We start from the raw sequence: 57,671 nt of genomic DNA on the forward strand, positions 1-57,671 counted from the left end.
CTTCCATATAATACAGAAATTGATTATGATATCTTAAACCGTATTGGAAAAGGAGAGGAATTTGTAAGCTCTCTTGTAAAAGGAAATGTGCGGCTGAGGCTTCATAAAGACATTGTCCGCATTGAGGTGGACCGGAGAGGGATGGGAGACTTGATGGAGAAGAGCAGGGAGATCATCTCTTATTTAAAAGAATTGGGATTTACATATATCACCATGGATTTGGAAGGGTTCCGGTCCGGAAGCATGGATGTGGGGATAGAACCCATTGCGCAGAACTGATTGTTCTTCTTGTGCAGTTACAGATATTGCTGTGTTGGTTTTTCATTTCATGCTGATACGAAAAGAGTGGGTTTCCATGTCAAGGAAACCCATTCTTTTCGCATATTTCCTATTTGATTATCCGACGATATAAAGAATTATAATGAATCGAAGGTTCTTTAGAAGCTTATTAAAGCTTCTGCTTGCCATAAAGCAGATAATTTTTCACAATATGGATGCCTTGTCTGATGTGCCAAAACGTTTTGCCGGGTTTAAACACCGTCAAATGCTTCAATAAAGTTATTAATTTCCACCTGTCCATAACTCCATATGCTATTTGGATAAGTATTGCCATTGCCGTGAATTGCTTTTCAAATCAACTGCCGGTTAATAAGATTGCCGGTCATCCGGATTCATTTCCGGCTGAGTCTGTAATCTTAATTCCGGGAAGCTGTGCCATTGACGTTAAGATTTATGATAGAAACGGAAGCTGCTGTATGAGGGCTTCAGGCAATGAGGGCCTGCGTGAAGCCTCAGGCTGCTTTCTGCCTGTTTATAAAATAGCCGGAAGAGGCTGGAGGAGGTTTTACTAATTATAATATAAAATTGTGTACATTATTCATTGTGAATTTTCAATCAATACCGTCTTATATTAAGGGATATATGAATCATCGGCAGAAGTGGAAGTCGTGCAGAATGCATATTTATTAATTATTACCTAAATATAGAGTTTTTTAATAGAACATAATGGTGTTTTTGAACACTTATAGAGAAAGTGTTGAAAAGTTTTGAGTGAAAATGCACAAATATATCTATTGTATTTTGGCCTTATTTGTGTTAATATGTTATTGGGTTTTTTGCCCATAAACCTGTTTTTTAAACACATGGAGGGCTAATTTTTAGTAAAGGAGAAAATATATAGTGGGTAACAAAGCATTGGTAAACATGGAACCGGTTAAAGTGTTTCAGTATTTTGAGGAAATTAGCAGTATTCCAAGAGGTTCAGGAAACGAAAGAAGAATCAGTGATTACTTAGTCTCTTTTGCTAAGGAACACAAGCTGGAGGTTATACAGGATAAAGCATTGAATGTAATCATCAAGAAGCCGGGTACCAGGGGCTATGAAGACAGCCCCGGCGTTGTGATTCAGGGGCATATGGATATGGTCTGTGAAAAGAGACCTGATGTAATCCATGATTTCATGACAGATCCCATTCAATTAAAAATAGTCGGCGATATGCTTTATGCAGACGGAACAACTCTCGGAGGAGACGACGGTATTGCCGTTGCCATGGGGCTGGCGGTTCTGGCATCGGATACACTGGAACACCCGCCAATGGAATTGGTAGTTACCACTTCTGAAGAGACGGGAATGGATGGCGCCCATGTGCTGGATCCCAAAAATGTATCGGGTAAAACCCTTATTAATATTGACTCAGAGGAAGAGGGAATCTTAACAGTAAGCTGTGCAGGCGGCTGTACCTCCAAAATCAATATTCCAATCATATGGGAAAGTCCAGATCCCAGCCGGGCAGCTTATACAATTGATATTTCGGGCCTGCAGGGCGGTCACTCCGGAGTGGAAATACATAAGGGCAGAGCAAATGCCAATAAATTAATGGCCCGTCTGCTAAAAAACGTAAGCTCGGAGATGGATTTACACTTATGCTCTGTCAACGGAGGTTCAAAGCATAACGCCATTGCCCGTGATGCACAGGCTGTGGTGTGTGTAAATATAGACAATGTCTCAGAACTGAAAGAGCAGGTTTCCGGTTTGGAAGAAATATTTATGGATGAATTCAAAACAGCAGATCCGGATATAAAAGTTGAGCTAAAGCCTGCTGAATATATGCCGGAACGAATCATGTCAAAAGATACAAAGGAAAACATCATTAATTTTATGTATCTGATTCCAAACGGAATACAAAGCGTAAGCATGGATATTGAGGGGTTGGTAGAGAGCTCATTGAATCTGGGGGTAGTTCAGACAAAGGAGGAGAGTGTTGAAGTCATCAGTTCTATAAGAAGCTCTGTTGGAACCATAAAAGATAATATTTACAATACAGTAGCCGCCATCGCCAGCCTTACAAACGGAAAGGTGACTGCTGAATCGGATTACCCGGAATGGAAATACAATCCCGATTCAAAAGTAAGACAGCTTTTTATCGATTTATACGAGAAGTTATTTGGTGAAAAACCTCTTATAAGTGCAATTCATGCCGGACTTGAATGTGCGATTTTTGATAAAAAGTTTGATGGAAACCTGGATATGATATCCATTGGGCCTACAATGTTTGGAGTACATACTGCGGAGGAGCATTTAAGCATTCCGTCTACCCAGAGGACATGGAAGTATTTAACAGAAGCGCTGAAAATTCTCAAATAGCAGCACAGGGGTGTAACTATTCATTAAGATTTCAATTTATGGCAATAGTTGAATCAAGCAATGACTATATAATATAAGGGAGTACTGTGTATGAATCAAAAATTATCTAAAGGAGCATATGGCGGTGTAACTGGAAAAGACTACGTCCCATACGTTTCCAAAAGCTCTGGATTGGGTGGAAATATTACAGTATTAATCATTGGTATTCTTCTGTCTGCGTTGTTCGCTGCATCGACTGCTTACTCGGGGATGAAAGCAGGTCTTACAGTTGCCGCCGGAATACCGGGGTCCATATTAGGTTCCGTATTTATTGCTATGTTTGCCAAGGAAAAGGGGATTCTTGGAAAGACACTTATGCAGGGGATGGCAAGCGGCGGTGAATCAATTGCCAGCGGCATGATATTTGTTTTACCGGCAATTCTTTTGATTGGTTCCAAAGTGACATTTCTGGAAGGCTTTGTGATCGGTGTCGGCGGTGCATTATTCGGCATAGGAGCAGCTTCTCTTGTTTACAATTATTTGATCGTGGAAGAACATGGGAAATTAATGTATCCGGAATCAATGGCTATTTCCGAAACCCTGGTTGCTTCGGAAGGTGCGAAAGATTCACTTAAGTTTATGGGGATCGGATTTGGAATAGGCGGTTTTATAACCATATTGACCAGCTCCTTCTTAAATATCACCAACAGCGTGATCAGCTTTGTAAATGAACCCTTTTACAAATGGAAATTTCAACTGGAAGTGAACCCCCTGCTGCTGGGGATCGGTTTTATTGTTGGAATGGAGGTATCCGTGACCATGTTTGCCGGCTCCATATTATCCAACTTTGCCGTTACGCCTCTCATTGGCTATTTTGCTTCTTTAGGCAGCGGCGGTCCGGCTGTATGGAATAATCCTGCTGTCAGCGTAAACGGCATGGGAGTCAGCGATATCGCAGGGAGCTACGTAAAATATATCGGTGCGGGTATGATGCTTTCCGGCGGCCTGATCGGTGCGATAAAGCTGATTCCGACGGTTATCGCTTCTATAAAAGATACCATGAATGCCAGAGGAAAAGGCTCCGGCAGCGGCGCCGGATCTTCTGCTCAAACGGTTATATTGCTGTCAGGTATCATCATAGGCTTTATGGGCGGTTTCCTGGTGTCAGGCGGTAACATTGCCATGGCATTGCTGGGTGCTGCTTTATCCATGGTGCTGTCCATGATGTTTGTTATCGTTTCCGGCCGTTTAACCGGTACCATTGGAACTTCAAACCTTCCTGTATCCGGAATGACAATTTCTTCTATTGTTATCGTCACATTACTGTTTGTGGGATTAGGGTGGAAGAGTGTGGCTGATAACAAGGCTCTGCTGTTATTCGGCTCCTTTATTGTCACTGCAATCGCTGCAGCAGGCGGTTACTGCCAATCGCAAAAAGTTGCTTTTATCATTGGCGGAAACAAAAATGAAATGCAGAAATATTTTGCCATGGCTTCTGTGGTAGGTGTTGTGGTAGTTACCTGCGTCATATTATTGCTTTCAAATCAGCTTTCCATGACCGGTGATAATGTTCCGTTTGCACTGCCTCAGGCCAATTTGATGGCAACATTGACCGCCGGAATCATGTCGGGTCAATTACCCTGGGTTATGATCATCTGTGGCATTGTCATGGGAATTGTTTTGTTTTTGCTGGGACTCCCTGTAATGACAGTGGCAATAGGGTTTTATTTACCTATATCCACAACCTCTATCATTTTATTAGGTGCTCTGGTTCGTTTCTTTGCCGAGAAGTATTCCAAAAATGAGAGAGAAAGAGAAGCGAAAGTTTCTAACGGAGTAAGCCTGTCGTCAGGGCTTGTTGCCGGCGGATCAATTATCGGACTTATTGGAATTGTTCTGCAGGTAACGGGCATTATCAAGGGTACCGGCCCAAGGGGATTTGCGAACACAAATGGAATGGCATTTATCTTACTGGTCATTCTTGTAGTAGCGACCGCAATACCGATTTTTAAGAGCGAAGTGAAAAATGTTAAATAATAATGATGAGGTTTTAAATATAATATTTAAGATTTCCCATGAAAAGGAATATGAAGTTGACAAAAACGGCATTGTGACTATGCTGGAAAAACAGGATCACAAGATCCAGCGTTTCTTTAGAAAACTTGGTTTTAAAATTCCGGAATATAAAAGAACTACTATGGATGAGTATGGAAGCTGGGTATTTCTTCAGATTGATGGCAGCAGGACAGTGAGAGATATCGGAAAAAACCTTGAAGAAAAGTATGGTGATAAGGTGCAGTCACTGTATGAAAGATTGCTGTTATTCGTCAGTCATATGGAGCAGCAATTTCACTATATCGAAAATATCGGCAGGGTGTAGGAAAGAGTCTGCAAGCAGAGTCCCCCGCCGGAGCTGGGGTGTTTCAGCAACCAAACTTTAGCGCAGAGAATTCAGATTTAAGACAGATCGGTGCCGGAAATCAAGTCCTGGCACCGATCTTTTTGCGCATCAATGTCAGCCTGCCTTTCCCATCCAACCGGACGTTTCCTTTCAATTACAGCAGCGGGGGTGTCGTAAATAACTCTTGACCGCTGCTGGCTGGAACGATATAATTATCATTAAATTATTTTACTTACTGGTCAGAAAGGACTTTGATGAAACCGAATAAATATATGCTTTTCTTTGTGCTTTTACTCCTGCCGCTTCTTTTAACAGGCTGCGGGAGGCATTTCCCGGATTTTAGCAATCAATCCGGCAGCTTAAGCACTGAGGATTCAAAACCGGATGCAAACGAAACAGATGCCCAAACTGTTGGTTCTACGGAAACCGCAATCCATATTTCTTCCACAGAGTCTTCGGCTGTAGAAGATACGGCCGGGCAGACGGATTCCTCCTCCGGCAGTGATCCCTATGAAGCAAGGGCTGGAGAACTGCTTTCCGGCATGTCCCTTGAGGAAAAGGTGGGGCAGATGTTTTTTGTCCGCCTGCGTAAGGCCAGTGCCCCTCAGGATATTAAGAAGTATCATTTGGGCGGCTATATCCTGTTCGGAGACGATTTTAAGGACGAGACGCAAACCGGCATCCGGGATTTCATTAAAGGCTGCCAGAGTACCTCTCCCATCCCCTTGCTCATTGGAGTAGATGAGGAAGGCGGGACAGTGTGCCGTGTCAGTAAATACGCGGCGTTCCGTTCTGAACCGTTTCAGTCTCCTCAGGATTTGTATAAACAGGGCGGCTTTGAAGCCATTGAGGCGGATACCAAGGAGAAGTCTGCCTTTCTTCTTGGACTTGGGATCAATGTTAATCTGGCTCCTGTCTGTGATGTCTCTGTAAATCCGGATGATTTTATCTACCGCCGGTCTTTTGGGCGGGAGGCCGGGGAGACGGCTGATTATGTCAGGACAGTTGTCCGGGAAATGGAAAAAGCCCGGATGGGCAGCGTGCTGAAACATTTTCCCGGCTATGGCAGCAATGTGGATACCCATACGGGGGCTGCGGTAGATACCAGAGATTATAAACAGTTTATCCAGAGTGATTTCCTTCCATTTGAGGCCGGGATCCAAGCCGGAGCCGGCAGTGTTCTGGTTTCCCATAATATCGTAACTTCAATGGATGAGAAACATCCTGCCTCCCTTTCCCGGGCTGTTCATGACAAATTAAGGGAATCCTTAAACTTCAAGGGAGTGATTATGACTGACGACCTCAGTATGGATGCCATTAAGGAAAGTACATCGGAGGCGGCTGTCCTGGCCATTACCGCCGGGAATGACTTATTGGTTGCGACTGACTTTGACGTACAGATTCCGGCCGTCTTAGATGCCCTGGATAAGGGGTCACTGAAAGAAGAACAGATTGACACTTCCGTAATCAGGATACTTGTATGGAAGCTTAAATTGGGTATATTGCAGTGATTTATTCAGCCGGATGGAACTTTGGAGATAAAGGTGTTGGGCAGCGTGTAAAAAACCTGGATTATTCCAGGGATTTACACGCTGCCCTTTTTTTGTATACCAAAACGTTTTATGGAATTTAAACACTGTCAACTATTTCAAAAAAGTTACTGATTTCTACCTGGCCATAACCCCATATATTATTTGGATAAGTATTGCCATTGTCGCGTATTGCATTCCAAATCAACTGCCGGTTAACAACGTTGCCGGTCATCTGGATATAATTCTCTTTGACAATTGCCCATTCAAAAACCATTGCCATAATGCCTGCCGTATGAGCCGTGGCTGCTCCTGTTCCCGTGGCAGTGCCGTATAGATTTCCAGGAAGCGCACAGGGGATACGGTAGCCTGGTGCTGCAATATCCGGTTTAACTAATCCTATTCTTGTGTAGCCTCTGCCTGATTCTTCCAGAATGCTGTTATTGTCCTGATTATAGGCGGTAACCGTCAACAAGCTTCTTGCATTTCCCGGAGAAGTTATAGTAACGTTTGGATCTGAGTTTATAAAGTATGTTTCGTTTGAAATTAAGTCTCCTGACGGGAGCCATGCATGAAAGGAGAAGGGATCATTATTAGCATTTTCTACATGAATATGCCAGGTTCCTGGAAAGGTGTTTTCGAAGCGCAGCAGGATAAGCTGGTCGCCGGTGTTTTGTTCATAAATAATATTATTTATCCAGATGTTTGTCTGGCTTAAATTGAAAGTATAGTTTATGCAGCCATTTACTGATGGGGGAATTAAACTGGTAGATTCATGGCTGGGTGAGGTGATGCTGATGGAGAGCTGTGCCGGAGCATATACCCAGATTTCCGTGAAGAACATACTGTCATCATTTCCCGCATGTAATTCAAAATCATGGGAAGAGAGCTGGGGTACAGGGGCACTATAATAATGCCTTTGCTTGTTTCCTTCATTTCCGGCCGGGACTGCAACCCCAATTCCGGGAATCAGTGCCAGGTAATTCAGATAGCTGCTTAAAGGACCGTTTCCGTCATGTCCCCCCTGACTTGTTCCAAGGGCAATACAGATCACTATTGGCTTATTCAATTCCAGGGAGGTAATAAACAGGTAACGTGCGGCAAGCATAATATCAGATTCCTGAAAACACAGAGCATCATCCGGTATTAAAAAAATATCTTTTAAATTCTTTTTTGCATTTTTCAGTTTTACGACTACCAGATCCGCTTCCGGGGCAACACCCCGTAACCTTTGGTCATTGGTCGGGGTACCGGCCACAATGCTGGAAATTGTCGTGCCATGGCCATTGGTATCAACCGAAGGAACGATGGATAAAGGATCCTCTGACTGTAAAGCTTTGTTTATTAAATCTCTGCCGTATTGGGAACCAAATGTAAAGCTCTCCGGCCGTTGGCCGCTTTCTATGGTCTGATCCCATATTGACTGAATGCGGGTGGTTCCGTCTCTGTTTTTAAAAGCCTGGTGCTGGTAATCAATGCCTGTATCTATAATTCCTATTAATACGTCTTTTCCAAACAGGCTTAAATCAGGATTGTTCTGAACCGCTGCAATTCCGGATTTGTCTATACTTGCTATGGAACTTAGGGTGAAAATTGACGGAAAACTGTCGTAAGGATACAGCCCTAAGTCACAGAGGTTCATAGATCCTACCGGAACATGTTCCAAAGAAAGCCTTTCATTGAGGTACGTAATATCATAGTCAATTTGATATTGTGGAATAAGAGCATTATTTATGAATAGATCGTAATAATTATTATCAATTATGCTTTCCAAAAGCAAGCCCCCTTTTTGCATTCTGGTGTCTCACCTATATTTATGCAAAAAGATTCAAATTATGTAAATTATGGATTAATAAACAAAGTAATTTTGGAGGGATCAAAAATGAAAAGAATCTGTTTATGGATTGGGACTGGCTGGTTCAGCTTCCATTTCTTTGATCTTCTCATAAAGCATATCATTGACCGGGACCCTTAACCCGTGTTTTGCTGCCAGACGGCGGACAACTCCGGAAAACATTTCCACTTCCGAATACCGGCGGGCCATTCCATCCTGACGCATGGAGGGAACGCTTTCCGGAGAAAGGGTTTTGATCAGATTTATGTAGAAATCCATATCTTCTTCTGATAAGCCGACTCCTTCTTTTTGGGAAAGTTCCATCACTTCCTTCATGGCTCCGATCAGGGTTTCATAAGCTTTTCCAGGTGACAGCACCCCGCCATAATTGGTTTCAAAGGCCATGCAGGTCTGGTTGATTCCCACGTTCAGCATAAATTTCCCCCAAAGACGTTTTACAATGTCGTCTTCAACCGTATAAGATATTCCTGCCCTGTCAAAGTAACGGGTCAGGTCCTTTAGCCTGGACTCCTGTCCTTTTGTCCTGGTTCCAAGGCAGAGCGTGCCTGGGCGGGTGTATGTAAGGCTGGAACCAAACCTCATGGCATCCATTCCCTGTGCAATACAATAAAGCACTTTTTCCCAGCCAAACCGCTCTGCGATGATCTCCTCGCTGTCAATTCCGTTCATGACCGATATGATCGTGGTATCCGGTCCAACGCTGGCATTCATGGTATCCAGGGCAGAGGAGAGGGCGCCATATTTGACTGCCACAATAAGAAAATCCACTGGCCGGGCTTTTGTGCAGTCCTCTATCCGAAAGGAAAAAGGCTTTTCGTTTATGGAGAAGGGCGTTTGCCGGTAGCGGTCTATTCGTTCACGGTCCCCAAGAAAGAATAAGTTATCCGGGCCAAGGGAAGCGGAAATCTGGCTGGCGTAAAGCATTCCCAAAGCGCCCATTCCTACAATTGCGGTTGTTTTAGAGTGATCGTTCATAAAATCTCCTTTCAACTGAGATTTGTCTATGGAATGAGGCACTGGTTTTTATCAAAGCCTCCTGCGTTCATGCTGTCCTGATATATTTTTTCCAATTCTTCCAGATGAAAAACCCCTTCAGATACTTCATAGAATTTTTTCGTATCCCCCAGATAAAACATGCCGTTTTTATCCACATTAATCGCCCCGGTCTGACCTTCTGTGTTAGAAAAATAAATCTGGTAGGTGGTGTCGCTGTCAAGGGCTCCGTCAGGAACTTCTTTTAAAGAGAAGCCGTGAAAGAGATCAGCCACCTTGGCTATGGTTTCCTTGTCCTCATCAAAGAAGGAATAACAGATGGAACCATAGTAAATGGAAACAGATTCGGTTTTTTCTGTGTCAATGGGAATGCCGGTCAAGTCCTTTGCTTCCTTTTTCTGGCTCTGGCATGCGGTAAGGGACAATAGAAGCAGGACGAAAAGGAAAAAAGTTCTTTGTATTTTCTTAACCATAGGAAACCTCTTTTTTTAATCTATATTACCATAAGTTCTTAAAAAAGCAACGAAAAGGGATGGGATATTATATTTGCTTTGTCTGATAATATCCTGCCAGGATATCCAGATAAGCCTTGGCATATTTAGGCAGGTACCGGTTTTTCTGGTAGGCGGCTATAAGGGTGTTTTCAATTTTTTCTTTTCCAATGGAAAGGCAGACAGAGGATTTTGGCTCCCTGCCTTTAAGATAATGATAGTAGCTTTCAGGGGCAAAGGCGGCTCCCATGCCTTCCATGGCAAGGCGGATGGACATTTCGCTGTTTCTGGTATGAAGCAGAATATTTGGTTCCAGCCCGTAATCCCTAAAGAGCTTTAAACCAAGGCCGCCGGTATTCTGGTCAGGATAGAGAAGAATAAAGGGTTCGTTTGTAAGAAGGCCCAGATCGATCCAGGGATATTGAAAGCCTTCTTTTTTTACGGCCTTTTTTACCAGGGGATTTCCGCTGGATAGGACGAGAACCATTTCTTCCTTTCCGATCACCTGATAATCCAGGCCGGTGGGAAATTCATGGACGTTGTAAATAGTCAAGTCTACGGTGTGGTCGGTCAGGGTATGTTCTGCTACAAAGTTGACTTCTTCCATCATGTTGACCGTGACATGGGGATACAGCCGGTGGAAGGTGGAAAGAGTGGGGCCGATTAAGCTGTTTCCAAGCATGATGGGGATTGCGATGTTTAGGCGCCCGTGATTCTGGTGCATAATATCATCAAATTCCATGTCCCATTCCATGCCGAATTCTACGATTTTTTCGGCATAATGGATGTAGCGTTCACCGATGTAGGTTGGAAAATAGCAGCTTCCTACCCGGTCAAAAAGGCGGACTCCAAGCTGATGCTCTAGGTTTTTTAAATATTTGCTTAAGGATGGCTGGGAGATAAAAAGGGTCTCCGCCGCTTTGCTGATGTTCTTCTGCCTGGCAATGGCCAGGATATATCTTGCTTCTTTCAATTCCATAGGTGTTCCCCCTTTTGTGCAGGTGATGGTATGGCTTATGGGAACTTGCAACGCAAGTCTCGATAAAAGGGGCGTTTTTTGCCCCGTCCATCCGATGATCGGAATGTTCTTAATTCCGATCATATACTCCTATTATAGCTTTACTGCATAAAAAATATAGATTATATGTATTTGACGTACAGTATATCATAAATTATAATAAAAGTATAGACATAAATTAACTGGGCTTATAAGTAATAATAAGTAATTACAATAAATGCGTGTAAAACCCGTGGGGAGGTCGAGATGAAGAAAAGTAGTGCTTTTATAATGGTCGTGCCAGGGCTTGTAATATTGGCAGTGTGTCTGTTTCTTCCGCTTTTAAGGGTATTGATCCCGTCTTTTCATACCGGTGATTATCCTTTCAGCGCCTATGTGGAATTTTTCCAGGATGAGTATTATCTTAAGATTTTCATGAGGACGGTTAAGGTGGCCTTCCTCACTACGGCTGTCTGCATGGCAGCAGGAGTTCCCACCGCGTATTTTATCAGCCGGTGCAGGAAAAAATGGAGGGGGATTCTTCTTTCTGTTTCCATTTTCCCCCTGATGACCAATTCTGTAATCAGAAGCTTTGCCTGGATCAATATTTTAGGCAGCAACGGCATCATCAACCGGTTTCTTTTGGCTGCCGGATTTGTGGAAAAGCCTGCCAAGCTGTTATACACGGATTTCTCCATTATCATCGGTTCTGTTTACCTGTTTCTCCCCCTGATGATCGTTACGGTGGCGGGTGTTATGGAAAATATAGATGATGATATGATGGAGGCGGCTCTCAGCCTGGGAGCGGACCGGTTCAAGGCTTTTATGAAGGTAATTTTCCCCATGAGTCTTCCGGGAATCATTGTAGGAGGCATTCTGGTGTTTACCGGAACCTTGACCGCCTATACCACGCCTCAGCTTCTGGGAGGCAACAAACATATGGTCCTTGCCACATTCATCTACCAGAGAGCCATGAGCGTGGGAGACTGGAATGGGGCTGCGGTCATTTCCCTGATCATGATTGTGGTGACCCTGGCTGTTATCAAGGGGTTAAATGCCCTGTCGGCCAGGATGGACAGAAGAGGAGGAAACCATGCGTAAAAATAAAATGCTTACCGCTTTTGCTGTGCTGGTATTTATGTTTTTGGTCATGCCCCTTGTGATCATCACTGTGACGGCCTTTGGAGAGGGCACTGCCATTACCTTTCCCATTGAATCCTTTTCTTTCCGTTGGTTTGTCAATGTATTTGCACTAAAATCCTTCCGGGTTTCCTTTTTGACCAGTCTGGAAATTGCCCTCCTTGCCACTGTGGCCGCTCTCATTGCAGGAATTCCGGCTGCCTATGCCCTGGCAAGGTCCGGCATGAAGGGAAAGGGGATTTTAAAATCCATCTTCCTTTCTCCAACCATTGTGCCGGGAATCGTAATCGGCTTTGTTCTTTATCAGTTTCTGGTGCTGACATTAAGGGTTCCGGTATTTGCGGGACTTTTGGCCGGGCATTTCATGGTAACACTGCCCTATGTGATCCGGGTGGTAGGCTCCAGCTTAGACCAGTTTGATTTTTCAGTGGAAGAGGCGGCCTGGAGCCTGGGCTGCACTAAAACGGGAACATTTTTCCGGGTGGTGCTGCCTAATATCACATCGGGGATCTCGGCGGCTTTTATGCTGGCTTTTATTAACTCCTTTAATAACATTCCGGTTTCCATGTTTCTCTCAGGTCCAGGGGTATCCACATTCCCGGCGACCCTTATGAATTACATTGAATATAATTATGACCCTACCGTGTCTGCAGTTTCCGTGCTTTTGATGGCCATAACGGTCCTTATCATGGTAATTGTTGACAGGACCCTGGGAATTGCCGCTTTGGCGAAATAGGAGGATAAACCATGGCATATATGACACTGCAGGATATTGATGTCTGTTATGATAAGAAGAAACAGATTTTAAAGGGACTTGATTTAGAGGTACAGGAAGGGGAGCTGGTTTCTCTTTTAGGGCCAAGCGGCTGTGGAAAGACTACGACCCTTCGGGTGGTGGCCGGGTTTATTGAGCCTCAGAACGGAGTTTTCACTTTGGATGGAGCAGACTTAACAAAGGTTCCGGTCCATAAAAGAAATTTTGGCATCGTATTTCAAAGCTATGCCTTATTTCCCCATTTAAGCGTTTATGACAATGTGGCCTTTGGCCTTAAGATGAGAAAGCTGGACAAGGCAGAAATTGATAAAAAGGTGGATCAGATCCTGGAGATCTGCGGCCTTACGGAGTTTCGCGGACGGTTTCCCCAGCAGATGTCCGGCGGCCAGAGACAGAGGGTTGCTCTTGCCAGAGCGCTGGTGATCGAGCCAAAGCTTCTTCTCCTTGATGAACCTTTAAGCAACTTAGATGCAAAGCTCCGCATCAATATGCGTATGGAGATCAAGAGGATTCAGAAAAAGCTGGGCATTACCACCTTATTCGTCACCCATGACCAGGAGGAGTGCTTCTCCATCTCGGATAAAGTGGCGGTTATGAACCAGGGCGTGATCGAACAGTTTGACACACCGGAAAATATTTATCAAAGGCCCAACACGGAATTTGTTGCAAGATTCATTGGCTTTGAAAATTTTCTTCCTTTAAAAAGGCAGGGAGATGTATATAAAACCCAGGCCGGCGCAGTATTTAACGTAGAGACCCCCCACAGGGAAGGTGCCTCCATGGGCACCATACGGCCGGAGGATGTCCGGGTGGCAGATGAGGGACAGGATAACAACATCCTGGAAGGCACTGTAGGCGTCCGGACATTTCTTGGAAAAGGCTATCAGTATGAGGTCCTTACGGCAGCAGGGAAGTTTCTGGTAAACAGGCCGGCAGAAGAAACTTACGAAGAGGGTAGCAGCATCCGCCTTTACCTGCCGGAGTCAAAGCTGATTCTCGTATCTTAAAAGGAAATTAAAGGGTAACAACGGCTGATGAAGCCGGGCAATTATAGAAAGAGAGGATGAAGATTATGAAAAAAGTATTGGCATTATCCCTGTGTGCGGCCATTGTATTGACAGGCTGCGGCGGTGCCGGAACTGCAGGAACAACAGCGGCAGGAGAGAAAAAAGGCGCCACGGAAGAAAAGAAACTGGTATTGTCCACTTATGGCTTAAGCGAGGACATTTCAGCAGAAGAGGTGTACAAGCCCTTTGAGGACCAGTACAACTGCAAGATCGTAACAGAGACAGGAAGCACCAATGAGCGTTACACAAAGCTTTCTGCCAACGCCGAAAGCTCCATTGATGTAATTGAACTGTCACAGGCCATGACGGCAAAGGGAATCGAAGAGGGGCTGTTTGAGCCTCTGGATTTAAGCAAGATCGAGAACAGCCAGTATTTGATCAAAGCGGCAAAGACCATGGCAGACGCCGGACAGGGTGCTGCCTATACCATCAACAGCATTGGTATCATGTATGATCCGGAGGCAGTGGGATTTGAGATCAAGAGCTTTGATGATTTATGGAAAGCGGAACTGGAAGGAAGCGTCGCCATTCCGGATATTACCACTACCTTTGGCCCTGCAATGGTTTATATGGCAAGCGATTACAGAGGTGTAGATGTGACAAGTGACAAGGGAGCGGCTGCTTTTGAGGCATTGGAAGAATTAAAACCAAACCTTGTAAAGACGTATGCAAAGTCTTCTGACCTGATCAACATGTTCACTTCCGGGGAAATCAAGGCTGCCATTGTAGGTGACTTCGGTGTTCCCACCATCAAGGAAGCAAGCCCGGATCTGGTGTATGTGACTCCTGATGTGACCTATGCAAACTTTAATACCATCAGCATTACTAAAAACTGCAAGGACAAAGAACTGGCTTACGCATACATCAATTACCGCTTAAGCAAGGAATTGCAGGAAAAAACAACCAAGGCATTAAACGAAGCGCCTACCAATAACCAGGTGGAGGTTTCCGAAGAAGATGCTGCAAACATGACTTACGATGCTATGGCAGAAGGTGCAAAGGTTCTGGATTATTCCTTTGTCAATCCTGTTTTAAGCGACTGGATTGACCAGTGGAACCGAATTATCAACAATTAAGGACAGAGGGAAAATGAAGGTTGACTTACTGGTTCAAAATGGATGGGTCTACCGGACATACAGGCAATGTTTTGAAAAAATAGACATTGCGGTTGTAGGGGAAAGGTTTTACGACATTTCCCCTTCCTCATACCATGGGAATGAAACAAGTGTTCCTTTGACCGGAGGGACGGTGCCGGAAGCAGCGCCTTTTATGGGAGGCTGCCCTGCAACATCTCATAAGCTGTGTTATGAGGCGGACTGTGTGGTGGATGCTGCAGGAAAATATATTATACCAGGACTCATCGATATCCATATGCATATCGAAAGCTCCATGACATATCCAGGTGAGTTTTCCAGGGCAGCCCTGCCCTGGGGAGTCACCTGTGTGGTGGCTGATCCCCATGAGATCGCCAATGTATTCGGGTTGGAAGGAATAAAAAGCTTTATGGAACAGGAAACAGAGCTGGACATCTATTACGGGATTCCATCCTGCGTACCTTCCACCAGAAGTGATCTGGAAACCTCAGGGGGACAGATGGGAGAAGAGGAAGTCAGGGAGCTTTTAAAGGAGGAGAAAGTCATCTGCCTGGGAGAGGTGATGAACGACCTGGATCTGGTTTCTGAGGAAGATACCCTGATCAAACGAATCGTCAGCCTGTGCCAGAAGGCCGGGCGCAGGTTAAAGATTGAAGGACATTGCCCCGCCCTGTCAGGGGAAGACCTGGCGGGTTTTATCAGGGGCGGCGTGGACGCAGACCATACCCAGCAGACCCGGGCGTCGGTTCTGGAAAAGACGGATATGGGCATGTTTCTGGAGCTTCAGGCTAAATCCCTGACACCTGATGTGGTGGAAACAGTAGTAAGCCACAGTCTTTATGAAAATGTAGCCCTTGTTACGGATGACACCATGCCCGACCATCTGGCAAAGGGCCACTTGAACCAGATCCTCCGATTGGCGGTGGAGCAGGGGATGCCGGCGGAAAAGGCCATTTACTGCGGAACCCTGACACCTGCCCGGAGAATGGGCCTTGATGACAGGGGGATGATCGCCCCTGGAAAGCTGGCGGATTTCCTTGTCCTTGATGATCTGGTAAGCTTTTGCCCTTCTGCGGTTTATAAAAATGGAAAACAGCATAAAAAAAGCCTGGATCCTCCAAAGGCAGCATTCCCGGATCATTTTTACCAGTCAATAAAATGCCGCCTGGCCCTGGCTTCTGATTTTAAACTGAACCGGTGCGAAATACGGGAAGGAACAGCAACTGTCAATGTCATGGAGATCCAGGACTTTGGAACAAGGGTCAGGCATGTAAAACGGGAAATTCCCATTCGCAACAGGTGCATATGCTGGCAGGAGGCAGGTCTTTGTCTGGCAGCGGTATTTGAACGCTATGGAAAAACAGGCGATGTTTCCTATGGGCTTGTGGACCATGCCTTAAAGTCTCCCGGAGCAGTGGCTACCACCTGGAGCCATGACAGCCATAATCTGCTGGTCCTTGGAAATTCCGTGGAGGACATGGTGCTTGCCCAGAACCGGGTGGTCCATATGCAGGGCGGGTATGTAACGGCCAGACAAGGGAAGGTCACGGCTTCTGCAGCCCTTCCCGTAGGAGGGATTCTCTCCGACGGAAGCCTTTTAGAGCTTGCAGAAGAACTGGCTGAGGTGAGAACGGAAATTGAGGCCATGGGATATGTGAACAGCAATGTCATCATGTCCATTTCCACTTTGACGCTTCTGGTTTCACCGGAACTGAAAATAAGCGACAAAGGCCTGTTTAATGTAAAGACAAAAGAAAAGGTTCCTTTAGTGGAAAAACAGGAACCTTAAAAAGGGAAACACCTTGCAGGTATACCTTTCCCCCGGTAAAACGGAGTGGCTCTGCTCAAAATGCGTGGGCAGAAATAAGGAAATACCTGGGGGTGTATCCTGTCTGAAATCCATGGCAATCATAAGGTAAAGGTTGATAAGAGTGAGAACGATAATTATAAATGCGACTGTGGTAACAATGAATGAACGCCGGGATATTCATGATCCCGGTTTTGTGATGTTTGAAAAGGATGTCATTACAGCGGTGGGAGATATGAAGGATCTGCCGGACGAAGCCGGGCTTTTGGATACACAAACCGTGGACGGAAGAAATGGCATCCTGATGCCGGGAATGGTGAATCTCCACACCCATATGGGAATGGTCCCTTTCCGCGGGCTTGGAGATGACTGCAAGGACCGGCTCCGGGTATTTTTGCTTCCCATGGAGCAGAAGGCCATGGATGAGGAGCTTGTTTACCTGTCTACCCGCTACGGGGCAGCAGAGATGCTTCTTGGCGGCGTGACCACAGCCCTTGATATGTATTACTTTGAGAAAGAAGCCGCAAAGGCTATGGATGAGATGGGGATGAGAGGGATCGCAGGGCAGACAGTGATGGAAGAGGGAGCCTGTGATTTTGCCCATCCCTATGAAGCACTTGCCTATGGGGAAGATCTGATAAAAAAATATCAATCCCATCCGCGGATATCGGCCTGCATTGCACCCCACGGGACCAATACCTGCGGGAAAGAACTGCTTTTGGAGGCTTACCGTCTTGATTCGTCCTTAAAGGTTCCCTTTACCTTACATACGGCAGAGATGGACTATGAAATGGATTATTTCCGTAAGGAATATGGCATGTCACCGGTGCAGTATTTAGACAGCATTAAGGTATTGGGAGAGGAGACTCTGGCGGCCCACTGCATCCATATGACGGAAGAAGATCTTCTGCTTTTTAAGGAGAAAGGGGCAAGGGTAGCCCACTGCATCGGTTCCAATACAAAGGCGGCAAAGGGAGTGGCTCCTGTAAGTTCCATGCTGGAGATGGGGATTCCTGTAGGCCTTGGAACGGATGGGCCTGCCAGCGGGAACACCCTGGACATTCTTACCCAGATGAAGCTTTGTGCTGATTTTCATAAAAATGAGACCAGGAACAGGAGTGCATTTCCGGCGGAAACCATTGTGTCAATGGCCACGGATCAGGGTGCAAAGGCTATGGGACTTTATTCTGTTACAGGTTCTTTGGAACCTGGAAAGCAGGCAGACCTGGTTTTAGTTGAAACCCGTTCCGTCAACATGTTTCCTGTTTACAATCCTTATTCTGCCCTTGTTTACAGCGCCAATCCTTCCAATGTGGAAGAGGTGTATGTGGCAGGGGAATGCCTGGTGAAGGAGAAGAAGCTTGTAAAGGCAGATATGGCAGAAATCAGAAATATGCTATTAAAAAAAATGAAAAAAACGGATTTTGGAATTTATATGGAAAAAATGGGGAATATTTATTGAATGAAGGATGTTGTTAAGGACAATTGAAAAACAGAATTCACCGCTGTTATTTAATAGAAATAATTGACAACCATATTTCCCTGTGGTAAACTGTATCAGTACAAATACGCGCCGATACCCGGTATTTCGGATACTCCAGCCTTTACTTGGTATGAGGTGAGAATTTAAGACTAAAGGAGGAAATCAACATGATTTCAAAGGAAAAGAAAGCAGCTATCATTGCTGAATTCGGCAGAAAGGCCGGCGACACAGGTTCACCAGAAGTACAGATCGCAATTCTGACAGAGAGAATTACAGAATTAACCGATCATCTTCAGAAGAACCCGAAAGATCATCATTCCAGAAGAGGTCTTCTGATGATGGTTGGTCAGAGAAGAGGTCTTCTTGATTATTTAAAGAAGACAGACCTGGAAAGCTATCGTTCATTGATCGAGAAGTTGGGAATCAGAAAATAATAAACCATTTAGGGTGGAGAAGTTCTCCACCCTATCTGTCTATTAAGAAAAGAATATTAAAAGTAGAAGCATTCCCCGAGACCGCTGATGTACGCGTAAAAGCAGAGCCAAAAGTCAGGAATCGGGAAAGGATATGCCGGCATATCCTTTCCCGGTTCCAGGCTCTTGGCGAGCCACCGCGAACGAGGGACCAAAGGTCCCGAGTTTACGGCGGCAAATTCTGCCTGCGGCAGAATCTGCTTACGCATCCTAACGGATCGCACAAGCAAACTCAATTTTTGCGCGCAGATCAGTAGTTTCGGCGTCTTCTACTGTTAATATAAATATTAATCCAGTAAAAGGAGATACCAGTATGTATAAGAGTTTTAGTATGGAACTGGCCGGCAGAACATTAACTGTTGATGTCGGCAGAGTAGCAAAGCAGGCAAGCGGCGCAGCACTCATGCACTATGGTGATACCGTAGTATTAGCCACCGCAACTGCCTCCGACAAGCCAAGAGACGGAATCGATTTCTTCCCCTTGAGCGTAGAATATGAAGAGAAATTATATGCCGTAGGAAAGATCCCAGGCGGCTTCAACAAAAGAGAGGGAAAAGCGTCTGAGAATTCCATTCTGACCTCCCGTGTCATTGACCGTCCCATGAGACCTCTGTTTCCAAAGGATTACCGCAACGATGTGACCTTAGACAACATTGTCATGTCCGTAGACCAGGACTGCAGCCCGGAGCTGACGGCCATGTTAGGCTCTGCCATCGCCACCTGCATTTCCGACATTCCCTTTGACGGTCCCTGTTCTTCCACCCAGATCGGTCTTGTTGACGGAGAACTTGTGGTCAACCCGACCCAGGCCCAGAAGCAGGTATCTGACATGGCGCTTACGGTTGCTTCCACAAGAGAAAAAGTTATCATGATCGAGGCCGGAGCCAATGAGGTGTCGGAAGACATAATGATCCAGGCCATTTTCAAGGCTCACGAAGTAAACCAGGAGATCATCAAATTCATCGATACCATCGTAGCAGAATACGGAAAGCCAAAACATGGATACACCAGTTGTGCCGTGCCGGAAGAGCTGTTTGCAGCAATCAAGGAAATCGTCACCCCGGAAGAGATGGAGGTTGCCGTATTTACCGATGAAAAGCAGGTAAGAGAAGAGAACATCCGCAAGATCACAGGGAAACTGGAAGAAGCTTTCGCAGAAAAGGCAGAGTGGTTGTCTGTATTGGGAGAAGCCATTTACCAGTACCAGAAAAAGACTGTCCGCAAGATGATCTTAAAAGACCACAAGCGTCCTGATGGCCGTGCCATGGACCAGATCCGCCATCTGGCAGCAGAGATCGACATGCTTCCCAGAGTTCATGGTTCCGCCATGTTCACCCGCGGCCAGACCCAGATTTTAAATATCTGTACCCTGGCTCCATTGTCAGAAAGCCAGAGATTAGACGGCATTGATGATTTGGAAACTTCCAAGAGATATATGCACCACTATAATTTCCCGTCCTTCTCCGTAGGAGAGACAAGGCCTTCCAGAGGACCGGGACGCCGGGAGATCGGTCATGGCGCACTGGCAGAGAGGGCATTGATCCCTGTTCTTCCTTCTGTGGAAGAATTCCCTTACGCCATCCGTACCGTTTCCGAGACCATGGAATCCAATGGTTCCACCTCTCAGGCAAGTATCTGCTCCTCATCCATGGCCTTAATGGCGGCAGGTGTTCCAATTAAATCGGCTGTTGCAGGTATTTCCTGCGGTCTGGTTACAGGAGATACGGATGACGATTATATCGTTCTGACTGATATTCAGGGACTGGAAGATTTCTTCGGCGATATGGACTTTAAGGTGGGCGGTACCCATAAGGGAATCACTGCCATCCAGATGGACATTAAGATCCACGGACTTACAAGGCCCATCATTGAAGAAGCCATCCGTACCACCAGAGAAGCAAGGCTCTACATCCTTGATGAGGTTATGGCAAAGGCCATTGCAGAGCCTCGTAAGGAAGTGGGCAAGTATGCTCCAAAGATCGACCAGATATCCATTGATCCTCAGAAGATCGGTGATGTGGTAGGTAAGCAGGGCAAGGTAATCAATAAAATCATTGATGAGACCGGCGTGAAGATCGATATTTCCGATGACGGAAGCGTATCCGTATGCGGAACCGACCAGACCATGATCGACCGTGCCATCCAGATCATAAAGAGCATTGTAACAGAGATCCAGGCAGGCCAGGTCTTTACCGGAAAGGTTGTCAGGCTCATGAACTTTGGCGCCTTTGTTGAGCTGGCTCCCAACAAGGATGGCATGGTCCACATTTCCAAGCTGTCTGAAAAGAGAGTGGCTAAGGTAGAGGATGTGGTCAACATCGGCGATGAAGTTACCGTTAAGGTAATGGAAGTTGATAAGATGGGCAGGATCAATTTAAGCATGAAGCCATCAGATTTGGCTGCAAAGACGGAAGACAAGAAGGAAGAAACAGAAACAGAATAAACAGCTATGCCTCATGGCAGACAGCAGATAGGCTCATATTCGTCTGCTGTCTGTTTTTTTAATAAATAAATCTGGAGATGTTTTTCAGAACAGGGGAGGAGTATATGGTGGAAAAACAGACACTGGCAGAAATTGCCGCCCAAAAGTTGCTGCAGATGATACAGGAAGAAGGTTATACTACAGGAAACAAACTGCCTACCGAGACGGAATTGTCTGAAGTTCTGGAGGTAGGGCGTAATACGGTCCGTGAGGCGTTACGGATTCTGATGTCCAGGAATATCGTTACCATTCGCCAGGGATCGGGAACCTTTCTGTCGGATAAAAATGGAGTGGCCGATGATCCTTTGGGGTTTACCATGATAGAAGACAGAAGAAAGCTGACAGAGGATTTAATCCAGATCCGGATTATTCTGGAGCCTCCTATTGCAGCTCTGGCGGCTCAGAATGCAGCCGGGGAAGACATTCTTTGCCTGGAACAGATACTTCTGGAATTAGAAAAAATGATGGAAAACCGGGAGGATTATTCGGAAAAGGATTCTCAGTTTCATGCCCAGATTGCCAACTGCAGCCATAATCTGGTCATGGCAAATCTGGTGCCTGTTATTACAGACGGGGTCCGGGTCTTTGCCGGTTCGGTCCGGGAAACTGAATATTCACAGACGCTTTTGTCTCATCGCAGGATTTATGAGGCGATCAGGGACCGGAAACCTGTAGAGGCACAGCAGGCAATGTATTTCCATTTAATGTATAACCATAACCGCTATAAGGAAGAAGACAGGGAATGAAAATGATTCAGGGCTTAAACCAGGAAGGGGAAACAATGGTTTGTAAGCCTGCATTGAGAAATGAGGCATATATTCATGGGATGAATATATGCCTCATTTCTCGATTTTTCTTGACTTATCCCATTAAATGTGATAAAAATAGAACATATTTATGGGATGAATATTCACCCTAGAGTCGTCACTTTTTCATGGAGGTTAAAAACATTGAAACAATTATATGATGTACTTATTATCGGAGGCGGGGTAATTGGAAGTGCAATTGCAAGAGAAATGTCCAGATACCGCTTAAAAATAGGGGTTTTGGAAAAGAATCTGGATGTATGCTGCGAGACCAGCGGAAGAAATTCCGGGGTGGTTCACGGAGGGTTTGCATACAACACCGGTTCTCTGAAAGCAAAACTGTGTGTGGAAGGAAACCAAATCATGGGACGACTTTCCGAAGAACTGGATTTTCCGTTTCACCGCTGCGGCAAGGTTCTGGTAGGTAATACACCGGAGGATCAGGAAACCCTGGAACGGACCATGAAGCAGGGAAAAGCCAATGGGGTAAATGGATTGGAGCTGATAGGAAAAGAGCGGCTTCATGAACTGGTGCCTGCCGTTGTAGGGGAATTTGCCATGTATTCTGCAGAAAGCGGGATCGTAGATCCTTTCGGCTTTACGGTTGCCCTGGCTGAGAATGCCTCTGACAATGGTGTGGATTATTTCTTTGACAGCCAGGTGACAGCCATTGGAAGAGATGGAGATTGCAATTATATGATTACTACATCCGGTGGGACGTTTTACAGCCGCTGGGTAGTGAACAGCGCCGGCTTAGGCTGCGGGAAAATATCGGAGCTGCTGGGTATCACCGGGTATAAGATCATAGGCTCCAAGGGCGATTACATTATTCTGGATAAGAGGACCGGACCTCTGCTTCCCATGCCGGTATATCCGGTTCCCAGCAATACCTATATGGGAATCCATGTGACCAATACCACCGACGGCAATGTTATCGTGGGGCCAAATGCGGACCTGACAGAGAATTTTACATATTATGGCGTATCCCGGGAAAATATGGACTATCTGGCAAAAAGTGCCTCTGATTTATGGCCTTGCATCCACAAGCAGGATTATATCCGTAATTATTCCGGAATCCTTCCAAAATGGGTAGATGACCATGGAGCAATCCAGGATTTTAAAATTGAGGTGCAAGATGATATAGCGCCCCGGGCCATTAATCTTGTGGGCATAGAATCCCCCGGACTGACTGCGGCTGTCCCTATTGCCCGCTATGCGGTGGGGCTCATGGCGGAGAGGGAAAAGCTTGCGCTTAACTCCTCTTTTCAACCCATACGCAAAGGTGTGGTGCGGTTTGCTGAGCTTTCAAAAGAAGAGCAGAACTCTAAAATTCTGGAAAACCCTGATTACGGAGAAGTGATCTGCCGTTGTGAAAAGGTGACAAAAGCGGAAATTCTCCAGGCAATCCATAACCCTCTGGGAGTTGATACCTTAGCTGGGATTAAGTATAGAACACGCTCGATGATGGGGCGCTGCCAGGGTGGTTACTGCCAGATGCGCATTGCACAGTTGATGGAGCAGGAACTGGGGAAGAAAGAAGATCAAATCCAATATGCCAGAAAAGGTTCTTATATGTTCTTTGGCAAAGTGAGGCAGGAGGTGGAGTCATGAAGGCACAACAAAAGGGGATCCAGGCAGAACCTGTGGATGTTGTAATTATAGGCGGAGGACCTGCCGGACTGGCAGCAGCAGCAGAACTCCACCGCCGGGGAATTCATAAATTGCTGATCATTGAGCGGGAAAAGCAGTTGGGAGGCATCCTGCGCCAATGCATTCACGACGGGTTTGGACTGACCCGCTTTCAGACTGCCTTAAGCGGTCCCGAATATGCACAGCGTTTCATTGACGCAATCGAAGAATTGAATATTCCTTACATAACGGATGCAACTGTAACAGAGGTGACCCGGGAAAGGCAAGTGACGGCGGTTTCCAGGGAAGGCATGAGAACATGGCAGGCAAAGGCGGTGATCCTGACCATGGGCTGCCGGGAGCGGACAAGGGGAGCTATTGGGATTCCAGGTGAGCGGCCGACAGGCGTATTTACAGCAGGCGTTGCTCAGGCTTATATGAATCTGTTTAATACCATGCCGGCCAGGGAAGTGGTAATCCTGGGCTCAGGAGATATCGGTATGATTATGGCACGCCGGCTCACCCTGGAAGGGGCTCATGTAAAGGCTGTATTTGAAATCCAGCCTTATCCCAGCGGACTGCCGCGGAATATCCAACAGTGTCTCAATGATTATGACATTCCTTTGTATTTAAGCCATGGCATAACCGCAATTCATGGAAATTCCAGGCTTACCGGAGTTACTGTTTCCCAGGTGGATGAGAATTTCATGCCCATTCCGGGGACAGAAAAAGAATACCAGTGTGATACCCTCATTCTTTCCGTAGGCCTGATCCCGGAAAATGAATTGTCCCTGGATGCGGGAGTTGTCCTGGATGAACGGACCAGGGGAGCCGTAGTAGACGAATATTTCCAGACCGGCGCAGAAGGGATCTTTGCGGCTGGAAATGTTCTTCATGTCCATGATCTGGTTGATTTTGTATCCATAGAGGCAGAATCTCTGGCTGATTCGGTGGCGGAATACGTAGAAAAGGGAAGTCTGAATCCTGCTGTCATTTCCATTAAAGCGGATTGCAACATCGGATATACGGTGCCTCAGAGAGTCAGCGGAGCCAGAGAATTCACCTTGTCCTTGAGGGTAAAAAAACCCATGAAGGACTGCCGCATTGTTGTGCGCCAGGCGGGAAGGGAAGTGGCTGTTAAAAAGATGAAAAATGCCATACCGGCAGAAATGATCCGCTTTGGCATTTCTCATGAAAAGCTGGTATCCGGCCAAGATTTGGAGGTGAGCGTGGAATGATGAAGGAATTTACCTGTATTATCTGTCCAAACGGATGCGGGATAAGTGCAGACATAGAAATAAAAGAAGGCGGAAACTGCCTTGTACGGTCCATCGATGGCGCTCTCTGTCCCAGGGGAGAGACTTATGTGAGGCAGGAACTGGTTGATCCTCGCCGCAATATTGCAACCTCAGTTCTGGTAAAAGGAGGAATTCTGCCATTAGCCAGCGTGCGTCTGACGAAGCCGATCCCAAAAGACAGGATCTTTGATGCCATGGAAGAGATAAAGAAGTGCAGCCTGACGGCACCTGTGACAGCGGGAACGGTTATTGTGAAACATATTTTTGGATATGATGCAGATGTTATCGTGACAAAAGCTGTGCCCTCCGGCGAATTTCTGAAATAAATAGAAACCTGGCAATATTATGACAGCCGTAAAACAAATCCTGTTTTACGGCTTCTTGTAGTATCAAAATATGGAATAAATTTATTAAATGAAATAATCAGGAAAGTCTTTCTTTAGTATGGTCTGATCTGCCAGTGCGGTGGATATGTGCCGGATCATGGCTTCGGAAGCCTTTTTCTTATCCCTTTCTTCGATGGCTTTGCAAATGGCGGAGTGATCGCTGATGACACGGTCTGAAACATTGATCTGGTAACTTAACTTTCGCTGCCGGTCAAAGTGGGGCATGATGGTCTGCATGGTATTATAGATAAAGGTCATACCGCATATGTCGTAAAATTCTTTGTGAAAAGCAATATCCAGAGTCAGAAATTTCTCGAAATTTTCCCTTGGTCCATTGGACGCATAATCCTTTTGAAGCGTTATATAATCGTATAAGTTATCCAGGTGCTCCTGGGTGATAAAATCGCAGCTCATTTCTGCCAGCGGCCCCTCTATCATTTTCCTCATGGTACATACCTGTTCCACGATATTACAATCGATCAAAGAGACAAAAATTCCTTTTTGAGGATAGCTTTCGATCAAATGACCATTGGTAAGAGAAAGAATTGCTTCTCTGACCGGAGTCCGGCTGATACTTAATTCTTTTGAAATTTCTATATCAGAGATTTTTTGTCCTGGTGTGAATTCCAGGTTGATGATCTGGTCCAGTAGAAACCGCAGGGCATATTCACGTGCGGATTCTCCCGGGTTTTGAGTAAAATTTTTCGTCATTTCTGCGCTCCTTTGGGTTACGGCTATGTCACGGTGAAATTCGGACATTAGTATTTTAAATTGAAATCAATATATTACTTTGAAGAAAAAATAGCACAATAGTTACAGTATAAAGTAAAAATGGTGTTTTTACCATGGATGAAAACAATAAATATAAATAAAAAAATAGATGATTATTACATAGAAAACGATTTTTTTCGTTAAAATGCATAAAAAATATATGTTTTTAATGGATAAAAGAAACAAAATCCTTGTTAAATAATTATTTATTATTGCTTTTCATACACCGCTGTAGTATACTAACGCCATAAAAATATATTACATAGCAATTAATATATTTTAAATCAATTCTATTAAATTCAAAAATAAGTAAGAGGAGGATTATAACATGAGAAGGATGAAAAAAGTTTTATGCATGGCAATGGCGGTGGGTATGACTGTCTCATCTCTGGCCGCCTGCAAAAGCAGTCCGTCAGGGGCGTCCAAAGCTTCTGCTGCAGGGGAAACTCAGGCAGGAGCCCAGTCAACAGCAACCGGTACTCCGATTAAGGTGGGAGTATCCAACATGGTAACAGGCCCTATGGCGGCTGGAGGACTTCGTATGAAGCAGGCAGTGACCATGGCTTTTGAAGAAATCAATGCCAAAGGAGGCGTACTGGGAGGAAGACCTTTGGAGATGGTTCTGGTTGATGATACAGGAACTCCCACAGGTGCGGTGAATGCGGTCAATAAGATCCTGGGAGAGAATGTTTCCGTGGCCATTGGTCCCCATACTTCACCTATGGCATCTGCAACTCAGGAATTGTATCGGAAGGCAGGAGTTCCTTTCATCAGCGCAGCCACCTCACCGAAGCTTTTAGAGGCACAGAATCCATACTTTTTCCGTATATCCGTTTCAGACGGGGCTGTTGGACCGGCTATGGTGGAGTTTGCCAAGGAACAGTTTAGTGCCGGAAAGGTAGGCGCCCTCTATGATACCGATGATTACGGTGTGGCAGCCGACAATGCCACGAAGCTGTATTGCGAAAAGAATGGGATTGAGTATTACTCAGAAGGCTTTACATCAGGGGATAAGGACTTAACTTCCCAGCTTTCCAAGATCAAGGGCTGGGGACCGGATGTTATCTTTGATTTTTCCCATGATGCAGAAGCAGCTTTGATTGTGCGCCAGTTGGACGAGCTTGGTATGGGAGATCTTCCCCATGTTGGACCTAATGCCCTGGCCCAGTCCCAGACCTATGATTTATGCGATGCAAAACAGTTGGAAGGAACTTATGCATCTACTGATTTCTATGCGGACCAGACCAATGAGACCATGAAGAAATTCCTGGATGATTTTAAGGCACGCTGGGGAGCAGATGTGGAACGTTATGCAGCCATGTATTATACTGCAGCTTACTTAACGGCCGATGCCATTGAACGGGCCGGCTCCGATAAACCGGAAGATATCCGCAAGGCTCTTTCTGAAACAAAGGATTTTAATGCTGTATTTGGCAAGCTTAATTGCTCTGAGCAGGGAGAGATGAATACCAACCTTTATATTCTGGAGTTTAACGGAGAAAAGAATATGTCTGTAACCAAGCAGGTATCCTTAGACTGATGATATAAGGTGAATGAACGGCACCTGGCGGCTTAAAACGGCTGCCGGGTGCAAATAACGAGGAGGTACTACATATGCAGGTATTTGTACAGCTTCTCATTACCGGTATTGCCATGGGCTTTATCTATGCTCTGGTAGGTATTGAGTACACTCTTATCTGGAACGCAACAGGATTATTGAATTTCAGTCATGATAAGTTCATCTTATTTGGAGCTTATATGTTTGCCGGTACCTATGTGTTAGGTCTTGGGCTTCCGCCGGTATTGGCGATTCTTTTTACTGTACTTACCATGTTTCTGTTAGGAATGGTCAGCGCATTTGCGCTTTTTAATCCGCTCAGCAAGCTTTCCACCAATTTATTTGCCGTAATCGGAACGGTGATCCTTGGCAGGATCATGATAGAGTCGGTCCGTCTGATCTGGGGTCCTCTTCCCTTTACACTGGACAATTTTTTAAGAGGATCCATTCACTTTGGTTCTGTGGTAGTATCAAAGGCCCATCTGGTGATTATTGTGGTGTGTTCCCTGATTACCGCTGGTCTGCAGATTTTCTTTAAAGCGACCAAGACCGGAAAAGCCATGCGCTGTGTATCAGAAAATAAAACGGCGGCCTCCTTAATGGGAATCAATGTTCCCATGAACATCGCTTTTACCATTGGCTTATCGGCTGTTATCTGTGCCACCATCGGAATCCTGGTAATTCCAATATTCAATGTGGAGCTTCAAATGTCCTCCATGATCGGTTTAAAAGGCTTTGCCTCCGGTGTCATCGGTGGTTTTGGCTACCTTCCGGGAGCGATTGTGGGCGGTATCCTTCTGGGACTTGTTGAAATCTTTGGAAGTATGCTGATTCCGTCAGTTTATAAAGACTGTTTGTCATTTGTACTGTTAATTATCTTCTTGTTGGTGAGGCCGTCAGGAATTCTGGGAAATAAGAGATAAGCGAGGAGGAAAGCAATGAAAATAAATAAATCATCGGCATTAATTGCAGTAGCTGCAATTGCTCTGGCAGCAATCCTACCCATGTTTATTTCCAATAACTATCATCTGAATCTGATGATCCAGGTGCTGATTAATATCATTATCGTAGTGGGACTTAATTTCATAACCGGCCTTACGGGTCAGATGAATCTGGGAACAGCCGGTATTTTCTCTATGGGAGCATATACGTCTTCCCTGCTGGCTACGAGACTTGGGATCAATCCATGGATCTGCTTAATAGCAGCCGTGGGCATGGGATTTTTAATAGGAATGGGTCTTGGCTATCCTTCCTTAAGGGTATCCGGAGTATATTTAGCTCTTACCACCATTGGCTTTTCAGAAATAGTCCGCATTTTGATGACTAATCTGACAGGTCTCACAGGAGGAGCATTGGGTGTAACGGGAATTCCGGCCTTTTCCATACTGGGCCACAAATTCCAGACAAATAAAGAAATTTATTATCTCTATCTGGTGATAGCAGTAATCCTTATTTTCAACGCATACAGGATTGTTAATTCCAAATGGGGGCGGGCTTTCCTGGCAGTTAAGGATAATCCGGATGCGGTGGAAGCAGGAGGGATCAACATTGCGTCCATTAAGATTCTGGCGTTTACCCTTGCAGCCGTCTATGCAACAGTGGCAGGAAGTCTTTATGCCCATTACGTTGGGTTCATTAATCCCAGTGCATATAACCTGGAGTATTCCATTAACTACGTTGTCATGCTGGTGATCGGAGGATTAGGCTCTGTGCCCGGCAATGTTCTGGGGGCCATTCTGGTCACTCTGGTACCGGAATTTTTAAGATTCATGGAAAATTACTACTGGCTGGTATTTTCAATTATCACTCTGCTGTTTGTCATCTTTATGCCAAATGGGATGGTTTCTCTATTTAAGGGAAAGAAGAGGGCGGCAAAAACAGGGAAAGGAGAGCAGGCAAATGGCTGATAACAGAGAAGGAAAATCTATTTTAACCTTAAACCATGTAACAAAACGCTTCTCCGGACTGGTAGCGGTAAATGATCTGTCTCTGGATATGAAGGAACGCACCATCCATGCTTTGATCGGTCCGAATGGAGCAGGCAAGTCAACTGCTATAAACATGATCACCGGTCTCTTGCCGCTGACAGAGGGCGAGATTTACCATGAGAACACGAAAATAAGTGGTATGAGCGCCCATGAAATTGCCCAAACCAGTTGCAGCCGGACGTTCCAGAACTTAAAATTATACCGTTCCATGACAGTGAAGGAAAACTTAATGATGGGAAATATGTCAGACCGGAAGCAGGGCTTTGTGCCTTTTCTGTTTGATATTAAGAACGCTTACAAAGAAGAGAAGCTGATGAATGAAAAGGCGGATCAGATTCTGGAGTTTATGGGATTAAAGGATCTGGCAGAAGAATATCCGTCCAATATGCCTTACGGCAAACAGAAACTTACGGAGCTTGCCAGGTCTCTCATGTCAGACCCAGGACTGCTGTTCTTAGATGAACCGGCCGCAGGGCTGAATCCTTCCGAGCGTGTGGAATTTGTAAATATTATGCTAAAGGTGTTTGATTCCGGCATTGATATTTTCCTCATCGAGCACAATATGGATGTTATCATGAATATCAGCAATTACATTACCGTCATTAACTTTGGCGCAAAAATTGCCGAAGGCACACCGGAAGAAATACAGCAGGATCCGGTGGTGATCAAGGCGTATTTAGGCGACCGGTATAAACAGAATATGGCAAGGGGGGCTGCAAATGCTTAAGATCAATGGCATTGACGTATATTATGGCAAGGTTCAGGCTCTGTTTGACGTATCCATTGAAGTGGGAGACAAGGAAATCGTATCCATCATCGGAGCCAACGGGGCAGGAAAGACTACCCTGATGAAGTCCATTATGGGAATTAATAAGCCGAAAAAGGGTACCATCGAATACAACGGCCAGGTCATAAGCGGTCTCCCTCCCCATAAAGTGGTAAGTAAAAAAATTGTTTATATTCCGGAGGGCCGGGAAATTTTCCCCAATATGACTGTTCAGGAAAATTTAGAAATGGGTGCCTATTCTGTAAAGATGTCAAAAGTGGAAATGGAACGGCATCTGGAAGAACAGTACGACATTTTTCCAAGATTAAAGGAACGGGCAAAACAAAAAGCCGGTTCCATGTCAGGCGGCGAACAGCAGATGCTGGCCATTGCAAGAGGGCTTATGTCAGACCCACAGCTTTTGATGCTGGATGAGCCCAGTCTTGGCCTTGCACCGGTAATTGTGGATGACATGTTTGATGTAATTGTCCGGGTGAACAAGGTGAGAAATATACCCATTGCAATCGTGGAGCAGAATGCATTTATGGCCATGTCCATATCTGACAGGACTTATGTACTGGAAGTGGGTAACCTGGTTACCTGTGGAGAAAGCAAAGCATTGATGGATTCGGATGAGATCAAAAAAGCCTATCTGGGAGGCTGATGGCTTGCTGTTATTGACATAATTTATGGAGGTAAAGGAATATGCGCGCTATCTATTTAGAAGAACCGTGGAAGGTTGCATGTATTGACATTGAAAAACCGGAGCCAAAAGAAGGACAGGCTCTTATAAAAGTACGGGCCGCAGGGATTTGTGGAAGCGATATAGGCGCTTTCCGGGGAACCAATCCTCTGGTATCCTATCCAAGGATCATCGGCCATGAGGTTGTGGGTGAGGTAATATCCATTCCGGAGGGCAACAAGAATGGAATCAAGGCAGGAGACCATGTGATTGTAGATCCCTATCTCTTTTGCGGAGACTGCTACCCCTGTTCCATTGGGCGTACCAATTGCTGTACCGATTTAAAGGTGTTGGGAGTCCATGTAGAGGGAGGAATGTCTGACTATATGGTACATCCGGCAGATATGCTGTGGAAGCTTCCAAAAGATATGCCATGGGACATTGCACCTATGGCAGAACCTCTTACCATCGCCCTTCATGGCATTCACCGGGGCGGCTTAAAGAAAGGGGAACATGTGGCTATTATAGGGGCCGGTCCCATAGGTCTTCTGGCAGCCATGTCAGCTCTTGCTTATGAGGCAGTGCCTATTGTCATTGACGTTGTGGCAGAGCGCCTTTCTTTTGCAAGAGAGCTGGGAGTAAACTATACGATTCATTCAGCAGAAGAAAACCTCACAGAAAAGGTGCTGGAATATACAAACGGACGTATGGCAGAGCTTGTCATGGAGTGTTCCGGTGCCAACCCGGCAGTCCGTTCCGCTCTGGACATTACTGCCAACGCAGGCCGGATTACGTTTACCGGATGGCCGAAAAAGGAGACTCCGCTCCCTACTGATATGATCACGAGAAAGGAAATTGATATCCGCGGAGCCCGTACCAGTGCCAATGAATTTGAAGAAGCCATTGAGCTGATCCATACAGGCAGGGTAGATGTGAGAAAAATACTGACCAAAACCGTTACAATGGAAGAAACTCCGGCAGTGATCACTGATATTGAGGAAAACTCCGGTAATTATATGAAGGTGAACGTAATGCTGTGACAAATGGCAGGTTGAAATTGTTATACAGAAAAAATGATTGTTGACAAATGAGTCATTAGAACGTATAATTGTCTGGATCACAGACATGAGTGTCTGATTTATAATTGAATAGCTTCATTAAGAGGGAGTAGTTTAAATGCATCATCAACATCCTGACTGTCATAGGGCAGCCTGGTGGTGCATACCAGATAATGGTTACCAGACTTTTAATGTATTTACTCTGAACATTTGATTTTTTCAGAATAAATGCATTGAAAGTCTTTTTCTTTCCCTTTTTGGGGCAATAATAAATCAGAGAGATCATAACAGTACATGTTGATGCAGGCTGTCCTATTGGGATGGCAGAATGGAGGAAAGTTTGAAAGACTGGTATCAGAAAACAGAAGAGGAAGTTTTACAAGAGCTTCATACATCAAAGGAAGGGCTGAAGGAAGAGGAGGCTGCCGGGCTTCTTGCCAGCAAGGGAGAAAATGTCCTGGAGGAAGGTAAGAAAAAAAGCACTCTTCAGGTATTTGCCGAGCAGTTCCGTGATCTGCTGGTGGTCATTCTGATTGCAGCGGCTGTTATTTCCATGCTTTCTGGAAATGTGGAAAGCACCATCGTTATTGTGGCGGTTATTGTGTTAAACGCAATTCTTGGAACGGTGCAGCATGAAAAGGCGCAAAAGTCCCTGGCAAGCTTAAAATCCTTATCATCGCCCACGGCCAAGGTGATCCGGAGCGGACAAAAGATCGAGATTCCTTCACGAGGCGTGGTTCCGGGAGATATCCTGCTTTTGGAAGCCGGAGATATGGTAGTGGCTGACGGAAGGATCATTAATAATTACTCTCTTCAGGTCAATGAAAGTTCCTTGACCGGAGAATCCACCAATGTGGATAAAGAGGAGGGGACCCTTGGACCAGAAGCTCCCCTGGCAGACCGGACCAATATGGTTTATTCCGGAAGCCTGGTTACTTACGGCAGGGCGGTTGTGGCTGTTACCGGAACCGGAATGGAGACGGAGATCGGAAAGATCGCCAGCCTGATGAACGCCACGAAGGAGAAGAAAACGCCTTTGCAGGTCAGCCTGGATCAGTTTTCCAGCCGCCTTGCCATGGTCATCATGGTGATCTGCGCCATGGTGTTCCTGTTAAGCATTTACCGTAAAATGCCCCTTCTGGATTCCCTGATGTTTGCTGTGGCCCTTGCAGTTGCAGCCATTCCGGAAGCCTTAAGCTCCATCGTAACCATTGTACAGGCAATGGGGACCCAGCGGATGGCCAGGGAAAATGCTATCATCAAGGAATTAAAGGCAGTGGAAAGCCTGGGCTGCGTTTCCGTCATCTGTTCCGATAAGACCGGAACCCTGACCCAGAATAAGATGACTGTACAGGAAATTTATGTGGACGGTAAAGTCTGTCAGCCGGATGAGTTAGACCTTCGCAGCCAGCTTCACCGTTACCTGCTTTATGATGCGCTGCTGACCAATGATTCCTCTATTGTGGAAGGAAAGGGGATCGGAGATCCTACGGAGTATGCCCTTCTTGAAATGGCGGGAAAAATCAGCTTAAGCCATGATCTCATCAGGGAAATGATGCACCGCTTAGAAGAGCTTCCCTTTGATTCCGACCGGAAGCTGATGAGCACCAAATACCAGCTTCATGGGGTTCCTACCATACTGACAAAGGGGGCGGTGGATGTATTGCTGTACCGGACCACCCATATCCGTACCTCTGAGGGAGTCAGGGAGCTGACAGAAAAGGACAGGGAGGAGATCTTTGACCAGAACATGAGATTTTCAGAGAATGGGCTTCGGGTGCTTGCCTTTGCCTATAAGGAAGTGGAGGAAGACCATGTGCTTTCCTTAAACTCTGAAAACGGCTTTATTTTCCTGGGGCTGGTTTCCATGGTGGATCCGCCGAGAGAAGAGTCCAAGGAAGCGGTAGCCGATGCCAAGCGGGCAGGGATCCGGCCGGTAATGATCACCGGAGACCATAAGATCACCGCAACCGCCATAGCAAAGCAGATCGGGATCTTTGAAACGGGAGATATGGCTGTAACCGGGGCAGAATTAGATGCCATGACCGATGATGAGCTGGATTTGAATATTATAAAGACCTCCGTATACGCCAGAGTGTCGCCGGAAAATAAGATCCGCATTGTGGACGCATGGCAGCGGCGGGGAAATGTTGTTTCCATGACTGGAGACGGAGTCAATGATGCTCCTGCCTTAAAGAAGGCTGATATTGGAGTGGCAATGGGAATCACCGGAACAGAGGTTTCCAAGGATGCCGCTTCCATGATCCTGGCAGATGATAATTTCGCAACCATTATAAAGGCAGTTGCCAACGGCCGTAACGTGTACCGGAACATAAAAAATGCCATTCAGTTTTTGCTTTCCGGCAATATGGCGGGAATCCTTTCCGTTCTTTATACATCCATTGTGGCTCTTCCCATCCCATTTGCTCCGGTTCATCTGCTGTTCATTAACCTGCTAACGGACTCCCTTCCGGCAATCGCCATTGGCATGGAACCTGCGGAGCACGGCCTGCTTAACAGGAAGCCAAGAGATCCAAAAGAGGGAATCCTGACTAAAGAATTTTTGATCAAAATACTGGTGCAGGGTGGGCTGATCGCCGCATGTACCATGACGGCCTTCCATATTGGCTTAAGGCAGGGCAGTGCATCCACAGCCAGCACCATGGCTTTCTGCACCTTGACCCTTTCCCGTCTGTTTCATGGATTTAACTGCAGAAGCCGCCACTCTATTTTCAGGCTGGGCTTTAAAACCAACTGGTACAGCCTGGGAGCATTCCTTGCAGGGGTTTCCCTGTTAAGTCTTGTCATGTTTGTACCTGTTCTTGAAAGGCTGTTTTCCGTAACGCCCCTTTCAGGAGGACAGATCGGAATCGTATATGGCCTTGCAGTCATCCCTACGGTAATCATACAGTTTACAAAGGTCATAAAGGAAAACAGGAAATAATTTCTTGAAAAAAAAGAGGTTCAACCGAAAAAAAGTGTTGAACCTCTTTTTTAAAAATGATAAAATACTCCAGTAAATAAAAATTAAATATTGGAGAAAGGACGACACATGACAGGACAACCTTCATTTAAAGTAAGAAATTGCGGACCGCTGTCCAGGCGGACGAAATTCCAGATTCTTGCCCTGGTGCCGATTTATTTTATTGTTGCAGGCTTCTTTTTGCAGCCGTTTGATGGAATTTGGAGAGGTATTATTACGATTGTCAGGGAGCCAGATTTCCTGATTACGGATTATGTTGCTATTGGCGGAATAGGAGCAGCGTTTGTCAACGCGGGTGTATTAACTTTATTAAGTATTGCAATTGTGTATTTTCTTGGTATGGAGATGAGCGGCCATACTATAACCTCATGCTTTCTTATGTTTGGTTTTTCCCTTTTCGGAAAAAATATCATGAATATATGGGCTATCATGATGGGAATTTGCCTGTATTCTTATTATCACAAAACTTCCATAACACGTTATATCTATGTTGGCTTTTACGGGACTTCTTTGTCCCCGATCATCACTCAGATCATGCAGATCGGTAATCTGCATTTGGCATCCAGGCTGATTCTGAGCATCTTAGTTGGATTGGCAATTGGATTTGTACTTCCGCCCCTGTCCACTCATACCCACTATGCCCACAAGGGGTATTCCCTTTATAATGTGGGTTTTTCCGCCGGTATCATTGCTGTTGTCATAGTCTCTCTGATGAAATCCTTTGGAATTAACATAGAGGAAAGGCTGATCTGGTCTGAGGGCAACAATGTGATTTTTGCAAGGCTGCTTCTGTTTTTGTTCTTTGGTATGATAATTTTTGCATTTCTGCTGTCAGAGAATGTTGGAAGGCGTTATCTGGACATACTAAAAACCTATGGCCTCAGCGGCACGGATTATGTAAAAAGTGAGGGATTTGCGCCTACTCTTCTTAATATGGGGATCAACGGTGTGGTATCAACCCTGATCCTTGTCATGATAGGAGGAGCTTTAAACGGACCTACCATTGGAGGGCTATTCACCATTGTAGGCTTCAGCGCAACGGGAAAGCATATTCGAAACATTTTACCCATTATGATGGGAGTCATTCTAGGAGGGTTGGTCCAGAACTGGAGCATTACGGATCCCAGTGCCCTTCTGGCCCTTTTATTGTCAACAACCCTTGCGCCTATTGCAGGTGAGTTCGGCGTTGCTGCGGGCATTATAGCCGGATTTCTTCATTCTGCCGCAGCTCTGAATGTAGGCATTGTTTACGGCGGTATGAACCTTTATAACAATGGCTTTGCAGGAGGTCTCATGGCCACCTTCCTGGTGCCGGTGCTCCAGTCCATCCGGGACAGACAGGCCCATGCACATGTTCATGATTCCTTATAGTTTCATGAGAAACGGAGGCTGGAACAGAATAAAACTTAAGAACAGGAAGATCTTGAAATGTTGTATCAGATAAAGGATGGGACAGTTACTGCCGGGAGCAGCCTGATCCTGTCACATATTGATTTTGGAATACATGGCAGGGAAAAAATAGCGGTGGTAGGAAACAATGGAGCCGGAAAAACCACACTTTTAAGGCTTATAGCCGGGGAATTGGACTTAGACCGGGATGATAAGCGGGAAGGCCCCGGCATCACCAGTTCCAGAAAACTGACCATAGGATACTTAAAACAGCAGGCGTTTGAGGATAAGGGCAGGACAGTAGAAGAAGAGCTGCTGTTCTCCTGTCCTTTTAGAGATTCCTTTGCCATGGAGCGGTTTGAATATGAACGGGAATATGATACCCTGTTTACCGGGTTTGGATTTACAAAGGAAGATAAAAAGAAAAGCCTTTCCCAGTTTTCCGGCGGGGAGCAGACGAAGATTGCCCTGATCCGCCATTTGCTGCAAAAGCCGGATATCCTGCTTTTAGACGAGCCTACCAACCATCTGGATATCCAGGCAGCGGAGTGGCTGGAGCAGTATATGAGGCAGTATGAAAAGGCAGTGGTGATGGTATCCCATGACCGCTTTTTTCTGGACCAGACGGCATCGGTGGTATATGAGCTGTCGGGAAAGAGACTTATGAGGTATCCCGGCAATTATACCCATTACCGGGAAGAGAAAAGGAAGGCGGTACGCATACAGACAAAAGCCTATGAGCGGCATCAGGAGGAGCTGAAACGCTTAAATGATCTGGTGGAGCGGTTTAAGCATAAGCCAAATAAGGCCGCATTTGCCAGGGCAAAAAGAAAGGCAATGGAACGGCTGGGGCAGGCAGAAAAACCGGCAGAGGATGATATCCACATATTCACAGGTGCTTTGGAGCCTGCTTTTTTAGGAAGCAAATGGGTCTTTGAAGCAGAACACTTGAAAATCGGATATGACCGTCCCCTTTTGGAACTGTCCATGAGGATCCGCAGAGGACAGAAAATAGGGATCCTTGGTCCCAACGGGGCAGGAAAGAGCACTTTTTTAAAAACGGTGGCAGGTCTTATTCCTCCGGTTTCCGGGGCGCATTCCCTGGGAAACCAGATTACCATGGGCTATTTTGACCAGCATTCTTCGGAAATTGATTCTGATAAATCCGTTGCAGGCCATTTCCATGATCTTTTCCCCTCTTTGACGGAAAAAGAGGTCCGCAGCATTTTGGGAGCATACCTGTTTGGGGGAAAGGAGGCCGAAAAACGGGTAAGCTTCCTTTCCGGCGGGGAAAAGGCAAGGCTTGTCCTGGCGGAGCTTTTGCAGAGCAGGCCCAATTTCCTGATCCTGGATGAACCCACCAACCACATGGACATCAGGGCAAAGGAAACCCTGGAATCCGCATTCCGGGCTTATACAGGAACCATTTTATTTGTATCCCATGACCGTTACTTTTTAAGCCGGGTGGCAGAATCGGTTCTCATATTTGAAAACCAGTCCGCCTTTTACTATCCCTTTGGCTATGAGCATTATCTGGAACGCTGCAGAAAGGCAGAAAAGGGAGAGGGGATTGCAGCGCAGATCAGGGCGGAGGAACAGGCCCTGATCGCCGGAATGCGGGGAGTCCCAAAGGCAGAAAGGCACCGGCTAAGAGAGATACCGGTGGAGGAAGCGTATCTGGATTGGAAGCTTGGGCTGGTTCTGGAGCGGCTTTTGCCCGCAAGGGACCGGGTGATGAAATTAACTGTCTCTATAGAGGAGATGGAGGAACGGTGGCTGGAATCGGAAAGCTTCTGGAAGGGTGAGGAGTGGAAGGAATCCGGTTCCTATGAGGAGAGGAAGGAAGAACTTCAAAAGGCATGGGCAGATTGGCATGAACTATGCCTGGAATGGTTTGATACGGCTTATGAGGAAGGGCTGTAAAGAGAAAGAGATGTAAAAAGAAGCGCAGGACATTGGAGGCTGATCCGCCAATGTCCTGCGTTTTTTATGTAATTTAAGATTGTTTTCCTTAATCAATACTTACCGGAATAGTCATAGGTTGATGCTGTTCTTGCATAAAATTCCGGTTCATGGTTTTTGATAGAAGGAACGTACTCTTCATGAAAATCTACCTGTTCTCCGTTTAATTTGAATTTTCTGACTTCCTGCTGCAGAGTCTGGGACTGAGCGGTCAGCTCCTCACTGGAAGCAGAACTTTCTTCTGCGGTAGCTGCATTTGTCTGTATTACGGCAGATACCTGTGACAGGCCCTGGTTGATCTGTTCCATTGCTGTCACCTGCTGGGAAGAAGCGGTTTCGATCTCCTGGATCGTCTGTTCCACAAGTCTTGATTTTTCCCCTACTTCCCGAAGGATCCTTGCGGCATCGGCTGCCATCTGCTTGCCCTCGTTAACGGCTTCCACGGAATGGACGATGAGATTTGCCGTTTCTTTGGCCGCTTCCGCAGATTTGGTGGCAAGGTTTCGCACTTCATCTGCTACCACTGCAAATCCCTTTCCCGCACTTCCGGCACGGGCAGCTTCAATGGCGGCATTTAATGCAAGAATATTTGTCTGGAAGGCGATATCTTCAATCACTTTGGTGATGTTGGAAATTTCTTCGGAAGCTGCGCTGATCTTATTCATGGAGGTATTCAGGTTTTGCATGTGGGTATTGCTTTCAATAACTCCGGCTCCGTTCTGTTCCACGTATGAAGATGCCAAACGGACATTATCCGCATTCTGACCGGCCTGTATGGCGACTGTGGTAATGGCGGCGTTAAGCTCCTCAACAGTTGCTGCCTGTTCCGTAGATCCGGAGGCCAGGGCCTGGGCTGCAGAGGATACCTGCTCTGCGCCGGTATTTACCTGATCGGCTGCAGTGCTTATAAGAAGCAGAGTCCGGTTAAGATCCTTTTCAATCTTACGAAGGGCAAGACCAAGGATATCTTCTTCGGAACGGAGAGGAACTTCCTGGGTAAAATCACCGTTGCTGATTTTTTCGGCAATGAGCACCTGACTCCTGATGCCTTCCAGCATGGAAGTAAAGGCAGAGGCAAGCTGGCCTGTTTCATCCTTGGAATTGATATTCTGCAGGTCCACATCCACATGTCCAAGGGCGATTTTATCAGCGGCTTTTACCACATGTCCGATGGGCAGGCTGATCATGCGGGCAATCCGGGAGCCCAGGAATATGGCAAAGGCTGTTCCGGCTGCAACGATGCTGCAAAGGATAACGGTCAGGATGATGGCGGTTGAATCATTGGTTTTACTGGTCTGGTGGGCAACTTCCATCCGGATCTCCGTCATTCTGTCAAAATTGTCAAATATCTTCTGGATCTTGTCCTTATCCTGATCAAAAGCGGTCAATGCCGTGTTCTTAGACCCCTGCTTGGCTGCGTTTAAGCATCTTTGTATAGAGGGATCAAAAGAATCTGTAAACAGTTGGATTGACTCATCCATCAAAGAAAGGGCTTCTTCATTTTTGATGCTGGCCCGGTATGTGGCGGAGCCGTTAAGAAAGTTGTTCTTTGCTTCAGCATAGCTTTGTTCCAGGGTCTCTAATTCCGTTGTGTCACCGGCATGGATGACCATGGCATTGGAATCTGCACGAAGCTGATACAGATTTTTAGTGGCAAAGAACAGGTCTTTCATGGGAGCTGTCTGCTCTTTGTACAAAATGGTATCCATTCTGTTGATGCGGGACATGCCCAAAATGCCCGTGATGCCGATTACAAGCATAATCAATACCATGCTGAGAAAGGCTGTAAGCAGCTTTCTGGTAATACTGTAATCTCTGAATTTCTTCATATTGATAACCTCCTAGTTTTTCATCAGTTCTTATGTATAATCGCTTCAATCTGGTCTGCCATGTTCCTCAAAACACCAACGGGTGTATACACATCACAACGTCTGAGGCTCCGTGTTCCGTATACCATAGGAATCAATATTTTATGAACATCGGTGAATATCAGTTACAAAAAGGCCATTTTATCCATTTTTAGGCAAATATCGACATTGTTCATTATATAATACAAGATTATTGTTTGTCAATGGAAAGAAAAAGCCTGTTAAAGATAGAATTTAAATTCATTTTAATAGAAAATAAAAAGCATTTTAGATAAATTTTTAACATTTATCGTCAAAAAATGACATCATGAAAAAAAGAGGCATTTGTTTTGGCTGTTGTGCAATATGTACATGACAAATGTCATATTGCACATTACAATAGTAATAAATGCATAAAAAATATTGACTTTTTCTTTGGAATTGTTATGATGAATACAGAGAGAGGGGGTAAAACATGAATTATCAGGAAGGGAAGAAGAAAGTTGTGGTGGCCGGACATATTTCCCTGGACATTACGCCGGTTTTTAAAAACAGCGGCGGTCAGAAGTTTTCCGCGCTTTTACGGCCTGGAAAGCTCCTGCGGGTAGGAAAGGCACAGGTATCCACAGGCGGGGCTGTCTCCAATACGGGGCTGGGGCTTCATGCCCTGGGAGGCGACGTACTTTTAATGGCAAAGGTGGGAAAGGATGATTTCGGCTTGATCTTAAAGGAAAAGATCAGGCAAAGCGGCTGTGAGAGCAGCATTCCGGAAATGGAGGGGGAATCCACCTCCTATACGGTGGTCATAGCTCCAAAGGGATTTGACCGGTTTTTTCTCCATGATCCCGGATGCAATGATACGTTTTGCTGCAATGATGTGGATTTTGAGCAGATGTCCGGGGCGTCCCACTTTCATTTTGGATACCCTACGCTGATGCGCAGATTTTACCAGAATGACGGAGAAGAATTGGTTGATCTTTTCCGGCGGGTCAAGGAGCTTTCCCTTACCACATCCCTGGATTTAACAGCAGTGGATCCTGAATCAGAGGCGGCCGGATGTGACTGGGAGAAGATCCTGGCGTCTGTGCTTCCTTATGTGGATTTCTTTGTCCCCAGCATTGAAGAACTGGGGTACATGCTTGACAGGGACTTATATGACAAATGGCAGGAAAAAGCGGGAGGGGATGACATTACATCAATCCTTTCCTTAAATGAGGATGTGAAGGTCCTTGCGGACCGGGCGTTAAAGCTGGGAGCCAAAGCCGTATTGCTGAAATGCGGGGCAGCCGGCATGTATTTAAAGACCGGGCCGGAGCATTTTATGGAAGGCTGGGGCGGTATTGCCTGTTTTCAGAACAGCTTTGTGCCCCATAAGATCCTGTCGGCCACCGGAGCAGGAGATACCAGCATTGCCGCATTTATAAAGGCCATGCTGGATGGGTTAAGGCCGGAGGAATGCCTGGAGCTTGCGGCGGCAACAGGGGCTTCCTGTGTGACGGAGTATGATGCCATCAGCGGACTTCTGCCCTTTGAGGCTCTTAAGGAAAAGATACAAAAGGGATGGGAACAACAGAAAATTATCCATCCATAAAAAAATCATAATAATCAGGAGGAAAAAGATATGCTGATCACAATGAAGGCCATTTTAGAACTGGCGGATGCAAAAAACATAGCAATAGGGGCATTTAACATCACTTCCCTGGAGGGGATACAGGCAGTGCTTCAGGCTTCCGAAGAATTAAACCAGCCGGTAATTCTCCAATTTGCCCCTGTACACGAAGCCATCATCCCTATGTCGGTCATAGGTCCTATTATGATCATGATGGCAGAAAGGTCTACGGTGCCGGTAGCGGTGCATCTGGACCATGGGGACGATTTAAACATGCTGAAAAAGGCACTGGATATGGGATTTACTTCGGTCATGTATGACGGCTCTGCCCTGTCCTTTGAGGAGAATGTGGCCAATACCAGGATCGCTGTTGAAATGGCGGAAGCCTATGGGGCCTCTGTGGAAGCGGAGATCGGCGCCATGGGAAGACAGGAATTTTCAAGCATTGGGGAAGGAGAAGAGGGAGAAGCCACGGAAGGCTGCTATACGGATCCGGAGCAGGCAGAGGAATTTGCGGAAGTCACGGGAATTGATGCCCTGGCATGCTCCTTTGGCACCGTACACGGGCTTTACCTGACGGAACCAAAGCTGGATTTTGACCGGATCAGCCAGATCAGCCGCCGGACCGGACTTCCCATTGTCATGCACGGAGGCTCCGGGGTCAGTGACCAGGACTTTCATAAATGCATTGAAAACGGCGTCCGCAAGATCAATTACTATACATATTTAGCCAAAACAGGCGGGATGCATGTAAGGGAAAAGGCCATGGAAGCAGAAGGATACGTATTTTACCATGATGTGACCTTATGGGGGATCGAGGCCATGAAAAAGGATGTGCTTCATACCATAAAGGTATTTTCCAATCTGGAATAAGGAAGGGTCAGGAGGTCCTAAATGAAACGTTCAGAAATTAACAGGGCATTAAGGGATATGGAGGAGATGGCAAAGGCATGGGGCTTTGCCCTTCCTCCCTTCTGCGGCTTTACTCCGGAAGAGTGGAAGGAAAAGGGACATGACTATGATGAGATCCGTGACAATATGCTGGGCTGGGACATTACGGATTTTGGGATGGGTGACTTTGACAAGGCAGGCTTTTCCCTGATCACTTTGCGAAACGGCAATGTGAAGATGGAGAAGTATCCAAAGACTTATGCGGAAAAGCTGCTTTATATTAAGGAAGGCCAGTCCGCAGCCATGCATTTTCACTGGAATAAAATGGAGGATATCATCAACCGTGGCGGAGGGAATGTGCTGATCCGTGTTTACCAGTCCGCTCCTGACGGGGAATTTGCGGAAACTGATGTGACCATTCACAGCGATGGGCGGGAATACAAGGTGCCTGGGGGGACCCAGGTCAAGCTGTGTCCAGGGGAAAGCATTACCATATATCCTTATTTATACCATGATTTTGAACTGGAGCCGGGAACAGGTCCTGTTCTTTTGGGAGAGGTGTCCATGTGCAATGATGACAATGGGGACAACCGTTTTTACCTGCCTGCCGGGCGTTTTCCGGAGATTGAAGAGGATGAACCTCCCTATCGGCTTCTTTGCAACGAATATCCGGCGGCTAAATGAGAGTGTGGGTTCCAATAATATTTTATGGAAGATCAATATCTTTGCAAGAGGGGCATAAAGATATTACAATTGTCACATAAAACTCATTACATTGTGCACATGTTTTAAAAATAAACTCATGATATGATAAAAATGTAGCAAATACAACAAACAAAAAGTGTACAAGGAGGAAGTGACATGAAAAAAAGCACAAAAAAATTAGCCGCAATGCTGATTTGTGCAGCTCTTGCAGGAGTTTCCCTGGCGGGGTGCAGCAATGGGGAGCCTGAGACAAAAGCGCCTGAAACAACGGCAGCCGCCACTACGGCAGCAGAAACAGCAGCAGCAGCCACCACTGCAGAGACCAAGGCAGCAGTCAAAGCTGACTCTGGCGCCAATATGGCTGATGCAAATGTAAAGAAGAAAGACCCAAGCAAACATTACAAATTCGGATATACCTGTATGGATGGAACCAACCCGTTCTTCGTTACCATTGAAAAGACCATGCGGGAAATGGTTGAGGCCCAGGGCGACGAGCTTATTTCCGTTGACCCGGCAAATGATGTAACTCTTCAGATTACACAGGTGGAAGACTTGATTTCCCAGAAGATCGATGCCATGTTCATGAACCCGGCTGAGGCAGAAGGAATTCTTCCGGCTCTGGACCAGTTAAAAGAGGCAAATGTTCCCATTGTAGGCTTTGATACGGAAGTGGCTGACTTGTCCTATCTGATTTCTTATACAGGATCCGATAACTATAACGCCGGATTCGTATGCGGCGAAGACCTGGTTAAGAAATGCCCGGACGGCGGAGACATTATCGTGCTGGATTCCCCTACCATGAATTCCGTAACCGACAGAACCAATGGTTTCCTGGATGCCATCAAGGGACATAACTTTAACATCGTGGCCCAGCAGGATGCAAAGGGGAATCTGCAGGTTGCCATGGGCATTGCAGAAGACCTTCTTCAGGCACACGGCGATGTAGTTGCTATTTTCGGCGGCAACGACCCCACAGCACTTGGCGCTCTGGCAGCAGCCAATGCAGCAGGCATTAAGGAATGCAAGATTTACGGTGTAGACGGTTCTCCTGATATCAAGGCAGAAATGGCTTCCGGCGATTCCCTCATTGAAGGCAGCGGCGCACAGTCACCGGTTAAGATCGCACAGTCTGCAGTAAATATTATGTATTCTTATTTAAATGGCGATAAAGTAGATGACCGTTATCCGGTAGAAACCTTCCTGATCACATCTGATAATGTAAAGGACTACGGGACAGACGGCTGGCAGTAAGAACGTGTTGCGGAGGGCGTCTCAAAACAGGAGAAACATTGGGTTTGGGACGCCTTTCCGGCGCTTTTTAACGGTAAATCCCAAAAGGCAAAGCAAAAGTGAGAACAGGCAGGTGAGTTTATGAGCGAAAAGATTCTGCTTCAGATGAAAAATATCCATAAATCCTTCCCAGGAGTAAATGCCCTCCAGGGAGTGGATTTAGAACTCCGTACCGGTGAGGTCCATGCGCTTCTTGGGGAGAACGGAGCCGGCAAGTCAACCTTAATAAAGGTTTTAGGCGGCATTTACATAGCGGAAGAGGGGGAAGTTTTCATTGATGGCCAGAAGGTGATCATTGATGGGGTAAATACTTCCCATGCAAACGGGATCTCCATCATCCATCAGGAGCTGGTACTGGTTCCTCATATGACCGTAGCGGAGAATATTTTTCTGGGACGGGAGCCTGGAAAGGGTGGCTGGATCAATCACGATGCCATGGAAAAGGAAGCTAAGAAACTACTGGATGCCTATCATATGAATATTGATGCAGTAGCGCTTGTGAAAGATTTAACCATTGCCCAGCAGCAGATGGTGGAAATTGTAAAGGCCATCTCCTATAATTCCAGGATCCTTGTTATGGATGAGCCAACCTCCTCCATTTCAGATAAGGAAGTGGAATTCTTGTTTGAGACCATGCGGACGCTGACAAAGAAAGGCGTAGGGATCATTTACATTTCCCACAAAATGGATGAACTGGAGCAGATTTGCGACAGAGTGACCGTATTGCGGGATGGTGCATTTGTAGGAACAGAAGTGGTTAAGGATACCACCAGAGATAAGCTGATTGCCATGATGGTTGGCCGGGAGCTGACCAAGTATTATACCCGTGATTATAGTAAACCAGGTGAAGTGGTATTAAAATGTGAAAATATTGCAGACGGAAAGATGGTAAAGGGAGCCAGTTTTGAACTGCATAAAGGAGAAATCATTGGATTTGCAGGACTTGTGGGAGCGGGGCGCAGTGAAGCCATGAAATGCATCTTCGGCCTTACCCCCGGCTTTACGGGAGAGATTTTCGTGGAAGGCAGGGAAGTGAAGATCAAATCCCCTGTTGATGCCATGAAATACGGGATCGCCCTGGTGCCGGAGGACAGGAAGCAGGAGGGGCTTTACAAGGTGCAGACGGTCCGTTTTAACTCTACCATTGAAGTGCTTAAATCCTTTATAAAAGGAATCTGGGTGGATGCCAATAAGGAAGAGAAGATCACCCAGGAATATATTGATATGATGGATACCAGAACGCCCTCCCAGGAGCAGTTGATCGGAAACTTATCAGGAGGAAACCAGCAGAAGGTCATGATCGGCAGATGGCTTGCAACCTCTCCCAAGATCCTGATTCTTGACGAGCCCACCAGAGGCGTGGACGTAGGGGCAAAATCAGAAATCTACGGAATCATGAATGAGCTGGTAAAGGATGGGGTGTCCATCATCATGATTTCCTCGGAGCTGCCGGAGATTTTAAATATGAGCGACCGGGTTTATGTCATGTGCGACGGCAGGGTCACAGGATGCTTCAGCCATGAGGAATGCGTCACCCAGGAACAGATCATGAAGCTGGCTGCAAAGTAGGAAAGAAGGGGAAAATCAAATGACAACAAGACTTCAAAAAAATGTGAAACAATACTTGAGAGATAATATCGGCATTATCGGGGCGTTGCTGATCCTGTGTATTTTCTTATCCATATTTCCAAAGACCAGCGGTGCCTTCCTGACCCATAAGAATATGTTCAATGTCCTAAGGCAGATTTCGTCAAACCTGTTTCTGGCCTGCGGCATGACCATGGTCATTATTTTGGGAGGAATTGATCTTTCCGTAGGCTCTATCATAGCTTTGTCCGGCTGTGTGGCGGCAGGCTGTGTGGCCCGCTATAACCTTCCCATATTTGCAGCTATCATCATCGGCGTTCTCATCGGTATGGCGGTGGGAATGATGAACGGCGTGGTTATTTCAAAGACTACCATCCCTCCCTTTATCGTGACCCTTGCCACCATGAACGTGGCAAAAGGTCTGGCCTATGTGTATACAGGCGGTTCCCCGGTACGGGTGGTCACCAAGGCGTGGCAGTTTCTGGGCGCCGGTTATATCGGCGGAATCCCAACACCTGTCATACTTTTGGTATTTGTTCTGCTCATAACGGCAATTATTATGAATAAGACAAAGCTGGGGCGGCACATCTATGCGGTGGGCGGCAATTCCCAGGCAGCGAAATTCTCCGGCATCAGTACGGCAAGGGTAAAGCTGTTGGTACATACCTATTCCGGTATCATGGCCGGCCTTGCCGGTGTGGTATTAGCTTCCCGTATGTACTCCGGGCAGCCTACGGCAGGTGACGGTGCGGAAATGGATGCCATTGCAGCGGTGGTAGTAGGCGGCACCTCCATGGCAGGCGGTTCCGGCAAGATCGGCGGAACCATTATCGGCGGCCTTATCATCGGTGTTTTAAACAACGGCCTGAACCTGATGAATGTCAATTCCTTCTGGCAGTATGTGGTGAAGGGCATCGTCATTCTTCTGGCAGTGTTCATCGACTATCTGAGAAACAAAAAAAAGGATTAGAATTACGTCCTTGCCAAAAGCGTTTCCTTAACAGAGAGACGCTTTTTGTGGTATACTATCCACGAAAGCAATGAGCAGTACGAAACAGGACAGGGGAAGATTTTCGTTGCGCCTGCACATAAGAAAATCTTGCCATGGCCTGCTTCACAGGGCGAATGCCCGTGAGCGGGCGAATCCTACGGATTCGTCCGCTGCACTGCGGACTAACGGTACAATAAATAAACCAAATTGGGAAGTGAAAAGCATGAAGGCGAGAACAGGATTATTCTTTCTAACCATTGGAATACTGGCTTTGTTGCCTGGCTGCAACGGGAATAAGGGGGAGCCTAAGCAGCATGAAACCCTTCTTTTCGGGGCGACCTATATGACCAGGAATAACCCTTATTTTGATGTGCTGAACCAGGGAATCGAAGAGGTGGTAGAAGCCAATGGGGACATTCTTCTCACCAGGGATCCCCTTCAGGACCAGGGGAAACAGAATGAACAGATCCAGGAGCTGATCGATGAGGGAATCTGTATGCTGTTTTTAAACCCTGTGGACTGGGAGGCGGTTTCCCCTGCCCTTGAAGCATGCAAAAAGGCGGGAATTGCGGTCATTAATGTGGATACCGTGGTAAAAGAGAGGGATTCAGTCATATCTATCATAGAGACGGATAATTACCAGGCAGGTCAGCTTTGCGCCCTGGATATGATGAAGAGGAAGAAATCTGCCAATATTGTGATTTTGGACAACCCCATACAGATGTCCATCACCTACCGTTCCCAGGGATTTACCGATGCCATCGCAGGCAATGACAACTACCGGGTGGTGTACCGCCATGCGGCCGGCGGGGAAATTGAGGTATCCTCCAAAGTGGTGGAAGAGATTCTGGGGAGAAACATTGACTTTGACGTTATTCTGGGAGGCAATGATCCTACTGCCCTGGGAGCTCTGGCGGCTTTGCAGCAGGCCAGGAGGGAGGAGGGGGTCCTGATCTACGGGATCGACGGTTCCCCTGATTTCAAGGCCATTCTGGATATGGGCTATGTGACCGGAACCAGCGCCCAAAGCCCCAAGTCCATCGGCAGGGTTGCGGCTGAAACGGCATACCGGTATCTGGCAGGGGAGACGGTGGAAAAATACATCAGCCTGCCCAGTACCCTGATCACAAAGGACAATCTTGATAATTACGAAATTGACGGCTGGCAGTAGGTAGAGAGATGGAAGAGAAAAAATTTAACAGCCGGATCGGTCTTCTTCAGGTGGGGATCCTGGCCTTAAACATGATATCGGTTATGGGAATCAGCATTTTTATTTACTGGACCATTGAAAAAATCCGAAGGGCATACGCTGCAAGAGAATTCTTAAACGAGATCCAGGCCATTGTCTGGTATCCTTATGCGAAGATCTGGCTCTGCGCCCTTTTATTGGTGCTGCTTACCTTAAGCATGGTGATCCGGGACCGTTTGTTTCCCAATAACAGCAAGGTCATCCTCACCAGCCTGGTGGCGGATTTCCTCATCTGCTTTGGGATCATCATCCTTTTGAATTTTAATTATAACGGGATCCTGCTCCTGGTATTTTCCAACGTCATTATGTATGTGAAAAACGGAAAATCCAGGTATATCCTGGCTGCCGTAGCAATCGGAAGCTTTATTCTGGCCGATTATGAGCTTTTGTCCATTTCCTACGGCCTGTATTCTATCCAGGATTATATTTCCTATTACAGCGCTTCGGTGCAGCAGTACCTTTTAAGCGTGTATAATATTTTAATATCCTTAAATGTTATTTTGTTTGTTGTATACTGTGTTAACATCATCAACGAACAGCAGGGAAATCTAGATGAGATCCATGGGCTTAATGAAAAGCTTCAGGAGGTCAACGAACAGCTTCAAAAATATTCCCTTATGGCAGAAAAAATGGCTGAGACAAGGGAGAGAAACCGCCTGGCCAGGGAGATCCATGATACCCTGGGCCATACCCTGACCGGGATTGCTGCAGGGATCGACGCCTGTCTTGCCATCATCGGGACGTCGCCGGATCAGACAAAAAAGCAGCTTGAGCAGATTTCCAAGGTCACCAGGGATGGAATAAAGGATATCCGCCGTTCGGTAAGCGAATTAAGGCCCGATGCCCTGGAGCGATTCAGCCTGGAATATGCCATCAACAAGATGGTCACGGATATTAATGGGGTTTCGGAAACAAGGGTCTATTTTGACTGCAAGGTCCAGAACTTGAAGTTTGATGAAGACGAGGAAAATGCCATTTACCGGGTGGTTCAGGAAGGGATCACCAATGCCATCCGCCACGGACATGCCAGGGAGATATGGATCACCATAAAAAGGGAGAATCAGGACATCCTGATCCAGATCAAGGACAACGGAATCGGCTGCGAGGAAATGAAAAACGGCTTCGGCACGAAGCACATGAAAGAGCGGATCAGGATGTTAAGCGGAGCTGTGACATTTGATGGAAGCAATGGGTTTATCGTCAATGCAAGGATACCGATTCGGAGGGGGGAGACCTATGATTAAAGTATTGATCGCAGATGATCAGGAGTTGATCCGCCAGAGCCTGCAGATCGTGTTAAACAGCAGGCAGGACATGGCGGTGACTGATGTGGCCGCAGACGGCCAGGAAGTGATCCGGTGCGTAAGGAAGAACGTGCCGGATGTGATTTTAATGGATGTGCGGATGCCCAAAATGGACGGAGTGCAGTGCACGAAGATCATAAAGGAAAGCTATCCCCAGATCAAGATCATCATACTGACTACCTTTGATGATGACGAATACGTGTATAACGCTTTAAAATACGGGGCAAGCGGATATATGCTAAAGGGCGTTTCCATGGAGGAGCTGGTAGGCGCCATAACCACGGTTTACAATGGCTGGGCAATGATCAATCCGGACATTGCGGCAAAGGTGCTGCGTTTCTTTTCCCAGATGGCCCAGGCGGATGATACCATATCTGTCAAGGAAAAACACATGGAGGAATTGACCAGGACCGAATGGAAGATCATCGCCCAGGTGGAGAAGGGGGCCAGCAACAAAGAGATTGCAAAAACCTTGAACCTTTCTGAAGGAACGGTCCGCAATTATTTGAGCACGATCTTGAACAAGCTGGATTTAAGGGACAGGACTCAGCTTGCCATATGGGCTGTTCAGACCAATGTGAGAAAACGGGTAGAGACTTAATAAAGGCAAGGGGAAAACAGAAGAGCAGCAGAAACAGAAAACTGAAATAAATAGAAAACAATAACAAATCAAAGACAAAGGGGAAGCGGGAATGGGGAAGTGGAAAAAGCGTCTTTGCATCAGTACCGTCATAGCCGCACTGATAACGGGGGCCTTGATTTACCGCAGTCAGAACAGGGAAATAATTCTGGAATTCGGCATGTTCACGGGAAGCAACTGGGATGTGGCCAGTGCCAACAGCTTTAAGATCATAGACAAGGCAATCAAGGGTTTTGAAGAGTCCCATCCAAATGTGAAGATCCATTATTACAGCGGGATCGCAAAGGAGGACTATTCCGAATGGTGCGCCCGAAAGCTTTTGGAGGGGAAGATGCCGGATGTGTTCATGATACCGGATTCGGACTTTGACAAGTTCACTTCCCTGGGAGTTATGAAGGATTTAGATGAAATGATGGCAGGAGATGCCGGATTTCATAAAGAAGATTTTTTTACCACGGCCTTAAATACAGGCCGGCGCAACGGACGCCAGTATGCCCTGCCCTACGAAACAGTCCCGACTCTCATGTTTGTAAACAAGTCCCTGCTGGCCAAGGAGAGAATCCAGATGCCCAAGGAAGACTGGACCTGGGAGGATATGTATGAAATATGCAGAAAGGTGACAAAGGACACGGACAAGGACGGACTTCTGGATCAGTTTGGTACTTATAATTATAGCTGGCGGGATGCATTTTACACCAGCGGAGGTAAGCTGTATGACGAGAACCAGGACCAGCTTTCCTTTACAGACAGCCGGGTATTGGATGCCATCAAATATATCAAGCGTCTCAACGACTTAAACCAGGGCCAGAGTGTCACTCAGGAAGATTTTAATGAGGGAAGGGTAGCCTTCATGCCTTTGACCTTTGCGGAATACCGCACCTACAAGACCTATCCCTACCGGATCAAGAAATACACCAGATTTCAATGGGACTGCATCACCTTTCCTGCCGGGAGAGAAGGGGAAAACATATCAAAGGTGGAGGCCCTTTTGATGGGGATCAACAGCAAAACAAAGCATGATAAACTGGCCTGGGAATTTTTAAAGCAGTTGACTTACGCGGAAGAGATGCAGATGGATGTGTACCTGTATTCCCAGGGAGTTCCGGCTTTAAAAAGCGTGGCTTCCTCTAAGGAAGGGGCGGATATCATACAGGAAGATATGGATGAGGGGGAACAGGTAATCAGCAGCACTCTGCTGTATAATGTGATAGAGAATGGCATCATTGAGCCTAAACTTCTGCAGTATCAGCAGGTCATGAATCTGGCTGACGGAGAGGTATCCAAGATCTTGCAGGAAAATAAAAACGTTGACAGCAGCATGAAGATATTTCAGAGGACGGTCAGCAAGTATTTGCAGCAGCAGAGATGAAGGCACTGTTATTCACAAATATTATAAATAAACAGTACTATACCATATAGAGAGTAAACGACTTATGAATTTACCCATAGATGGAGGTTATTTTATAATGAATAAGCAATGTGACTGCTGCAAACCCGAAATTCTTAAAAAAACTAACAGCGCCCATTTATCATACAGTACCACAGATTCTCTCACAATTCCGGAAGGAACAAGTGTGGGAACTTCTTTTACCATTACTTCCCTGACGGTTGGTAATTCTCACGGGCGGCATTCAACCGTTCGATTAAACTTTTCAAGCAACCTGGTTACAGATGCATCAATTGCATCTGTCAGCTTTCAGATATTCAAACAATGCCCAGAGCAGATAGCCCCTATACCCGTAGGTTCAGTCTGGAACTACTCAAGAATATTGATAACAAGCGAAAGTACGACATTTTCATTTAAGGCATGTGACGATATTTGTGGTGAATGCTGCGTCTATTATGTTGTTGTAACAGTGTTTGCCGCTGCCACGACAGGCCTGATTTCCATTAATAATGCCAAATTAAGTGCATTGGTTATAATGGATGGTTGTTCATTTGACAAACAACTGTACTGCGGCAAAGATGAATGTCAATCCCATTGCAACAGCCGCTGCAGCAAACCATCTTCCGTGACTTTTTCAAAATGCAGTTCTCCATTAAATGTTTCGGTAGCCGGAGAAACACCGGCCGGAGAGACCTATATACTTGCATCCTTAAATGTAAATGCCGGAAAATTTAATCATCCATGCATTGAGCTGGAATTTGCCACTAATACTATTTTTTCTGGATCTCTTTTAATTGCCTTTATACAGATATACAAGCAATGTGATTGTCAAATGGCTCCGATCCCAATCGGTCCAGTATGGTTAGTGGATCATTCGCTGCCAGAATTTGATTATTACACTTTTTCCTTCCACACTCATGACTGTTTGGATCAGAGGGATGGCTGCTGTAATTATTATGCATTGCTCACCGTTCAGTTTGCACCCGGTGTGATAGCAACACTGTTCAATAATTCCACACTTAGCGCTACCATTGTTGATCGTGTATGTTAGTTAAAAATTAATTCAGGTGCCAGCCAAAAAAGAGTGTCTTAAAAGTCATTAGGTTTAAAAATATAAACCGGCTTTTAAGACACTCTTATTTATTTGTCAGAATACTTTCTTCGTAATATGCTTGCAGAAGCCGCCATACCTAAAAGTGCAGAGATGCAAAGCAGGCCATAGATGATGATATTACCTGATAAGTTGTCGCCGGTTTTTGGCAGGCCATTTTTTCCGTATCTGGTTCCTGTGGGAACGCCGCCGTTGATGTGAACCAATTCATCAGGGGTTCTGCCTTCCATATTGCCGGTAGGCGTGCCGCCGTCTATGTTGACTGTGGGGTCCACTGGAGCTGGAGGAGCCGTTGGCGTTGTGGCAGGTGTAGTAGGTGTGGCCGGTACCTTTGGACCGCCACCGCCACCGCCACTGCTGGCTGGTCTGCGGTATGTGTTGGTAAATGCAGCAGTTGATGTTTCAAGTGTGCGGACAGTGCCCGTATCTCCTGTTTTAGCGGTAGTGTATCGTTCAGAGGAATAGCTGGCTTCTGTCACCTGATATTCGGTTCCGTCAGGCAGACCGGTGACGGTAATGCTTTCTCCGTCAGCCAGGGAAATCTTATCCCCGCTCTTAATGGTGCCATCAGGAACTCCGTTACCCGTGTAGGAATACGTACCGTTTGAATGAAAGGTCACTGTAAAATCAAACTTCTTTTTGGTGTCAGCTCCGCTTCCTGCCACCGTCTTGCTGATGGTCAGGGTTCCGGGCATAATCTTTGTGTTGACAAAGGAGACAGTCTGCTCCTGGTCTGTCCTGATGGTGCCGGATGAGCCTGTAGAGACAGTGGAATATCCGTTTGCGGAATAATCTTTTTCGGCCACCGTATAGGTGGTGTCCATTGGAAGTCCGGTTATGGTGACGCTCTGTCCGCTGGAAAGAGAAATCTTACCGCCGCTTTCCACGGTTCCGTTTTGGGCTCCGCCTGTTCCGGTGAAATCGTAAATGTTATTATCTGGTGTACCGTCCGGTTTCTTAAAGTTCACAGTGAACTCAAAAGGTCCGGTTTCACCGCTGTTTCCTGCAACTGTTTTTTTGATGGTCAGACTTCCGGGCAGAAACCTTGTATTAGTAAAGTCTGCTATGTGTACCTGGTCTGTTTGAATGGTACCGGACGTGCCTGTACTTTCCGTCTGATATCCATCGCCGGAGTAGTCTTTTTCGGTTACCGTATAGGAGGTATCCTTTGGAAGTCCGGTTATGATGATGCTCTGTCCGCTGGAAAGAAAGATTTTTCCGCCGCTTTGGAGGGTTCCGTCCAAAGCGCCACCTGTTCCGGTGAAGCTGTAGGATCGGTGATCCGGATCACCCCCTGGTTTTGTAAAGGATAGGGTGAACTCAAACAGCTTTCCGGTTTCACCGCCGTTTCCTTTCACTGTTTTTTTGATGGTCAGGGTTCCTGGTAAGTACTTTGTGTTGGTAAAGGCGGCTGTCTGCACCTCATTTGTTTTAATGGTACCGGATTCGCCTGCGCTGCCGGTCAGATATCCATCAGCAGCATAGTCGTCTTCGGTTACCACATAAGCCGTATCCTTTGGAAGCCCGGTGATCGTGATGCTTTCATTGTGCTTAAGCGGTATGGTTCCAAGGCCGCCTGCAATCGTAAGCTGGCCACTTTCCTTATTGCCTGATCCAATGTAATTATAAGTGCCGTCTACATTTGGTCCTGTAAGCTGAATGGTAAAGTTAAAATCTTTGCCGGTATCCCCTGCATTGCCGTCAACCGTCTTACTGATGGTTAAATTCCCCACGGTGTCAGGCTGATAGTTTACAACGGTAAGAGCTGCTCCTGCTGATTTTCCTGCCACAATAGTGACGGCCTTATTGCCTGCGTTCTTTTCCACAGTCACTACATAAACCATATCGTCTGATTCATAGGTATCAGGAACTGTTGTTTCCTTCAAATAGTAGGTAAATGCAGGATCGCCATAAGCTTTTGGTGCAGGGATCGGAATGATCCGCAGCGTACCATCCGGACGCACAATGGTGGCACGAACAGGGTCTTGCAGCGCTTTATCTGTATACAAAGTGAAGACAGCGCCATTAATGATCTGATTTTGAGTATTGACCTTGCGGATGTCTAAGTAGCCGTTGCGTTCCAGGGTGGCACTGGCATGAGAGTCATCCACCTGATAGGAGGCATTGGTGCCGGTACCGTCGATGGAGCTGCCTGACACTTTTACCTGATTCTTTAAGTTGTTCCCCACATTGCCGGTCACCTCGGTGGTATAAATGATCTGATACAGCTTACCGTCTGTGAGAGTAAAGGACAGATCCCGGGAAGCCTTATCATAGGAAAGTCTGTCCTGTAGCTGCTGGAGGGTCAGTACCCTTCCTCCTGTGGTTGGGAATGCCCCGCTTACCATGTGATCATACTCTGTGATTGTGAAAGCGGTAAGGTCCAGGGCACCGTTCCGTTCAAAAGGAAGCTCAAGCCCTTCGGGAATTTTGTCCGTAATTTTTATATTAGTAAAGTCCGGTAAATCATAAGGATTGAATTTGATTGTCCACTCAATGGGATTTTTGCCTGTGTTTATACTTTTTACCAGAAATTGGGTCGGTACCTGAACCGTTGCCGACTTGGAAGGATTCCAGCTATTGTCCCCTTCGGCAGTCAGCTTCACATTGTTGGTGGCTGTCTGGTATGAGTCGGTTTTTCCATTGGCATATGATGCCTCTAAGTATTCCATATACTTTTCATCGGAGAGCTTTGCCTTTACTAAAATATAGTAAGACTTTTCCAGCTTCTTAAACACAAAGGCTGCGTTTTTGCCGGAAATGCCGACGCTTTCCAGAATGTCTGAGGTATCCGTCACCAGGGTGTTGGTGGTGGTGGCATAGAGCTGGTACGTTACACCGGAATCAATATCAACAAAGGACCAGCCGTCTGGCAATGTATCTGTCACAGTCACCTTGCCCAGTGTTCCGTTTGCAACAGCCGCACCTGTTAAGTCATAGCCCTCTTCATTAATGTTTAAGCGGAATACTGCTGTCTTGTCCTGGGAATGAAAGGCGTTTCCGCTATTTCCCACAGTACCGGTTCCTGCCTGATATACCTGCTTGCTTAAAATATTGCTGCTATAGGTGGTTTCGGCAGTTCCGTTATCCAGATGGATTGCCCCGTAATACAGGGAGGCGGTGTTGTCTATACTTTTATCTGCATTTGCCGCAAAAATATTTGGGTCCAGAACCTGTGTTTTAAAGGTAAAGGTGTATGCCTTGTCGGTGCCAAATCCACTGACCACAAGAAGGTCGCCTACTTGAGTGCCTCCCATCATAACGGGCTTTATTTCATAGGTCAGTCCTGCAGGCCAACTGTTATTGACAACTTTTTGCCCGTATTTTGGCGTGAGATTTGTGAGATCGGAATCTTCCGGAAGCAGGGAAGCCAGATTACTGGTACTTTTATTAAAGGTTCCGGACTTACCGTAAATCAGCAGGTCATATACCTTGATGTCGCTTGTGCTTGTGAATCCTGTCTGGCTTTTTAAGTCAACGGCTGCCGTCCATGTGATTTGACGGTTGGTATAATCTGTTAATACATGGCCTTTCGTAAGACCGTCAATACCGATGCTTACATCAGCAGAATCGGAAAAGGTTCCGCCTGGTTTGCCGGTCCAGGTCAGTGACGCAGTGTTATGGTAGGTTTTGACGGCTCCCACATATGCATCATTTGTAACATCACACAGGATCGTCAGCCGCACCTTTTTACTGGTAGTGCCGGTCAGCTCATATACTCCGCCTGAAGGCTCCGCCGAATAGGTTGGAACATCAGTCAGACCATCGCCTGGGGTCAGATCATTCCATGTGTTTGCGGCTGATTCATATTCCCACTTTGCTGATTTCCAGATTAATCCGGCTGGGCTGGTGGGAAGATGATCAATGATGGTCAGGTCCTGTAATGGTATCTGGTCCTGGTTTGCAGTGATTGTCCATGTGATGGTGCGGTTATTGGGGGTATATATACTTCCGCTTAGCCCGTCTCCAGGGGTACCGCTTTTTTCAATCAGCGTCTTTGCCGGAATGGTGATTTGGGCTGTATTGGTATTTACCGGCGTATCCTTACCAAACGCTGCAGTATTTTCCACGGTACCGCCGGTAATGAGCGTATCCCCAGGAATTTTTGTGCTGAAGGTGATGACCTGTTCTCCCTTAACATCTCCAAACACATAGGAAAGCACGTCACCGGCATCTGGAGTGACCTTAGGATCCGGCTCACTTCCATTGACCTTGAAGGAATCTTCCACATACGCACCAACAGTGGTTAAGTCATCCTGGAATTCATAGCCAAGTAAAGAAATGTCGCTGCTCTTTTTCGCGTTTACTGTGACAGTCCATTCAATTTGTGTCTTGTCAGCAGAAAGCCTGGCGCTTTTGGTCTGGGTCTGGGTAATTGGAACCTCCGCCGCCTTAATTGTAAATTGCTTGCCTAAGATCCAGACATTGTTTTTCGGGTTTTCTTCTGTAACATCAGTGCCTGTGTATTTCATGATGACGCCGAATTCACAGTTGACGCTGGATATGCCCGGTTCTTTAAGCACATCTCCATCAAAAACAATGTTTACTTCCGGTGAACCAGCTACAAAACTAAGT

44 protein-coding genes (2 of these 44 cut by a window edge) are annotated in these 57,671 nt (G+C 46.3%); 37 read left to right on the forward strand and 7 right to left on the reverse strand.

Going from position 1 to position 57,671, the window contains the following annotated elements; translation table 11 throughout:
• The 5 genes from larE to ACYVD3_RS20000 form a co-directional block, all read left to right on the forward strand.
• Positions 1-279, forward strand: the 3' portion of a protein-coding gene (gene larE, locus ACYVD3_RS19980) for an ATP-dependent sacrificial sulfur transferase LarE (RefSeq protein WP_460644248.1). The gene continues 558 nt to the left of window position 1, outside the view; only the last 279 of its 837 coding nucleotides appear in the window; the start codon falls outside the window, past its left edge; it ends in the stop codon at positions 277-279.
• 900 nt (positions 280-1,179) lie between these two features.
• A complete protein-coding gene (locus tag ACYVD3_RS19985) occupies positions 1,180-2,643 on the forward strand; it encodes an aminoacyl-histidine dipeptidase (RefSeq protein WP_460644249.1) in 1,464 nt (487 codons plus the stop codon).
• Between the two features lie 90 nt (positions 2,644-2,733).
• Positions 2,734-4,659: an OPT family oligopeptide transporter gene (locus tag ACYVD3_RS19990; protein WP_460644250.1), complete on the forward strand. Its 1,926-nt coding sequence runs from the start codon at positions 2,734-2,736 to the stop codon at positions 4,657-4,659.
• Positions 4,649-5,002, forward strand: a complete 354-nt coding sequence (locus ACYVD3_RS19995; protein ID WP_460644251.1) for a PqqD family peptide modification chaperone — start codon at positions 4,649-4,651, stop codon at positions 5,000-5,002. The genes ACYVD3_RS19990 and ACYVD3_RS19995 overlap by 11 nt, the downstream gene beginning before the upstream one ends.
• Before the next feature lie 275 nt (positions 5,003-5,277).
• Positions 5,278-6,534 carry a glycoside hydrolase family 3 protein gene (locus tag ACYVD3_RS20000; RefSeq protein ID WP_460644252.1) on the forward strand — a complete coding sequence of 419 codons (1,257 nt, stop codon included), beginning with the start codon at positions 5,278-5,280 and terminating at the stop codon, positions 6,532-6,534.
• A 118-nt stretch (positions 6,535-6,652) separates the two neighbouring features.
• Here the strand turns inward: ACYVD3_RS20000 and ACYVD3_RS20005 are convergent, their stop codons facing one another.
• The 4 genes from ACYVD3_RS20005 to ACYVD3_RS20020 form a co-directional block, all read right to left on the reverse strand.
• Entirely contained in the window at positions 6,653-8,326 is a 1,674-nt protein-coding gene (locus ACYVD3_RS20005; RefSeq protein ID WP_460644253.1) for a S8 family peptidase, read from the reverse strand.
• A 123-nt stretch (positions 8,327-8,449) separates the two neighbouring features.
• The gene (locus tag ACYVD3_RS20010; RefSeq protein ID WP_460644254.1) at positions 8,450-9,382 is read right to left on the reverse strand and encodes a ketopantoate reductase family protein; all 933 of its coding nucleotides are present in this window, start codon (positions 9,380-9,382) and stop codon (positions 8,450-8,452) included.
• A gap of 26 nt (positions 9,383-9,408) precedes the next feature.
• Positions 9,409-9,873: a hypothetical protein gene (locus ACYVD3_RS20015; RefSeq protein ID WP_460644255.1), complete on the reverse strand. Its 465-nt coding sequence runs from the start codon at positions 9,871-9,873 to the stop codon at positions 9,409-9,411.
• A gap of 67 nt (positions 9,874-9,940) precedes the next feature.
• Positions 9,941-10,870, reverse strand: a complete 930-nt coding sequence (locus ACYVD3_RS20020; protein WP_460644256.1) for a LysR family transcriptional regulator — start codon at positions 10,868-10,870, stop codon at positions 9,941-9,943.
• A gap of 285 nt (positions 10,871-11,155) precedes the next feature.
• Between ACYVD3_RS20020 and ACYVD3_RS20025 the strand changes: the two genes are divergently transcribed.
• The 12 genes from ACYVD3_RS20025 (at position 11,156) to ACYVD3_RS20080 (ending at position 25,268) form a co-directional block, all read left to right on the forward strand.
• Positions 11,156-11,989 (forward strand): ABC transporter permease, encoded by an 834-nt coding sequence (locus ACYVD3_RS20025; protein ID WP_460644257.1) that lies wholly within the window; start codon positions 11,156-11,158, stop codon positions 11,987-11,989.
• Positions 11,982-12,764: an ABC transporter permease gene (locus ACYVD3_RS20030; protein ID WP_460644258.1), complete on the forward strand. Its 783-nt coding sequence runs from the start codon at positions 11,982-11,984 to the stop codon at positions 12,762-12,764. The genes ACYVD3_RS20025 and ACYVD3_RS20030 overlap by 8 nt, the downstream gene beginning before the upstream one ends.
• Before the next feature lie 11 nt (positions 12,765-12,775).
• Positions 12,776-13,810 (forward strand): ABC transporter ATP-binding protein, encoded by a 1,035-nt coding sequence (locus tag ACYVD3_RS20035; protein ID WP_460644259.1) that lies wholly within the window; start codon positions 12,776-12,778, stop codon positions 13,808-13,810.
• Between the two features lie 65 nt (positions 13,811-13,875).
• Positions 13,876-14,946, forward strand: a complete 1,071-nt coding sequence (locus tag ACYVD3_RS20040) for an ABC transporter substrate-binding protein (RefSeq protein WP_460644260.1) — start codon at positions 13,876-13,878, stop codon at positions 14,944-14,946.
• Between the two features lie 13 nt (positions 14,947-14,959).
• Positions 14,960-16,753: an adenine deaminase C-terminal domain-containing protein gene (locus ACYVD3_RS20045; RefSeq protein WP_460644261.1), complete on the forward strand. Its 1,794-nt coding sequence runs from the start codon at positions 14,960-14,962 to the stop codon at positions 16,751-16,753.
• Between the two features lie 142 nt (positions 16,754-16,895).
• Positions 16,896-18,233: an amidohydrolase gene (locus ACYVD3_RS20050; RefSeq protein WP_460644262.1), complete on the forward strand. Its 1,338-nt coding sequence runs from the start codon at positions 16,896-16,898 to the stop codon at positions 18,231-18,233.
• Between the two features lie 188 nt (positions 18,234-18,421).
• Entirely contained in the window at positions 18,422-18,688 is a 267-nt protein-coding gene (gene rpsO, locus ACYVD3_RS20055) for a 30S ribosomal protein S15 (protein ID WP_460644263.1), read from the forward strand.
• A 352-nt stretch (positions 18,689-19,040) separates the two neighbouring features.
• Positions 19,041-21,170: a polyribonucleotide nucleotidyltransferase gene (locus ACYVD3_RS20060; RefSeq protein WP_460644264.1), complete on the forward strand. Its 2,130-nt coding sequence runs from the start codon at positions 19,041-19,043 to the stop codon at positions 21,168-21,170.
• Positions 21,171-21,277: 107 nt separating this feature from the next.
• Positions 21,278-21,955 (forward strand): FadR/GntR family transcriptional regulator, encoded by a 678-nt coding sequence (locus ACYVD3_RS20065; protein WP_460644360.1) that lies wholly within the window; start codon positions 21,278-21,280, stop codon positions 21,953-21,955.
• A gap of 204 nt (positions 21,956-22,159) precedes the next feature.
• Entirely contained in the window at positions 22,160-23,626 is a 1,467-nt protein-coding gene (locus tag ACYVD3_RS20070) for an FAD-dependent oxidoreductase (RefSeq protein ID WP_460644265.1), read from the forward strand.
• Positions 23,623-24,882: an NAD(P)/FAD-dependent oxidoreductase gene (locus tag ACYVD3_RS20075; protein ID WP_460644266.1), complete on the forward strand. Its 1,260-nt coding sequence runs from the start codon at positions 23,623-23,625 to the stop codon at positions 24,880-24,882. Before ACYVD3_RS20070 ends, ACYVD3_RS20075 begins: the two co-directional genes overlap by 4 nt.
• Complete coding sequence (locus ACYVD3_RS20080; protein WP_460644267.1) at positions 24,879-25,268, forward strand: DUF1667 domain-containing protein; 390 nt, start codon at positions 24,879-24,881, stop codon at positions 25,266-25,268. The genes ACYVD3_RS20075 and ACYVD3_RS20080 overlap by 4 nt, the downstream gene beginning before the upstream one ends.
• An 84-nt stretch (positions 25,269-25,352) precedes the next feature.
• Here the strand turns inward: ACYVD3_RS20080 and ACYVD3_RS20085 are convergent, their stop codons facing one another.
• On the reverse strand, positions 25,353-26,039 hold the full coding sequence (locus ACYVD3_RS20085) for a GntR family transcriptional regulator (RefSeq protein ID WP_460644268.1): 687 nt from the start codon (positions 26,037-26,039) through the stop codon (positions 25,353-25,355).
• Positions 26,040-26,427: 388 nt separating this feature from the next.
• Here ACYVD3_RS20085 and ACYVD3_RS20090 point away from each other — a divergent pair, with 388 nt between their 5' ends.
• The 9 genes from ACYVD3_RS20090 (at position 26,428) to ACYVD3_RS20130 (ending at position 38,446) form a co-directional block, all read left to right on the forward strand.
• Positions 26,428-27,639 carry an ABC transporter substrate-binding protein gene (locus tag ACYVD3_RS20090; RefSeq protein ID WP_460644269.1) on the forward strand — a complete coding sequence of 404 codons (1,212 nt, stop codon included), beginning with the start codon at positions 26,428-26,430 and terminating at the stop codon, positions 27,637-27,639.
• A 74-nt stretch (positions 27,640-27,713) separates the two neighbouring features.
• Positions 27,714-28,580, forward strand: a complete 867-nt coding sequence (locus ACYVD3_RS20095) for a branched-chain amino acid ABC transporter permease (RefSeq protein ID WP_460644270.1) — start codon at positions 27,714-27,716, stop codon at positions 28,578-28,580.
• Between the two features lie 15 nt (positions 28,581-28,595).
• A complete protein-coding gene (locus ACYVD3_RS20100; RefSeq protein ID WP_460644271.1) occupies positions 28,596-29,564 on the forward strand; it encodes a branched-chain amino acid ABC transporter permease in 969 nt (322 codons plus the stop codon).
• Positions 29,557-30,372 carry an ABC transporter ATP-binding protein gene (locus tag ACYVD3_RS20105; protein ID WP_460644272.1) on the forward strand — a complete coding sequence of 272 codons (816 nt, stop codon included), beginning with the start codon at positions 29,557-29,559 and terminating at the stop codon, positions 30,370-30,372. Before ACYVD3_RS20100 ends, ACYVD3_RS20105 begins: the two co-directional genes overlap by 8 nt.
• Positions 30,365-31,075 (forward strand): ABC transporter ATP-binding protein, encoded by a 711-nt coding sequence (locus ACYVD3_RS20110; protein WP_460644273.1) that lies wholly within the window; start codon positions 30,365-30,367, stop codon positions 31,073-31,075. Before ACYVD3_RS20105 ends, ACYVD3_RS20110 begins: the two co-directional genes overlap by 8 nt.
• 41 nt (positions 31,076-31,116) lie before the next feature.
• Positions 31,117-32,133, forward strand: a complete 1,017-nt coding sequence (locus ACYVD3_RS20115; RefSeq protein WP_460644274.1) for a zinc-dependent alcohol dehydrogenase — start codon at positions 31,117-31,119, stop codon at positions 32,131-32,133.
• A gap of 358 nt (positions 32,134-32,491) precedes the next feature.
• Positions 32,492-35,095 carry a cation-translocating P-type ATPase gene (locus tag ACYVD3_RS20120; RefSeq protein WP_460644361.1) on the forward strand — a complete coding sequence of 868 codons (2,604 nt, stop codon included), beginning with the start codon at positions 32,492-32,494 and terminating at the stop codon, positions 35,093-35,095.
• A gap of 108 nt (positions 35,096-35,203) precedes the next feature.
• Positions 35,204-36,505: a DUF1576 domain-containing protein gene (locus ACYVD3_RS20125; RefSeq protein ID WP_460644275.1), complete on the forward strand. Its 1,302-nt coding sequence runs from the start codon at positions 35,204-35,206 to the stop codon at positions 36,503-36,505.
• Between the two features lie 57 nt (positions 36,506-36,562).
• Positions 36,563-38,446, forward strand: a complete 1,884-nt coding sequence (locus tag ACYVD3_RS20130) for an ABC-F family ATP-binding cassette domain-containing protein (RefSeq protein WP_460644276.1) — start codon at positions 36,563-36,565, stop codon at positions 38,444-38,446.
• A gap of 92 nt (positions 38,447-38,538) precedes the next feature.
• Here the strand turns inward: ACYVD3_RS20130 and ACYVD3_RS20135 are convergent, their stop codons facing one another.
• On the reverse strand, positions 38,539-40,314 hold the full coding sequence (locus ACYVD3_RS20135; protein ID WP_460644277.1) for a methyl-accepting chemotaxis protein: 1,776 nt from the start codon (positions 40,312-40,314) through the stop codon (positions 38,539-38,541).
• Positions 40,315-40,807: 493 nt separating this feature from the next.
• Between ACYVD3_RS20135 and ACYVD3_RS20140 the strand changes: the two genes are divergently transcribed.
• The 11 genes from ACYVD3_RS20140 (at position 40,808) to ACYVD3_RS20190 (ending at position 53,036) form a co-directional block, all read left to right on the forward strand.
• Positions 40,808-41,923, forward strand: a complete 1,116-nt coding sequence (locus ACYVD3_RS20140) for a carbohydrate kinase family protein (protein WP_460644278.1) — start codon at positions 40,808-40,810, stop codon at positions 41,921-41,923.
• A 30-nt stretch (positions 41,924-41,953) separates the two neighbouring features.
• Positions 41,954-42,814 (forward strand): class II fructose-bisphosphate aldolase, encoded by an 861-nt coding sequence (locus ACYVD3_RS20145; protein WP_460644279.1) that lies wholly within the window; start codon positions 41,954-41,956, stop codon positions 42,812-42,814.
• A 21-nt stretch (positions 42,815-42,835) separates the two neighbouring features.
• The gene (locus tag ACYVD3_RS20150) at positions 42,836-43,516 is read left to right on the forward strand and encodes a D-lyxose/D-mannose family sugar isomerase (RefSeq protein ID WP_460644280.1); all 681 of its coding nucleotides are present in this window, start codon (positions 42,836-42,838) and stop codon (positions 43,514-43,516) included.
• Positions 43,517-43,693: 177 nt separating this feature from the next.
• Positions 43,694-44,788: a substrate-binding domain-containing protein gene (locus ACYVD3_RS20155; RefSeq protein WP_460644281.1), complete on the forward strand. Its 1,095-nt coding sequence runs from the start codon at positions 43,694-43,696 to the stop codon at positions 44,786-44,788.
• A gap of 120 nt (positions 44,789-44,908) precedes the next feature.
• Complete coding sequence (locus ACYVD3_RS20160) at positions 44,909-46,396, forward strand: sugar ABC transporter ATP-binding protein (RefSeq protein WP_460644282.1); 1,488 nt, start codon at positions 44,909-44,911, stop codon at positions 46,394-46,396.
• Positions 46,397-46,415: 19 nt separating this feature from the next.
• Positions 46,416-47,384, forward strand: coding sequence for an ABC transporter permease (locus tag ACYVD3_RS20165; RefSeq protein ID WP_460644283.1), 969 nt, complete (start codon positions 46,416-46,418; stop codon positions 47,382-47,384).
• Positions 47,385-47,628: 244 nt separating this feature from the next.
• Positions 47,629-48,576: a substrate-binding domain-containing protein gene (locus tag ACYVD3_RS20170; protein WP_460644284.1), complete on the forward strand. Its 948-nt coding sequence runs from the start codon at positions 47,629-47,631 to the stop codon at positions 48,574-48,576.
• A gap of 8 nt (positions 48,577-48,584) precedes the next feature.
• The gene (locus tag ACYVD3_RS20175) at positions 48,585-49,898 is read left to right on the forward strand and encodes a sensor histidine kinase (protein WP_460644285.1); all 1,314 of its coding nucleotides are present in this window, start codon (positions 48,585-48,587) and stop codon (positions 49,896-49,898) included.
• Complete coding sequence (locus tag ACYVD3_RS20180; protein ID WP_460644286.1) at positions 49,891-50,559, forward strand: response regulator transcription factor; 669 nt, start codon at positions 49,891-49,893, stop codon at positions 50,557-50,559. The genes ACYVD3_RS20175 and ACYVD3_RS20180 overlap by 8 nt, the downstream gene beginning before the upstream one ends.
• A gap of 91 nt (positions 50,560-50,650) precedes the next feature.
• Complete coding sequence (locus ACYVD3_RS20185) at positions 50,651-51,967, forward strand: ABC transporter substrate-binding protein (RefSeq protein WP_460644287.1); 1,317 nt, start codon at positions 50,651-50,653, stop codon at positions 51,965-51,967.
• 97 nt (positions 51,968-52,064) lie between these two features.
• Positions 52,065-53,036 carry a DUF4489 domain-containing protein gene (locus ACYVD3_RS20190; protein ID WP_460644288.1) on the forward strand — a complete coding sequence of 324 codons (972 nt, stop codon included), beginning with the start codon at positions 52,065-52,067 and terminating at the stop codon, positions 53,034-53,036.
• An 89-nt stretch (positions 53,037-53,125) separates the two neighbouring features.
• On the opposite strand, the gene ACYVD3_RS20195 is transcribed toward ACYVD3_RS20190, so the two are convergent.
• On the reverse strand, positions 53,126-57,671 hold the 3' portion of the coding sequence (locus ACYVD3_RS20195; protein ID WP_460644289.1) for a prealbumin-like fold domain-containing protein. Its footprint extends 608 nt past the window's final position; the window shows 4,546 of its 5,154 coding nt (coding positions 609-5,154); the start codon falls outside the window, past its right edge; it ends in the stop codon at positions 53,126-53,128.

It is taken from the genome of Lacrimispora brassicae (assembly GCF_054772055.1).

Excerpts from the sequence above, each read along its gene's own strand:
- ACYVD3_RS19990 (WP_460644250.1), top strand. The coding sequence starts at position 2,734 with ATGAATCAAAAATTATCTAAAGGAGCATATGGCGGTGTAACTGGAAAA.
- ACYVD3_RS19995 (WP_460644251.1), top strand. The coding sequence starts at position 4,649 with ATGTTAAATAATAATGATGAGGTTTTAAATATAATATTTAAGATTTCC.
- ACYVD3_RS20000 (WP_460644252.1), top strand. The coding sequence starts at position 5,278 with ATGAAACCGAATAAATATATGCTTTTCTTTGTGCTTTTACTCCTGCCG.
- ACYVD3_RS20010 (WP_460644254.1), bottom strand. The coding sequence starts at position 9,382 with ATGAACGATCACTCTAAAACAACCGCAATTGTAGGAATGGGCGCTTTG.
- ACYVD3_RS20015 (WP_460644255.1), bottom strand. The coding sequence starts at position 9,873 with ATGGTTAAGAAAATACAAAGAACTTTTTTCCTTTTCGTCCTGCTTCTA.
- ACYVD3_RS20020 (WP_460644256.1), bottom strand. The coding sequence starts at position 10,870 with ATGGAATTGAAAGAAGCAAGATATATCCTGGCCATTGCCAGGCAGAAG.
- ACYVD3_RS20025 (WP_460644257.1), top strand. The coding sequence starts at position 11,156 with ATGAAGAAAAGTAGTGCTTTTATAATGGTCGTGCCAGGGCTTGTAATA.
- ACYVD3_RS20030 (WP_460644258.1), top strand. The coding sequence starts at position 11,982 with ATGCGTAAAAATAAAATGCTTACCGCTTTTGCTGTGCTGGTATTTATG.
- ACYVD3_RS20035 (WP_460644259.1), top strand. The coding sequence starts at position 12,776 with ATGGCATATATGACACTGCAGGATATTGATGTCTGTTATGATAAGAAG.
- ACYVD3_RS20040 (WP_460644260.1), top strand. The coding sequence starts at position 13,876 with ATGAAAAAAGTATTGGCATTATCCCTGTGTGCGGCCATTGTATTGACA.
- ACYVD3_RS20045 (WP_460644261.1), top strand. The coding sequence starts at position 14,960 with ATGAAGGTTGACTTACTGGTTCAAAATGGATGGGTCTACCGGACATAC.
- rpsO (WP_460644263.1), top strand. The coding sequence starts at position 18,422 with ATGATTTCAAAGGAAAAGAAAGCAGCTATCATTGCTGAATTCGGCAGA.
- ACYVD3_RS20060 (WP_460644264.1), top strand. The coding sequence starts at position 19,041 with ATGTATAAGAGTTTTAGTATGGAACTGGCCGGCAGAACATTAACTGTT.
- ACYVD3_RS20075 (WP_460644266.1), top strand. The coding sequence starts at position 23,623 with ATGAAGGCACAACAAAAGGGGATCCAGGCAGAACCTGTGGATGTTGTA.
- ACYVD3_RS20080 (WP_460644267.1), top strand. The coding sequence starts at position 24,879 with ATGATGAAGGAATTTACCTGTATTATCTGTCCAAACGGATGCGGGATA.
- ACYVD3_RS20085 (WP_460644268.1), bottom strand. The coding sequence starts at position 26,039 with ATGACGAAAAATTTTACTCAAAACCCGGGAGAATCCGCACGTGAATAT.
- ACYVD3_RS20090 (WP_460644269.1), top strand. The coding sequence starts at position 26,428 with ATGAGAAGGATGAAAAAAGTTTTATGCATGGCAATGGCGGTGGGTATG.
- ACYVD3_RS20095 (WP_460644270.1), top strand. The coding sequence starts at position 27,714 with ATGCAGGTATTTGTACAGCTTCTCATTACCGGTATTGCCATGGGCTTT.
- ACYVD3_RS20100 (WP_460644271.1), top strand. The coding sequence starts at position 28,596 with ATGAAAATAAATAAATCATCGGCATTAATTGCAGTAGCTGCAATTGCT.
- ACYVD3_RS20105 (WP_460644272.1), top strand. The coding sequence starts at position 29,557 with ATGGCTGATAACAGAGAAGGAAAATCTATTTTAACCTTAAACCATGTA.
- ACYVD3_RS20110 (WP_460644273.1), top strand. The coding sequence starts at position 30,365 with ATGCTTAAGATCAATGGCATTGACGTATATTATGGCAAGGTTCAGGCT.
- ACYVD3_RS20115 (WP_460644274.1), top strand. The coding sequence starts at position 31,117 with ATGCGCGCTATCTATTTAGAAGAACCGTGGAAGGTTGCATGTATTGAC.
- ACYVD3_RS20125 (WP_460644275.1), top strand. The coding sequence starts at position 35,204 with ATGACAGGACAACCTTCATTTAAAGTAAGAAATTGCGGACCGCTGTCC.
- ACYVD3_RS20130 (WP_460644276.1), top strand. The coding sequence starts at position 36,563 with ATGTTGTATCAGATAAAGGATGGGACAGTTACTGCCGGGAGCAGCCTG.
- ACYVD3_RS20135 (WP_460644277.1), bottom strand. The coding sequence starts at position 40,314 with ATGAAGAAATTCAGAGATTACAGTATTACCAGAAAGCTGCTTACAGCC.
- ACYVD3_RS20140 (WP_460644278.1), top strand. The coding sequence starts at position 40,808 with ATGAATTATCAGGAAGGGAAGAAGAAAGTTGTGGTGGCCGGACATATT.
- ACYVD3_RS20145 (WP_460644279.1), top strand. The coding sequence starts at position 41,954 with ATGCTGATCACAATGAAGGCCATTTTAGAACTGGCGGATGCAAAAAAC.
- ACYVD3_RS20150 (WP_460644280.1), top strand. The coding sequence starts at position 42,836 with ATGAAACGTTCAGAAATTAACAGGGCATTAAGGGATATGGAGGAGATG.
- ACYVD3_RS20155 (WP_460644281.1), top strand. The coding sequence starts at position 43,694 with ATGAAAAAAAGCACAAAAAAATTAGCCGCAATGCTGATTTGTGCAGCT.
- ACYVD3_RS20160 (WP_460644282.1), top strand. The coding sequence starts at position 44,909 with ATGAGCGAAAAGATTCTGCTTCAGATGAAAAATATCCATAAATCCTTC.
- ACYVD3_RS20165 (WP_460644283.1), top strand. The coding sequence starts at position 46,416 with ATGACAACAAGACTTCAAAAAAATGTGAAACAATACTTGAGAGATAAT.
- ACYVD3_RS20170 (WP_460644284.1), top strand. The coding sequence starts at position 47,629 with ATGAAGGCGAGAACAGGATTATTCTTTCTAACCATTGGAATACTGGCT.
- ACYVD3_RS20175 (WP_460644285.1), top strand. The coding sequence starts at position 48,585 with ATGGAAGAGAAAAAATTTAACAGCCGGATCGGTCTTCTTCAGGTGGGG.
- ACYVD3_RS20180 (WP_460644286.1), top strand. The coding sequence starts at position 49,891 with ATGATTAAAGTATTGATCGCAGATGATCAGGAGTTGATCCGCCAGAGC.
- ACYVD3_RS20185 (WP_460644287.1), top strand. The coding sequence starts at position 50,651 with ATGGGGAAGTGGAAAAAGCGTCTTTGCATCAGTACCGTCATAGCCGCA.
- ACYVD3_RS20190 (WP_460644288.1), top strand. The coding sequence starts at position 52,065 with ATGAATAAGCAATGTGACTGCTGCAAACCCGAAATTCTTAAAAAAACT.